Origin of the sequence: Micrococcus lylae, assembly GCF_900163825.1 — a bacterium.
In the GTDB taxonomy this organism is placed as follows: Bacteria; Actinomycetota; Actinomycetes; order Actinomycetales; family Micrococcaceae; genus Micrococcus; species Micrococcus lylae.
The window spans coordinates 1-57,671 of sequence record NZ_FUKP01000060.1; the positions used below are offsets into that span (position 1 = coordinate 1).

General features: G+C 72.2%; 46 protein-coding genes and 1 riboswitch (1 of these 47 running past the window's edge). Of the genes, 18 read left to right on the forward strand and 28 right to left on the reverse strand.

Annotation, left to right across the window (positions count from 1 at the left end; genetic code table 11):
• Positions 1 to 127 precede the first annotated feature (127 nt).
• Positions 128 to 1,006, forward strand: a complete 879-nt coding sequence (locus FM125_RS08485; RefSeq protein ID WP_245829924.1) for a tryptophan-rich sensory protein — start codon at positions 128 to 130, stop codon at positions 1,004 to 1,006.
• A 197-nt stretch (positions 1,007 to 1,203) separates the two neighbouring features.
• Positions 1,204 to 2,592: a thermonuclease family protein gene (locus FM125_RS12305; protein WP_245829926.1), complete on the forward strand. Its 1,389-nt coding sequence runs from the start codon at positions 1,204 to 1,206 to the stop codon at positions 2,590 to 2,592.
• 121 nt (positions 2,593 to 2,713) lie between these two features.
• On the opposite strand, the gene FM125_RS08495 is transcribed toward FM125_RS12305, so the two are convergent.
• From FM125_RS08495 to FM125_RS08505, 3 genes are all read right to left on the reverse strand, one after another.
• Positions 2,714 to 3,799 (reverse strand): YihY/virulence factor BrkB family protein, encoded by a 1,086-nt coding sequence (locus FM125_RS08495; RefSeq protein ID WP_087134301.1) that lies wholly within the window; start codon positions 3,797 to 3,799, stop codon positions 2,714 to 2,716.
• Positions 3,800 to 3,934: 135 nt separating this feature from the next.
• Entirely contained in the window at positions 3,935 to 5,359 is a 1,425-nt protein-coding gene (locus FM125_RS08500; RefSeq protein ID WP_067190794.1) for an L-serine ammonia-lyase, read from the reverse strand.
• 205 nt (positions 5,360 to 5,564) lie between these two features.
• A complete protein-coding gene (locus FM125_RS08505) occupies positions 5,565 to 6,488 on the reverse strand; it encodes an NUDIX hydrolase (protein ID WP_067190793.1) in 924 nt (307 codons plus the stop codon).
• A gap of 238 nt (positions 6,489 to 6,726) precedes the next feature.
• Between FM125_RS08505 and FM125_RS08510 the strand changes: the two genes are divergently transcribed.
• The 3 genes from FM125_RS08510 to FM125_RS08520 are packed head-to-tail and all read left to right on the forward strand — an operon-like array spanning position 6,727 to position 10,591.
• Positions 6,727 to 7,509, forward strand: a complete 783-nt coding sequence (locus tag FM125_RS08510; protein ID WP_067190791.1) for an electron transfer flavoprotein subunit beta/FixA family protein — start codon at positions 6,727 to 6,729, stop codon at positions 7,507 to 7,509.
• A 29-nt stretch (positions 7,510 to 7,538) separates the two neighbouring features.
• On the forward strand, positions 7,539 to 8,549 hold the full coding sequence (locus tag FM125_RS08515; protein ID WP_067190789.1) for an electron transfer flavoprotein subunit alpha/FixB family protein: 1,011 nt from the start codon (positions 7,539 to 7,541) through the stop codon (positions 8,547 to 8,549).
• Positions 8,550 to 8,575: 26 nt separating this feature from the next.
• The gene (locus FM125_RS08520; RefSeq protein ID WP_245232119.1) at positions 8,576 to 10,591 is read left to right on the forward strand and encodes a cytochrome b/b6 domain-containing protein; all 2,016 of its coding nucleotides are present in this window, start codon (positions 8,576 to 8,578) and stop codon (positions 10,589 to 10,591) included.
• 117 nt (positions 10,592 to 10,708) lie between these two features.
• Here the strand turns inward: FM125_RS08520 and FM125_RS08525 are convergent, their stop codons facing one another.
• The gene (locus FM125_RS08525) at positions 10,709 to 11,236 is read right to left on the reverse strand and encodes a MarR family winged helix-turn-helix transcriptional regulator (RefSeq protein ID WP_070638111.1); all 528 of its coding nucleotides are present in this window, start codon (positions 11,234 to 11,236) and stop codon (positions 10,709 to 10,711) included.
• 219 nt (positions 11,237 to 11,455) lie between these two features.
• On the opposite strand from FM125_RS08525, the gene FM125_RS08530 reads away from it, so the two are divergent.
• Positions 11,456 to 12,856 (forward strand): MFS transporter, encoded by a 1,401-nt coding sequence (locus FM125_RS08530; protein ID WP_087134302.1) that lies wholly within the window; start codon positions 11,456 to 11,458, stop codon positions 12,854 to 12,856.
• 131 nt (positions 12,857 to 12,987) lie between these two features.
• Positions 12,988 to 14,046 carry an enoyl-CoA hydratase/isomerase family protein gene (locus tag FM125_RS08535; RefSeq protein WP_087134303.1) on the forward strand — a complete coding sequence of 353 codons (1,059 nt, stop codon included), beginning with the start codon at positions 12,988 to 12,990 and terminating at the stop codon, positions 14,044 to 14,046.
• Positions 14,047 to 14,145: 99 nt separating this feature from the next.
• Here the strand turns inward: FM125_RS08535 and FM125_RS08540 are convergent, their stop codons facing one another.
• The 3 genes from FM125_RS08540 to FM125_RS08550 form a co-directional block, all read right to left on the reverse strand.
• A complete protein-coding gene (locus FM125_RS08540) occupies positions 14,146 to 15,141 on the reverse strand; it encodes a PaaI family thioesterase (protein ID WP_245232120.1) in 996 nt (331 codons plus the stop codon).
• A 106-nt stretch (positions 15,142 to 15,247) separates the two neighbouring features.
• Entirely contained in the window at positions 15,248 to 15,622 is a 375-nt protein-coding gene (locus FM125_RS08545) for an ectoine synthase (RefSeq protein WP_087134304.1), read from the reverse strand.
• 167 nt (positions 15,623 to 15,789) lie between these two features.
• Entirely contained in the window at positions 15,790 to 16,842 is a 1,053-nt protein-coding gene (locus FM125_RS08550; protein WP_143745306.1) for a YeiH family protein, read from the reverse strand.
• Positions 16,843 to 16,916: 74 nt separating this feature from the next.
• A riboswitch (glycine riboswitch) is annotated at positions 16,917 to 17,032 on the forward strand.
• Between the two features lie 120 nt (positions 17,033 to 17,152).
• On the opposite strand from FM125_RS08550, the gene gcvP reads away from it, so the two are divergent.
• From gcvP to FM125_RS08565, 3 genes are all read left to right on the forward strand, one after another.
• Positions 17,153 to 20,134, forward strand: coding sequence for an aminomethyl-transferring glycine dehydrogenase (gene gcvP, locus FM125_RS08555; protein WP_425435816.1), 2,982 nt, complete (start codon positions 17,153 to 17,155; stop codon positions 20,132 to 20,134).
• 12 nt (positions 20,135 to 20,146) lie between these two features.
• Positions 20,147 to 21,313 carry a glycine cleavage system aminomethyltransferase GcvT gene (gcvT, locus tag FM125_RS08560; RefSeq protein WP_087134305.1) on the forward strand — a complete coding sequence of 389 codons (1,167 nt, stop codon included), beginning with the start codon at positions 20,147 to 20,149 and terminating at the stop codon, positions 21,311 to 21,313.
• Positions 21,314 to 21,458: 145 nt separating this feature from the next.
• Positions 21,459 to 22,280: a thermonuclease family protein gene (locus tag FM125_RS08565; RefSeq protein WP_070638098.1), complete on the forward strand. Its 822-nt coding sequence runs from the start codon at positions 21,459 to 21,461 to the stop codon at positions 22,278 to 22,280.
• A gap of 213 nt (positions 22,281 to 22,493) precedes the next feature.
• Here the strand turns inward: FM125_RS08565 and FM125_RS08570 are convergent, their stop codons facing one another.
• A complete protein-coding gene (locus tag FM125_RS08570; RefSeq protein ID WP_067190798.1) occupies positions 22,494 to 23,177 on the reverse strand; it encodes a response regulator in 684 nt (227 codons plus the stop codon).
• 179 nt (positions 23,178 to 23,356) lie between these two features.
• On the opposite strand from FM125_RS08570, the gene FM125_RS12010 reads away from it, so the two are divergent.
• On the forward strand, positions 23,357 to 23,530 hold the full coding sequence (locus tag FM125_RS12010) for a hypothetical protein (protein ID WP_157531277.1): 174 nt from the start codon (positions 23,357 to 23,359) through the stop codon (positions 23,528 to 23,530).
• A 159-nt stretch (positions 23,531 to 23,689) separates the two neighbouring features.
• Positions 23,690 to 24,820 (forward strand): sensor histidine kinase, encoded by a 1,131-nt coding sequence (locus FM125_RS08580; RefSeq protein WP_143745308.1) that lies wholly within the window; start codon positions 23,690 to 23,692, stop codon positions 24,818 to 24,820.
• 353 nt (positions 24,821 to 25,173) lie between these two features.
• On the opposite strand, the gene FM125_RS08585 is transcribed toward FM125_RS08580, so the two are convergent.
• The 4 genes from FM125_RS08585 to FM125_RS08600 form a co-directional block, all read right to left on the reverse strand.
• Entirely contained in the window at positions 25,174 to 25,695 is a 522-nt protein-coding gene (locus FM125_RS08585) for a hypothetical protein (RefSeq protein ID WP_087134307.1), read from the reverse strand.
• Positions 25,696 to 25,778: 83 nt separating this feature from the next.
• Positions 25,779 to 26,801 (reverse strand): hypothetical protein, encoded by a 1,023-nt coding sequence (locus tag FM125_RS12015; protein ID WP_087134308.1) that lies wholly within the window; start codon positions 26,799 to 26,801, stop codon positions 25,779 to 25,781.
• Between the two features lie 152 nt (positions 26,802 to 26,953).
• The gene (locus FM125_RS08595; protein WP_087134309.1) at positions 26,954 to 28,222 is read right to left on the reverse strand and encodes an amidohydrolase; all 1,269 of its coding nucleotides are present in this window, start codon (positions 28,220 to 28,222) and stop codon (positions 26,954 to 26,956) included.
• 110 nt (positions 28,223 to 28,332) lie between these two features.
• A complete protein-coding gene (locus FM125_RS08600; RefSeq protein WP_067190760.1) occupies positions 28,333 to 29,166 on the reverse strand; it encodes a hydroxymethylpyrimidine/phosphomethylpyrimidine kinase in 834 nt (277 codons plus the stop codon).
• 140 nt (positions 29,167 to 29,306) lie between these two features.
• On the opposite strand from FM125_RS08600, the gene FM125_RS08605 reads away from it, so the two are divergent.
• Positions 29,307 to 29,633, forward strand: coding sequence for a putative quinol monooxygenase (locus tag FM125_RS08605; protein WP_067190758.1), 327 nt, complete (start codon positions 29,307 to 29,309; stop codon positions 29,631 to 29,633).
• Between the two features lie 35 nt (positions 29,634 to 29,668).
• On the opposite strand, the gene FM125_RS08610 is transcribed toward FM125_RS08605, so the two are convergent.
• Positions 29,669 to 30,370, reverse strand: a complete 702-nt coding sequence (locus FM125_RS08610; protein ID WP_087134337.1) for a TetR/AcrR family transcriptional regulator — start codon at positions 30,368 to 30,370, stop codon at positions 29,669 to 29,671.
• A gap of 185 nt (positions 30,371 to 30,555) precedes the next feature.
• Between FM125_RS08610 and FM125_RS08615 the strand changes: the two genes are divergently transcribed.
• Positions 30,556 to 31,767: an acyl-CoA dehydrogenase family protein gene (locus tag FM125_RS08615; protein ID WP_087134310.1), complete on the forward strand. Its 1,212-nt coding sequence runs from the start codon at positions 30,556 to 30,558 to the stop codon at positions 31,765 to 31,767.
• 274 nt (positions 31,768 to 32,041) lie between these two features.
• Positions 32,042 to 32,626 (forward strand): GNAT family N-acetyltransferase, encoded by a 585-nt coding sequence (locus tag FM125_RS08620; RefSeq protein WP_143745310.1) that lies wholly within the window; start codon positions 32,042 to 32,044, stop codon positions 32,624 to 32,626.
• A gap of 297 nt (positions 32,627 to 32,923) precedes the next feature.
• Here FM125_RS08620 and tgt read toward each other — a convergent pair whose 3' ends face one another.
• Together tgt and FM125_RS08630 are read right to left on the reverse strand one after the other, a co-directional pair.
• Positions 32,924 to 34,228, reverse strand: a complete 1,305-nt coding sequence (gene tgt / locus FM125_RS08625; protein WP_245829928.1) for a tRNA guanosine(34) transglycosylase Tgt — start codon at positions 34,226 to 34,228, stop codon at positions 32,924 to 32,926.
• Positions 34,229 to 34,271: 43 nt separating this feature from the next.
• Entirely contained in the window at positions 34,272 to 35,282 is a 1,011-nt protein-coding gene (locus FM125_RS08630) for an ornithine cyclodeaminase family protein (RefSeq protein WP_087134312.1), read from the reverse strand.
• A gap of 118 nt (positions 35,283 to 35,400) precedes the next feature.
• Between FM125_RS08630 and FM125_RS12310 the strand changes: the two genes are divergently transcribed.
• The gene (locus FM125_RS12310) at positions 35,401 to 35,997 is read left to right on the forward strand and encodes a TM2 domain-containing protein (RefSeq protein ID WP_245232158.1); all 597 of its coding nucleotides are present in this window, start codon (positions 35,401 to 35,403) and stop codon (positions 35,995 to 35,997) included.
• 354 nt (positions 35,998 to 36,351) lie between these two features.
• On the opposite strand, the gene FM125_RS08640 is transcribed toward FM125_RS12310, so the two are convergent.
• Positions 36,352 to 39,966 carry a S8 family serine peptidase gene (locus FM125_RS08640; RefSeq protein ID WP_087134313.1) on the reverse strand — a complete coding sequence of 1,205 codons (3,615 nt, stop codon included), beginning with the start codon at positions 39,964 to 39,966 and terminating at the stop codon, positions 36,352 to 36,354.
• A gap of 181 nt (positions 39,967 to 40,147) precedes the next feature.
• On the opposite strand from FM125_RS08640, the gene FM125_RS08645 reads away from it, so the two are divergent.
• The gene (locus tag FM125_RS08645) at positions 40,148 to 41,122 is read left to right on the forward strand and encodes a helix-turn-helix transcriptional regulator (RefSeq protein WP_245829930.1); all 975 of its coding nucleotides are present in this window, start codon (positions 40,148 to 40,150) and stop codon (positions 41,120 to 41,122) included.
• 61 nt (positions 41,123 to 41,183) lie between these two features.
• Here the strand turns inward: FM125_RS08645 and FM125_RS08650 are convergent, their stop codons facing one another.
• From FM125_RS08650 to FM125_RS08675, 6 genes are all read right to left on the reverse strand, one after another.
• Complete coding sequence (locus FM125_RS08650; RefSeq protein WP_219337038.1) at positions 41,184 to 41,951, reverse strand: glutamine amidotransferase; 768 nt, start codon at positions 41,949 to 41,951, stop codon at positions 41,184 to 41,186.
• A 252-nt stretch (positions 41,952 to 42,203) separates the two neighbouring features.
• A complete protein-coding gene (locus FM125_RS08655) occupies positions 42,204 to 43,721 on the reverse strand; it encodes a glycerate kinase family protein (protein WP_180525452.1) in 1,518 nt (505 codons plus the stop codon).
• 195 nt (positions 43,722 to 43,916) lie between these two features.
• On the reverse strand, positions 43,917 to 44,933 hold the full coding sequence (locus tag FM125_RS08660) for an endonuclease domain-containing protein (RefSeq protein WP_143745312.1): 1,017 nt from the start codon (positions 44,931 to 44,933) through the stop codon (positions 43,917 to 43,919).
• A 228-nt stretch (positions 44,934 to 45,161) separates the two neighbouring features.
• Positions 45,162 to 46,049: a DUF6707 family protein gene (locus FM125_RS08665; RefSeq protein ID WP_087134317.1), complete on the reverse strand. Its 888-nt coding sequence runs from the start codon at positions 46,047 to 46,049 to the stop codon at positions 45,162 to 45,164.
• Position 46,050: 1 nt separating this feature from the next.
• Complete coding sequence (locus tag FM125_RS08670) at positions 46,051 to 46,593, reverse strand: NUDIX hydrolase family protein (protein ID WP_067190354.1); 543 nt, start codon at positions 46,591 to 46,593, stop codon at positions 46,051 to 46,053.
• Positions 46,594 to 46,727: 134 nt separating this feature from the next.
• The gene (locus tag FM125_RS08675; protein ID WP_087134318.1) at positions 46,728 to 47,840 is read right to left on the reverse strand and encodes an oxidoreductase; all 1,113 of its coding nucleotides are present in this window, start codon (positions 47,838 to 47,840) and stop codon (positions 46,728 to 46,730) included.
• Positions 47,841 to 47,907: 67 nt separating this feature from the next.
• Between FM125_RS08675 and FM125_RS08680 the strand changes: the two genes are divergently transcribed.
• Positions 47,908 to 48,216 (forward strand): hypothetical protein, encoded by a 309-nt coding sequence (locus FM125_RS08680; RefSeq protein WP_087134319.1) that lies wholly within the window; start codon positions 47,908 to 47,910, stop codon positions 48,214 to 48,216.
• Between the two features lie 126 nt (positions 48,217 to 48,342).
• On the opposite strand, the gene FM125_RS08685 is transcribed toward FM125_RS08680, so the two are convergent.
• From FM125_RS08685 to FM125_RS08710, 6 genes are all read right to left on the reverse strand, one after another.
• Positions 48,343 to 51,390 carry a hypothetical protein gene (locus tag FM125_RS08685; protein ID WP_087134320.1) on the reverse strand — a complete coding sequence of 1,016 codons (3,048 nt, stop codon included), beginning with the start codon at positions 51,388 to 51,390 and terminating at the stop codon, positions 48,343 to 48,345.
• Positions 51,391 to 51,392: 2 nt separating this feature from the next.
• Positions 51,393 to 51,989 carry a DedA family protein gene (locus tag FM125_RS08690; RefSeq protein WP_087134321.1) on the reverse strand — a complete coding sequence of 199 codons (597 nt, stop codon included), beginning with the start codon at positions 51,987 to 51,989 and terminating at the stop codon, positions 51,393 to 51,395.
• A complete protein-coding gene (locus FM125_RS08695; RefSeq protein ID WP_087134341.1) occupies positions 51,986 to 53,095 on the reverse strand; it encodes a pseudouridine synthase in 1,110 nt (369 codons plus the stop codon). The genes FM125_RS08690 and FM125_RS08695 overlap by 4 nt, the downstream gene beginning before the upstream one ends.
• Before the next feature lie 23 nt (positions 53,096 to 53,118).
• The gene (locus tag FM125_RS08700) at positions 53,119 to 54,348 is read right to left on the reverse strand and encodes a glucose-1-phosphate adenylyltransferase family protein (RefSeq protein ID WP_087134322.1); all 1,230 of its coding nucleotides are present in this window, start codon (positions 54,346 to 54,348) and stop codon (positions 53,119 to 53,121) included.
• Between the two features lie 192 nt (positions 54,349 to 54,540).
• Positions 54,541 to 55,467, reverse strand: a complete 927-nt coding sequence (locus FM125_RS08705) for a DNA-formamidopyrimidine glycosylase family protein (RefSeq protein ID WP_087134323.1) — start codon at positions 55,465 to 55,467, stop codon at positions 54,541 to 54,543.
• Between the two features lie 353 nt (positions 55,468 to 55,820).
• Positions 55,821 to 57,671, reverse strand: the final stretch of a protein-coding gene (locus FM125_RS08710) for an Lhr family helicase (RefSeq protein WP_087134324.1). 3,582 nt of this gene lie beyond the right edge of the window; 1,851 of the gene's 5,433 nt are visible here — the last part of the coding sequence; its start codon lies off the right edge, out of view; its stop codon occupies positions 55,821 to 55,823.

Consider the following 57,671-nt stretch of genomic DNA (forward strand, 5'->3'; position numbering starts at 1 on the left):
GGAGGTTCTTTTCATCGTCAACGTCTATCTGTCACCAACGTCATGGCCGAGTACACCTAGGATGGCGGCGAACGAACGGGCCGGGGTGCCTGCGCCCCGGCGCCTCCGTCTGGCCAGGGAGCACCCCATGAGCACGCACGTCGACAGCACTCAGGCGGGTCGCGCACTCGACTCGACCGTCGGGCGCATCGTCACCGCCGTCGTGGTGGTGGCCGCGCTGATCTTGATGATGGTCGGCATGGGCCTGTTCGGCGGCACGCGTGTGACCCACGCCGTCGGCGGCTGGCTCGATGAGGACGCCACCTGGCTGTCCGTCGGAGAGGCAGCCGGCTACATCTGGGGGCTCATCTACGCCGGCTTCGTCGGCTATGCGGTGTGGCAGCTGATGACTCCCACCCCCAGCCGGCGGCACGTGCGCATGCGCCCCTGGATCCTCGCGGGCATCGCTCTGAACATCGTGTGGCTCGCCGCCGTCGAGGCAGGGCTGCTGTGGGCCAGCGTGGCGGTGAGCATCGTGCAGCTGGCCGTCCTGCTGGTGATCCTGGTCCAGATGGAACGGCTTCCCGCGCCGGGCTGGGGCGAACGGATCGCCGTGGACTGCGTCCAGGGGTTCTACCTCGGTTGGACAATGGTGTGCGTCTTCATCAACGTCGCCGCGGGCCTGGCCTCCTCCGGCTGGGACGGCGGCCCCCTGATGCCTGCCACCTGGGCCGTGATCGCTGTCATCGCCCTCACCATCCTGAGCGCACTGCTCTCCGCCTACGACGGCGGACGGTTCTGTGTGGTCCTGGCCGTGGCCTGGGGTCTGTTCTGGATCGGGGTGAACCGTTCCGACGGCCGCGGCCTGCAGTCCGGCAGCCTGGCGGTCACCTCCTACGGCTGCGCTGTGGTGGTCATCCTCGCCTGGGCCGGCGCCCGTTGGCTGTCCGCGAAGTCGCCCACCGGCGAGGCCCGTGACCTCATCGCCGACGCCCTCGACGGCGACGGTCAGATCACCACGCGCTGACGCCTGGGCAACGCGGCCGACTGCGGCGGGCGCCCCCTATGGAGTTGGTCACAGTGATGCGGTTCTGACCTGGGAAGATGCTCGCGTCAGGATAAACTGGGAAAGTCCTGTACGGCCGCTCCTCAAAAACTTGGAGGCCGAAGGGCATCTCCCCTTGGTGAGGGCTCATCCCCTCTTCGCAGAAAGGACACAGCGTCGTGCCCGTTTCCCCATCCCCCTCCAGCTCCCTGCGTCTGGCCGCCGCCCTCGGGCTCGGCCTGTCCCTGGTCCTCACCGGCTGCGGCGAGGATCCGAACGCCTCGTCCGCCGCCGGGAGCTCCTCCTCGGAGTGGGCCAGCGAGACCAATGACTCGTCCTCCAGTGCGTCCGCCGACCGGTCCGCCGACGCCCGTGAGTCCGAGCGGGCGGAAGACGGTCGCGGGGACGACGTCTCTGAGGAGTCGGCCCGCGAGTCCGAGGAGTCGGCCCGTGAGTCCGAGAAGGCCGAGCGCGCCGAGAAGGAGCGTCAGGAGCGCGAAGCGCGCAAGGAGCAGGAGCGTGAGACGCAGGCCCGCGCCGAGGCCAAGAAGTCAGCCGCCGCCGAGCGCGAAGCCGAGCAGGCCGAGGCGAGCCGAAAGGCTGAGGCGTCAGCGGCCGCTGAGCGCAAGGCCGAGCAGGCCGCGGCTCAGCAGCGTGAGCGCGAGGCGGCTGACAAGAAGGCAGCCGAGGCGAAGGCCACCGAGCAGAAGACGGCCGAGCAGAAGACGGCCGAGCAGGCCGTCGCGACGGACGCTGCCCAGGCTGCCGCTCCGGCCCCGTCCCAGGCCTCCGCGAAGCCGGCTTCCCCTGCGTACGTGGACGGGGAGCGCGGCATCGTGGTCTCCGTGACCGACGGCGACACCCTGCGCATCCGCATCAACGGCGTGGAGGAGCGGGTCCGCCTGCTGAACATCGACACCCCGGAGACCAAGCATCCCTCGCACGGTGTGCAGTGCCTCGGTCCGGAGTCCACGGCCGCCCTCAAGAGCCTGGTCGCCCCGGGACAGCCCGTCACCCTGCGCTATGACAAGGAGCGCCGTGACCGCTACGACCGGGTCCTCGCCGGCGTCTGGGCCGGAGACACCTTCGTCAACGCCGAGATGGCCCGCCTGGGCCTGGGCGAGCCGGTGATCTTCCAGCCGAACGTCCGCTTCTACAACGAGGTCCACGCCGCCTGGCAGGAGGCCAAGGCCGCCGGCCGCGGCCAGTTCGCCTCCGGCCTCGGCTGCACTCCGGGCACGGCGTCCGCACCGGCCCAGGCCGCTCCGGCTCCGCAGCAGTTCGCCGCTCCCGCATCGAAGCCGGCCCCGGCCCCGGCCCCGGCATCGAAGCCGGTGGCAGCCCCGGCCCCGGCCCCGGCGCCGAAGCCCGCAGCGGGCGGCTCGGGCCCGGTGGCAGGCAACACGGCCACCAAGACCTGCCCGGCCTCCCACCCGGTCAAGGCCAATGACAACTCGGGCATCTACCACCTGCCGCACAACCAGGCGTACTCGCAGACCAACGCCCGCAACTGCTACGCCACCGCCGCGGCCGCCCAGGCCGCCGGCTACCGCGCGGCCAAGCGCTGACCCGCCTCACCTCCCGCGCCGCTGCGGCTGCGGAGGGGGGCGACACAAGCCGGGCCCCGGTCCTGCCTGACGCTGTCAGGAAGGACCGGGGCCCGGCGTGTGTGGGGTGTCCGTCGAGGAATCAGGAGTCGGCGCGCAGGGCGTATCCGGCCTCCTCCAGCTTCTCCTGGGCCTCGGCCTTCTTCACGAGGGCGGAGGTGTCCTTCGGAGGCAGGCTGAGGTGGCTCTCGGCGGCCACACCGGCGCGCAGCTGCTTGGCGCGTTCCCATTCGGCGTCCACGGACAGGCCGAGCAGCAGCACGATGTTGAAGACCCAGAGCGCGAACAGCAGGGCCATGACACCGCCGATGGCGCCGTACGAGGAGTAGCCGGCCAGGGTGGCGAAGTAGACGGACAGGGCCACGGCGGCCAGGATCATGCCGACGAAGGCGACGATGTTGCCCGGGCCGAAGACGGTGAACTTCGGCTTCTGCACGTTCGGGGTCAGGTAGTACAGGACGGCGATCATCAGCAGCACGAGCACGACGATGACCGGCCACTTCACCCACGTCCAGATCGGCAGGAACGAGTCCGTGAGGAAGCCCATGAGGTCATCGGCGCCGAGCGGCTCGGCGATCGGCTTCACGAGACCCTCCACCAGGGTGCGGTTCACGGCGAGGCAGATGAGGACGACCACGATGCCCACGAGCACCACCAGGGTGGCCAGCAGGTTGGCGGCGGTGAGCTTCACGAAGCCGCGGCCCTCCTCGTAGCCGTAGAGCTGGTTCGCGGCGCGGTTGAAGGCCTTCACATAGGCGGAGGCGGACCACAGGGCGGTGGCGATACCGATGATCAGCGCGATCACGCCGCCGGTGGACTGGTTCATCATGTTGTCCACGAGGTCGGTGACCAGCGGGGCGTAGTCGGGGGAGACGTTCTTGTCCACGATGTCCTGGACGAGGTCGTTCACCACGTCGCGGTTGCTGGCCATCACCAGGGTGATGATCGAGAAGATCGCCAGCAGGGCCGGGGCAAGGGACAGCACCATGAAGTAGGTGAGCTTCGCGGCAAGGTCCGTGCCGCCGGCGTTCAGGAAGGTCTTGATCGAACGCGAGAAGGCGTACTTCCAGCCGTCACCGCCGAGCTTCACGGCCTTGTGCTGCTCCTTGCGCTTGTCGGGGTCGATCGTCGCGGCCTCGAGCGTCGCGTCGAGCGGATGCTTGGTCACGGGAGAGGTCCTCTCGGCGTGGGGTGTGAGGTACAGGTCAGCAGACCGAACATACCCCACAGGCCCGGCGCACCATCATGTCTCGGCTCCGGACGGGGCCGACTGCGTCCCGAGACGCAGCGGCCGTCCCGCCGGTCAGCACTCGATGACGTTCACGGCCAGGCCGCCGCGGGAGGTCTCCTTGTACTTGGACTTCATGTCCGCGCCGGTGTCACGCATCGTCTTGATGGCCTGGTCCAGGGTGACGCGGTGCGAGCCGTCGCCGAGCACGGCGAGGCGGGCGGCGTTGATGGCCTTGACCGAGGCGATCGCGTTGCGCTCGATGCAGGGGACCTGGACGAGGCCGCCCACGGGGTCGCAGGTGAGGCCGAGGTTGTGCTCGATGCCGATCTCCGCGGCGTTCTCCACCTGCACCGGGGTGCCGCCGATGACGGCGCACAGCCCCGCGGCCGCCATGGAGCAGGCCGAACCGACCTCGCCCTGGCAGCCGACCTCGGCTCCGGAGATGGACGCGTTCTTCTTGTAGAGGATGCCGATCGCGGCGGCGGTGAGCAGGAACTCGACCGCCTTCGCGTCCTGCTCCTCCTCGGTGGCCTCCTGCGGCAATACGAAGCGGCAGAAGTACATGAGCACGGCCGGGATGATGCCGGCGGCGCCGTTGGTGGGGGCGGTGACGATGCGTCCGCCCGAGGCGTTCTCCTCGTTCACCGCGAGGGCGAAGAGGTTGACCCACTCCATGGCCCACATCGGGTCGGTGCGGGTGGTCTGCTCGAGCAGGTGCGCGCGCAGGGCGGGGGCCCGGCGGCGCACCTCGAGGCCACCGGGCAGGATCTTCTCCTCGCGGGTGCAGCCGTTGTGGATGCACTCCTGCATCACGTGCCAGATCTTCGTCAGCTCGGCCTCGAGGTGCTCCGGGCTGTGGCGGACGGCCTCGTTGGCGCGCATCAGCTCGGCGATGGTCATGCCCTCGCGTTCGCAGTGCTCCAGCAGCTCGGCGGCGGTGCTGAACGGGTACGGCTCCGCGGCCTCGCGGGAGTCCTCTTCATGGCGGGTGATCTCGCGGGCGGCCTCGAGCTCGTCCTCGAGCTCCTCTGCCGTGACCACGAAGCCGCCGCCCACGGAATAGTAGTCGCGGCAGTGCAGCTGGCCGCCGTCCTGGTCATAGGCGGTCAGGCGCATGCCGTTCGGGTGGCCCGGCAGGGACTTGCGCATGTGCAGAGTCATGTCCTTCTTGCGGTCGAACCGGATGTGCCGGTCCCCGTCGAGCGGCAGGTCCCCGGACTCCACGATGGCCTTGACCAGGCCCGTGCACGCGTCCGGGTCGATGGTCTCCGGGTCCTGGCCGGCCAGCCCCAGCAGGACGGCGGTGTCCGAGCCGTGACCGATGCCGGTGGCGGCCAGGGAGCCGTAGAGCTCGGCCTTCACGCGGGCGGTCGAGTCGAGGAGGCCGTTCTCAGCGAGGCTGAAGGTGAAGCGGCGCGCGGCGCGCATCGGGCCGACGGTGTGGGACGAGGACGGGCCGATGCCGATGGAGAACAGGTCCAGGGCACTGAGCGACATGCGCGGCTCCCTTCCAGGTGGCTGCGGCGTCCTGCCGGTGGTGGGCGCGCCGCATGAGGGGGTCACAGACTGTGGACCAGCCTACGCGCTGGCACCCGGGTCCGGCCATGCCGCGGAAAGGTCCTGCCGTCCAGCGGAAGGGCAGCGGCCGTCGTCGTGCCCTGCTCGGCGTCCCCAGCACCGGCCCCGGCGCCGTCGCCTCAGGTCAGAGGACGTTGTCCGGGGACTCCTCCACCCGGGCCGCGGCGCGGAACGAGGCGAGGTCCGCCAGGTACTCCTCGGCGTGCAGGAACTCCTGCAGGCGGCTCTCGCGGTCCGCCTTCGGGTGGAGCATCACCGGGGCGATCGGCTCGTGGGCGTGGCCCAGGGCCACGATGTCCGCCCAGTCCGTGCTGTCCTGGGTGGCTGCGGAGAGCTGGCGAAGCTGCCACCAGGACGGGGTCATGAGGTTCACGGTGCCGCTGCGGAACTCGGTCAGCAGCGCCTCGGGTGAGGCCCAGCCGTGGCTGGCGGCCTCGGAGGACATGCGCTCCGGCTCCTGTCCTTCCGGCAGGCGGACCACGAAGAACACCGTGTCATACCGGCGCGGACCGCCCACCGGGGTGATCCAGCGGGACCACGGCACCAGGGCGGCCGCGTCCGGGACGAGGCCGTGCTCGGTGAGCAGGTCGCCGAAGGCGAGGTCGTGGGACTCGAGGCGCTCGCGGGTGTCCTCCGGGAGGGAACGGACGAGCTTCGGGTCCACGGCTGTGCCCGTCCGGGTGTCCAGGGCCAGCAGCACGCCGGTCTCCTCGTAGGTCTCGCGCAGCGCGGCGGCCAGCAGGCGGCCCGCGGCGTCCCGCGGGGAGAGCTCGGCCATGTGGGAGGCCGCGCCCTCCGGGGCGGCGTCCGTGCCGAGTCGGCGGGCCCAGTCGTCCAGGTCCACGCCCTTCCAGAGGTGCACGGGCAGGTCGTCCGCCGGATCCACGCGGCCGCCCGGGAAGGCGGTGGCGTGCGCGCTGAAGGCCATGGAGCCGGCGCGGCGCAGGGCGAACACCTCGATGCCCTCGGCGGCAGGGCGCACGAGAAGCAGGGACGAGGCCAGGCGGGCCGGGACGGGCTCGGTGCCGGAGCGGTCGGCGGTGGTCATCGGTCTCTCCTCACGCGGGCGGGCGGTTCCTCATCGGTGGCTCCGAGGATAGCGGCGCGGCCGCTGCCGCCCGCGGCGCAGGCCCGGCGGAGGCGGCGGGGTGGCACGAACTGCTTCAGTGAATCATCATTTACTGAGATGGCCGCATCGGGCAGGCGGGGCCATCCCTGTCCGCTGTAGCCTTGACCACAGTTCTGAGACCGTTCAGACCGCGGCGATTCGAGGAGGAGTCCGACCCGTGAAGATCATGGTGCTGGCCAAGCAGGTCCCCGACACCTGGCAGGAGCGCACGCTCGACATGGAGACCGGCATGCTGGTCCGCGACGGTGCAGCCGAGCCCGTGCCGGACGAGATCAGCGAGCGCGTCATGGAGGTCGCCCTGCAGTACAAGGACTCCGGCGCGGACGTGGAGATCGTCGCCATGACGATGGGCCCGGAGGACGCCACCAAGACCCTCCGCAAGATGCTCGCCATGGGAGCCGACGCCGCCGTGCACGTGGCCGACGACGCGCTCGCCGGCTCCGACGCCGTGCAGACCGCACGGGTGCTGGCCGCCGCGATCGAGAAGGAGGGCGCCGATCTGGTGCTCGCCGGCAACCTCGCCACGGACGGCTCCACCGGCGTCGTGCCGGCCATGCTCGCCGAACTGCTGGACCGCCCGTACCTGCCGCATGCCGAGGCCCTCGAGATCTCCGAGTCCGAGGTCGTGGGCACCGTGGTGACCGAGGACGCGGACCTGCGCGCCGCCGTCGCGCTGCCGGCCGTGGTCGGCCTGACGGAGAAGACCGCGGAGCCTCGGTTCCCGAACTTCAAGAACATCATGGCGGCCAAGAAGAAGCCGCTCACCGACTACTGCCTGGCGGACCTGGGGATCGTTGCCGGCCCGGTGGAGGCCGAGTACCGCTCCGTGATGGTCTCCGCCAACGCCCGCCCGGAGAAGCAGGCCGGTCCGAAGGTCGTGGACGACGGCACCGCCGCCGAGCAGCTCGCCGCCTTCCTGGCCGAGAACCGCCTCATCTGACGGACGCAGGACACCGAAGGAGACCTCCCATGACTGAGACCGTGAACACCGCCGCGAACTCCGGCGCCCCCGTCCTCGTCCTCGCCGAGCTCAACGCCGACGGCGAACTCCGTGCCTCCGCCGCCGGCCTGCTCGGGGCGGCCGCCACCGTCGGCGTGCCCGTGGCCGTCGTGGTGGGCGCGCCGGGCAAGGCCGAGGACGCCGCCGCTCGCCTGGGCGAGCTCGGCGCCACCGCCGTGCACACCCTCGAGACCGAGGACGCCGCCACCCGCATGGGCTCGGCCGCCGTGGCCGCGCTGGCCACCGTGGTCGGCCAGACGAACCCGGTGGCCGTGCTGCTGCCGAACACCCCGGAGTCCCGTGCCATCGCCGGCCGCCTGTCCGTCCGTGTGGGCGGCCCGGTCTGCGCCGACGCCGTGGGCCTGCGGTGGGCCGACGACGAGGTCATCGCCCAGCACTCCATCTTCGGAGGCGACATCCAGTCCGAGTCCACCGGCGAGGGCGGCCCGCGCATCATCACCGTGCGCGGCGGCTCCATCGATGCCCGCGCCGAGGCCGTGGCCTCCCCGCAGATCACCGCGATCGACGCCGGCTCCCTGCCGCAGGTCACCGCAGGGGCGGAGATCCGGGAGGTCTCACCACGCCAGCAAACCTCGTCCCGTCCGGAGCTGCGCGGCGCGAAGGTCGTCGTCTCCGGCGGCCGCGGTGTGGGCTCCGAGGAGGGCTTCGCCGTGGTGGAGCAGCTGGCCGACGAGCTCGGGGCCGCGGTGGGCGCCTCCCGCGCCGCCGTCGACGCCGGCTACACCCCGGCCGAGCGTCAGGTCGGCCAGACCGGCGTCATCGTGTCCCCGGACCTCTACATCGCCCTGGGCATCTCCGGTGCCATCCAGCACCGTGCCGGCATGCAGACCGCCAAGACGATCGTGGCCGTGGACAAGAACGAGGACGCCGAGATCTTCGAGATCGCCGACTTCAGCATCGTGGGTGACCTGTTCGAGGTCGTCCCGCAGCTGATCGAGCAGATCCGCGCCCGCCGCTGACGCGGCAGACTCCGGGAGGACCACGCATGCCCAAGCAGCGGATGGCCGGGTACACGCCCTTGAAGGGCCGTACCCACGACGACGCCACGCCCCTGACCCAGGATCCCTCGCCTCAGCCTGTGGCCGAGGCCGGGCCTGAGGAGACGGTCGCCCCCGCCACCGCGGCGCCCGCCGTCGGTGACGGGGTGCCGTACGAGCAGCGTCAGCGCATGGCCGGCTACACCCCGTTCCGGGGCACCGCGCCGCAGGCGGTGACCGGCGGAGCCCAGGGCCGGGCCACCGCGGCGCCGGCCGCAGCACCGGCCGCAGCACCGGCCGCTGCAGAGCCCGCGGCTGAGCCGGACCGGACGGCCGCCGTTCAGACGCCGTCCCCGGGTGCCGCGGCCGCGGTTCCGGCCGCCGTGTCCGGCGTGCCCTACGAGCAGCGTCAGCGCATGGCCGGCTACACCCCGCTCAAGGGTGGCGCCCCCGCTGCACCGGTCGCTGCGACCACCGCTGCGGCCCCGCGCACCGAGGCCGCCGCTGCGGCGGAGGCCACCCCGCCCGAGCGGTCCGCCGCCTCGGCCGAGGGCGCAGGCACCGCCGTGGCGGGGACCGCCGCCGGCGTCGCCGCCGGTGGTGACCTGGCCGCGAGCGCGAACACTGACGCCCAGGCAGCGACTGACGCCCAGGCACCGGCCGCCCCCGTGGGACAGCGCATGAAGGGGTACACCCCGCTCAAGGGCCGCACCGCCGGTGCCGCGGCTCAGACGTCCGACGCGTCCGTGCAGGCCGCCCCGGCCGCGGCCGAGCCGCCTTCCAGCGCCCAGGCGCCTGCCCAGCAGGCTGCCGATGCGCAGCCCGGCCGCAAGCAGCGCATGGGCGCCGGTACAGCCGCCGCTGCCGGAGGCGTCGCAGCCGCCGGTGCCGCCGGTGCAGCGGCCGCCCATGGATCCGGCCAGGACACCCCGGCCGCCCCGAAGCATGCAGCCCAAGCCCCGCCGGGCACCGCGCACCAGGGCACCGCGCACCAGGGTTCCGCGCAGCAGGGTGCTGCGCAGCCCGCCGCGGCGACCTCTGCGGCCGCTCCGAAGGCGGCCGGCAAGCCTGCCGGAAGGCCGGCGGCGCAGCCCACGAAGAAGGCCGAGGGCGCCGAGCCCATGCCGCGGGGACGGAAGGTGCTCTGGGGAGCGCTGGGCGCCGTCGTCGTGGCCCTGGCACTGGTGTTGGCCGCCCGCGGCCTGCGCACCCTCGAGCCGGTGCAGGACTTCATCGCGCAGTATGACGGGCACACGGCCCAGCCGGAGTCCGCCCCGATCGGCATCCCGGCCTGGCTCGGCTGGCAGCACTTCCTGAACATGTTCCTGATGGTGCTGATCATCAGGACCGGCCTGCAGATCCGCTCGGAGCAGCGTCCGCCGGCGAACTTCACCCCGCGCAGGGACTCGCTGTTCTCCGCCAAGGGGAACACGCCGAAGAAGTACTCGATGACCATCTGGATGCACCAGGCCCTGGACGGGCTGTGGGTGCTCAACGGCCTGGTCTTCGTGATCCTGCTGTTCGTCACCGGCCAGTGGATGCGCCTGGTGCCGACGGACCCGTACGTGTTCCACCACGCCCTGTCCGCCGGCATCCAGTACATGTCCCTGGACTGGCCGTCGGAGAACGGCTGGGTCCACTACAACGCCCTGCAGATGATCACCTACACCCTCGTGGTGTTCGTCGCCGCCCCGCTCGCCGCCCTCACCGGCTGGCGCATGTCCTCCTGGTTCCCCACCGAGGCCAAGGCGCTCAACAGGGCGTTCCCGATGGAGGCCGCCCGCAGGGTGCACTTCCCGGTGATGCTGTTCTTCGTCGGATTCATCGTGGTCCACGTGTTCCTGGTGGTCTTCACCGGCTTCCTGGCGAACCTGAACCACATGTACACCTCGCGCGAGGCCACCGACGCCTGGGGTCTGGTGGTGTTCCTGGCGTCCGTGGCCGTCACCGCCGCCGCGTGGTTCTTCCTCCGCCCGCAGTTCGTGGCCCCGGTGGCCCAGCGGTTCGGCACCGTCGGCCGCTGACCCGGCGGGACAGACGAAGGGGCCCGAGCCAGGTGCTCGGGCCCCGCCGTCATGTCTGCGGCCGTCCCTGCGTGGTGCGACCGGCCGAGGCCGCAGCGGCGCAGGCGTCCGGGAGGATCAGCCGGCGGTCGCGTCCTCGAAGTCACCGGCGCTGCGGCGGAAGCGGGTCAGGATCTCGATCAGCGAGGTGACGTCCTCGTCGGACAGTCCCGTGTCCGCGAAGACCTCCGTGTTCAGCGCGGCCGCGGCCTTCGCGGTGAGCTCGCGGCCCTTCTCCGTCAGGGCGAGCAGGGTGGCGCGGCGGTCGCCCGGGTGCGGCTCGCGCGTCACGAGCCCGGCGGACTCGAGGCGGTCCACGGCGTTGGTCACGGAGGTCGGATGCACCTGCAGCAGGGCGCCGGCCTTGCTCATGGGCATGCGGCGCTCGCGGGAGAAGTCCAGCAGGGCCAGCAGTTCGAAGCGGGCGAACGTCAGCGAGAACGGCTTCAGCGCCTTGTGGGCCCGGGCCAGCAGGATCTGCTGCGCGCGCATGATCGAGGTCACCGCGGCCATCGGCGCGGCGACGTCGTCCCACCCCTGGCGCTCCCAGTTGCGGCGGGCCTCCGCGATGGGGTCGCGGTTCAGGGTCTGTCGGGTGCTGCTCATTCGCCCCATCCTAGGTGAGGGGACGAGGGTGCGCCCGCTCGGCGGGCCTCGGTCTCACGGTGCGGGCGTCGGTCATCGTCGCGCCTGCGTCCACCATGTGGAAACACCTCTTCCCGACGGCGCAGCCCCGCCTACTGTGATGCGCATCACGGAATGCTCCAATGTCCGACCTTCGAGGGCACGAGCAGTGATCATCGCACCTGACTAAGGGGACACCTCATGACCGCACACGCATCCCATCCCACAGCGGCCGAGCTTCAGGAGCAGGAGGTCAGCCCGCGCGAACGCCGCAAGGCACTCGTCGGGGCGACCGCCGGCCACCTGATCGAGTGGTACGACTACGGCGTCTACGGCTTCCTCGCCGTGTACGTCGGGGCCAACTTCTTCATCTCGGACGATCCGGTCGTCGGCCTGCTCTCGGCCTTCGCCGTCTTCGCCCTCTCCTTCTTCATCCGCCCGCTCGGCGGCCTGTTCTTCGGTCCGCTCGCGGACAAGATCGGCCGCCGCAGGACCCTCATGATCGTCCTCGGCGTCATGTGCGGCGCCACCATGTGCATCGGTCTGCTGCCGACCGCCCACTCGATCGGCGTCATGGCCCCGGTCCTGCTGGTCTTCCTGCGCATGATCCAGGGCTTCTCCGCCGGCGGCGAGATCTCCACCATCGCCGCCTTCGTCTCCGAGTTCTCCAAGAAGGGCGGCCGCGGCCTCGCGACCTCCACCCTGATGACCACCGCCGCCTCCGGCCTGATGATCGGTGCCCTCGTCGGCAACGGCATGGCCTGGGCCCTCGGTGCCGAGGCCATGCAGGACTGGGGCTGGCGCATCCCGTTCATCATCGCCGGCCCGCTGGGCGCGATCGCGATCTTCATCCGCATGCGCCTCGAGGACTCCCCGGAGTTCAAGCGCCTGCACGCCGAGAAGCGCACCGCCAAGGCCCCGCTGCGCGAGACCTTCCGCTTCCCGCGCCAGATCATGCTGGTCATGGGTGTGATCACCCTGCTGGCCTCGACCTTCTACCTGGTCATGACCTACCTGACCAGCTACTTCCGCGCCGTGCTGGAGCTGCCGGAGTCCTTCATCTTCGGGATGGTCCTGGCGACCGGCGTGCTCGCCGCCGGCTTCATGGCCGTCGGCGGGCACCTCTCGGACCGCGTGGGCGACCGCCGCATCATCCTGCTGGTCGGCCTGGTGATGACCGTGGCCTCCGTCTCGTGGTTCTTCCTCACCGCCCCGCACGCCGAGACCGGCATGGACATCGTCCCGGCTCTGATCGCCGTCGGCGTCTCGGTGGGCATCTACTGCGGCGTCCCGTACGCCACCATGACCGAGCTGCTGCCGACCCACGTCCGCTCCACCGGCATCGCCGTGGGTTACAACATCCCCGTCGCAGTCTTCGGCGGCTCCGCCCCGTTCGCGGCGACCTGGCTGATCGACCAGACCGGCGACCCCTCCTCCCCGCTGTGGTTCTTCGTGGCCACCGCCGTCGTCTCCCTGGTGTCCATCTTCTTCCTCCGTTCCGAGGACCTGCTGGGCCACGAGTCGCTCGCAGTCACCGGCTCGATGGAGACGATCGACACCGCGCAGGTCGCCGACGCCGTCGAGGCCGACATCAAGGGATGACCGTCTCCGCGGACCCCTCTGCCCGGCGCTGATAGGCTCCGAAGCAGGCAGTCCTCGGACGTCCAATCAATCGCCGCGTCCGGCCGGGCACCCGTTGCCCGGCCGGACACGCGTGAGGAAAGGTGAACTCCATGACCGACGCGCAGACCGCACAGCCCACCGACGAGCTGCTCATCGAGCAGAGGGGTCGCCTCGGCGTCCTCACGCTGAACCGCCCGAAGGCCATCAACGCCCTGACCTTCGAGATGGTCAAGGGCATCCGCGCGCAGCTGCTCGAGTGGAAGGACGACGACTCCGTCCAGACCGTCCTGGTCCGCGGCGCCGGCGATCGCGGCCTCTGCGCCGGCGGCGACATCGTGTCGATCTACCACTCCATCAAGGCCGGCGACGTCGCCGAGGGAGAGGAGTTCTTCGCCACCGAGTACGCCATGAACCACATGATCGGCGACTACCCGAAGCCGATCGTCGCCTTCCAGGACGGGATCGTCCTCGGCGGCGGCGTGGGCGTCTCCGGCCATGCCTCCCACCGCGTGGCCACCGAACGCACCCGCTGGGGCATGCCGGAGACCGGCATCGGCTTCGTCCCGGACGTGGGCGGCACCTATCTGATCTCCCGCCTGCCCTCCGAATTCGGCCTGCACGTGGGCATGACCGGCGAGCACATCACCGGGGCGGACGCGGTGGCCCTGGGCCTGTCCACGCACCACGTCTCCTCCGAGACCCTGGACGAGATCGCCGCCGCCCTCGAGGCCGAGAAGCCGGACGCCGTCCTGGAGCGCTTCGCCACCGAGCCGGGCGAGTCACCGCTCTGGCAGCAGCGCCCGTGGATCGACGAGTGCTACGCCAAGGACACCCCGGCGAAGATCATCGAGGCCCTGCGCGCCCGGGACGAGGAGGCCGCCCACAAGGCCGCCGACCGCCTGGAGAAGCTCAGCCCGACCGCCGTCTCGGTCACCCTGGCCGCCGTCCGCCGGGCCCGCCGCGCCAAGGACCTCGCCGCCGTGCTCAAGACCGAGTACCGCACCACCGCCGCACACCTGCGCGGCCACGACTTCGCCGAGGGCATCCGCGCCCTCCTGGTGGACAAGGACAAGAACCCGCAGTGGCGGCCGGCCACCCTGGACGAGGTGACGCCGGAGCTCGTGGAGTCGCACTTCGCCGAGCCGGAGACGGGTGACCTGACCCTCTGAGCCCCACCTCAGGCCCGGACCCGGCCACACGGCACAGGGGACGACGACGGACGGGAGCCTGCCGCCGTCGTCGTCCCCTGTCGTCTGCGGTGGGCTCGGTCAGCCGCGCGCCGCGCGGAAGGTGACCTGCACCTGCACCATCGGCTTGTCCACGACGGGGGAGCCGTCCTCGCCGAGGGGGACGAGCTCGACGTCCACGAACCGCAGCGAGCGGCCGGCGTGGCGGACACGGGTCATGGCGACCATGTCCCCCCGGCCCGGGCGCGTGTAGACGGTGCGGGCGGCCTGGACGTCGTAGCGAGCGCGGTCCGGCATCGCGCCCTGGGCGGCGAGGATCGCGCGGAGCATCATCGCGCCGCCGTGGACGGCGCCCTGCGGATTGTCCAGCTCCCGGTTCTCGCGGAAGCGCGCGCCCGGGACGAACTCGCCGGACTGGGCGGGCCGGGACGTGTCGTCCTGGACGGTGACGGAGTCCGGCTCCAGGCCGAGCAGGTCCGCCATGGGGACGCGGGTCTGCGGCCCCAGCGGCAGGCCGCCGTGGCGGACGAACGCCTCCATCGAGGCGGCGGGAGCGGCCGGCACGGCCTGGAACCAGCCGGTCGCCTCGGCCACGCGGTCGCCGTCGGCGTCCACGAGCCAGGCGCGGGCGGCGCCGCCGGCCTCGTCCACCGTCAGCGGGGTGTACCAGCACTCCATGCGGGGCTGGTCGGCCGGGTCGGCGTCCGCAGATGCGTCGAAGGCCGGCATCGGCTTGAGCACGTTGAGCGTGAGCTCCGTGGTGACGATGGCCTGCATGGCACCGGCGGCTGCGTGGTGCACGGCCACGGCGGTGGCGTTGTCCATCAGCACGGTGGCCGCGGCAGCGGTGGGGCGGCCGTCCAAGCCGATCGAGCTGGGCCCGGCGAGCATGTACCCCGGGTTCCAGTGGGCGCCCTCCTGCCGCACCTGCTCGTGGCGGCGCACGCCGAACAGCTGCTCCGTGCGGCCCTGCGGATGCGCACGGGGCCCGGTGTTCTCCGCGTCCTCGGCCGTGCGGCGGCCGCCGGGATCCGAGGTGCCGGCCATGATGTCGGGGATCGAATGTCCGTAGCTCACGGAGTGAACGGTAGCGGAAACGGCAGCGGGGACGCCCGGAAGGAGACGTCCCCGCCGCAGGCGGTGTGGAGCGTGCGGCTCAGCTCAGTAGAGCGTGCGGCTCAGCTCAGTAGGAGGAGTAGCCGTCCTCGGAGAGCGTGTGCTTCTCGTCGCCGGTGATCGGCGGGTTGAAGATCGAGACCAGGTGCATGTCCTCGGTCTCGCCGCCGCGCAGCTCGTGCGGGTCGTGTTCGTCCAGCACGTAGATGGTGCCGGGGGTGATCTCGTGGACGGTGCCGTCCTTCTCCACCACCGAGCCGGAGCCGGAGATGCAGTAGCAGGCCTCCAGGTGGTTGCGGTACTCGAGCTTGGAGGCGGTGCCCTGCTTCACGATCGTGTGGCAGACGGCGAAGCCCATGTTGTCCTTCTCCACCAGCAGGCGGTCGGACGTGCCGCCGCCCCACTCGACGGTCTCGGCCTGCCCTCGGTTGCGCGTGAACATCTGCGGATTCGCTCCTTCGACGGATCGGGTGTGCGGGTCCGGGCGCCTGCCAGCCGCTCGCCGCGCGGTCTGCCCGGTCTGCGGGCGGCCGAGGGAACCCAGTGCTCCGACCGTAGGCAGATCCCGGCGGCGGTTCCCACCCCTGGTCTGCGCCCGTCGCCGGCCGGTCAGCCGAGGGAGAGGCCGGGGCCCAGGAGCCAGGCGCCGGCGCCGCCGACTGCCACGGCCACCGCCGTGCTCGCCGCCCCGAGGACGAGGGGGCGCGGCCCGACCTGCACGATCGAGCGCAGGTGCACACCCAGGCCCAGCGTGGCCATCGCCGTGGCCAGGAGCAGCTGCTGGACGGCTGCCGCCGCATCCAGCACCCCTGCCGGCAGCAGGCCGGTGGAGCGTAGCAGCATCGCCGCCACGAACCCCAGCACGAACCACGGGACCAGGGGAGGGCGGGAGGCGGAGGCGGCCAAGCCGTCGTCGGGAAGGGCGGACGAGCGGGCGTCCCGGCGTCGCTGGGCGGCGGCGAGCGAGGCCATGACCGGCGCGAGCATGACCACGCGGGCCAGCTTCACCGTCACCGCCACGGACAGCGCGGCCGAGCCCACCAGGCCGCCGGCGGCCACCACCTGGGCGACCTCGTGCGTGGACGCGCCGATCCACAGGCCGGCGGCCTCCTCGGACAGGCCGAACGCCCCGGTGGCCAACGGCATGAGCGGGATCATCAGGGTGCCGAAGAGCACGACGAGGCCGATGGCGGTGGCGGCCATCTCCCGGCGGGCACGGACCACCGAGTCTGCGGCGGCCACGGCGGCGGCGCCGCAGATGGAGAAGCCGGACGCCACGAGGGCGATGAGGTCCCACGGCAGGCGCAGGGCACGGCCGAGCGCGAGCGTGGCAGCGAAGGTGATCCCGACGGCCGCCACGACCAGGCCGATCACGCCCCAGCCGAGCGCGAGGACGTCTCCCAGGGCCAGCTGCAGGCCGAGCAGGACGATGCCCGTGCGCAGGACGGGCTTGGCGGCGAAGGCGATCCCGGGGGAGAGGCGCTCCGGGACCGCGGCGAGGTTGCGCCAGGCCATGCCCGCCAGGATCGCCAGCAGCAGCGGGCTCAGCGCAGGGGCCCACGGGCGGACCAGCGCGGAGAGGCCCACCGCCACGGCGCCCAGGGCCAGGCACACGAGCAGGCCGAATGCGCGGGAGGCAGGGGTGGAGGCAGCAGTGGTCACGGGCGCACTCTAGCCCCGCGGCCGATCCGAGTGACCCGGCACACGCTCTGTGGGATACTGGCACCACGTCGCAATCGCCCTGTGCGGGAGAGCGTCGGCGCGTCTGCGGAGACACCCCGGACGTCAGCCGGCCGCCGAAGGAGCAAGACCTCCCCGGGAATCTCTCAGGCACCCGTACCGCGCAGGGGAAGGACGCTCTGGAAAGCACGCAGGATCCGCCGACCCCGGACCGGAGGACTGCGTCACCGACGGTGCAAGCCCGCCGCAGGCGGGTGGAAACTCTCAGGTCAATGACAGAGCGGGGAGGTGAATGATCATGCCGCACCGGCAGGACCCCTCGGAGGTACCCGTGACCAGCACCCATCCGACCGCAGACGAGACCACGGCGCTGCCGCAGTCCGCGCACGAGCCGCGGGACACCGCCTCGGCGCCGTTCGTCGACCGCCACATCGGGCCGCGCGCCGACGACGCCGCGCACATGCTCGAGGTGCTCGGCCTCGACTCCATCGACCAGCTCGTGGACAAGGCCGTCCCCCCGGTCATCCGCATGGAGGGCGGCCTGGACCTGCCCGCCCCGCTCACCGAGTCCGCCGTGCTCGAGCAGCTGCGCGAGATCGCCGGCCGGAACGTGATGAAGACCCAGATGATCGGCCAGGGCTTCTACGACACCGTCACCCCCGGCGTCATCCTCCGCAAGGTGCTGGAGAACCCGGCCTGGTACACCGCCTACACCCCGTACCAGCCCGAGATCTCCCAGGGCCGCCTCGAGTCCCTGCTGAACTACCAGACGATGGTGCAGGACCTCACCGCCCTGCCGATCGCCAACGCGTCCCTGCTGGACGAGGCCTCCGCCGTGGCCGAGGCCGTCCTCCTGATGCATCGCGCCAACAAGAGGAAGGGCAGCGGCGTCACCCTGCTGGACGCCGACCTGTTCCCGCAGACCCTCTCCGTGGCGCAGCTGCGTGCCGACGCCGTGGGCATCGAGGTCCACGTGGCGGACCTGTCCGCCGGCATCCCGGAGGACGTCAAGGCCGTCGTCGAGGAGAAGGGCCTGTGCGGCATCGTCCTGCAGCAGCCCGGCGACTCCGGCCGCCTGCACGACCACACCGCCGTGATCGCCGAGGCCAAGGAGGCCGGCGCCCTCGTCACCGTGGCCGCGGACATCCTCGCCCTCACCCTCATCACCCCGCCGGGCGAGCAGGGCGCGGACATCGCCGTCGGCTCCACCCAGCGCTTCGGCGTCCCGCTGTTCTTCGGCGGCCCGCACGCCGCCTACATGGCCGTCCGCGAGGGCATGCAGCGCTCCCTGCCGGGCCGCCTCGTGGGCGTCTCCCACGACGACGCCGGCAAGCCGGCCTACCGCCTCGCCCTGCAGACCCGCGAGCAGCACATCCGCCGCGAGAAGGCCACCTCCAACATCTGCACCGCCCAGGCGCTGCTGGCCATCACCGCCTCCATGTACGCCGTCTACCACGGCCCGGCCGGCGTCGCCCAGATCGCCCGCCACGCCCACCGTCAGGCGCACCGCCTCGCCACCGCGCTCGCCGGCGCCGGCGTGAAGGTCGTCCACGAGGCTTACTTCGACACCCTCACCCTCGAGGTGCCGGGCGCCGCGGAGCAGATCCGCGCCGCCGCCGAGGACAACGGCGTGAACGTGCGCGTGGTGGACGCGGACACCGTCCGCGTGGCCTGCGACGAGACCACCGTGGACGAGGACCTCGCCGCGGTGCTCGCCGCCTTCGGCGCCGATGCCTCGGCCCTGCCGGCGCCCTCCCACGAGGGCGCCGTGGCCGCCCCGGCCATCCCGCAGGAGCTGCTGCGCACCTCGGAGTACATGACCCACCCGGTCTTCAACACCCACCACTCCGAGACCCAGATGCTGCGCTACCTGCGCCGCCTCTCCGGCTACGACCTCGCCCTGGACCGCACGATGATCCCGCTGGGCTCGTGCACCATGAAGCTCAACGCCACCGCGGAGATGGAGGCCATCTCCTGGCCGGAGTTCTGCTCCATCCACCCGTACGCCCCGGCCCACCAGACCGAGGGCTGGAGGTTCCTCATCGAGGACCTCGAGGCGAAGCTGTCCGAGATCACCGGCTATGCCGGCGTCTCCGTGGCACCGAACGCGGGCTCGCAGGGCGAGTTCGCCGGCCTCTGGGCCATCCGCCGGTTCCACATGGACAACGGCGAGGGCGAGCGCGACATCTGCCTCATCCCGGCCTCCGCGCACGGCACCAACGCGGCCTCCGCGGTGCTCGCCGGCCTCAAGGTGGTGGTGGTGGCCACCGCGGAGGACGGCACCATCTCCGCCGAGGACCTGGACAAGAAGATCGCCGCCAACGAGGGCCGCATCGCGGCCATCATGATCACCTACCCCTCCACGCACGGCGTGTACGACGCCGACGTGCGCGAGGTGTGCGACAAGGTCCACGCCGCCGGCGGCCAGGTGTACATCGACGGCGCGAACCTCAACGCCCTGGTCGGGCTGGCCCAGCCGGGACGCTTCGGCGGCGACGTCTCCCACCTGAACCTGCACAAGACCTTCTGCATCCCGCACGGCGGCGGCGGCCCGGGCGTGGGCCCGGTGGCCGTGGGCGAGCACCTGGTGAAGTACCTGCCGTCCCGCGAAACGCTCATGACCGCGGCCCCGCACGGCTCCGCCGGCGTGCTGCCGATCTCCTGGGCCTACCTGCACCTCATGGGAGCCGAGGGCCTCACCAAGGCCACCGGCCACGCCCTGCTCGGTGCGAACTACATCTCCCGAAGCCTGGCGGAGCACTACCCGACCCTCTACACCGGCGAGGGCGGCCTGGTGGCCCACGAGTGCATCCTCGACCTGCGCGAGCTCACCGCGAAGCACGGCGTGACCGCGGAGGACGTCTGCAAGCGCCTCATCGACTACGGCTTCCACGCCCCGACCCTGGCCTTCCCGGTGGCCGGCACCCTCATGGTGGAGCCGACCGAGTCCGAGGACCTGGGGGAGCTGGACCGCTTCATCGAGGCGATGATCTCCATCCACGGCGAGATCGTGGAGACCACCCCGGAGACCCTGGCCGACTCGGTCCTGCGCAACGCGCCGCACACCGCGGCCGTCCTGACCGGCGACGAGTGGGACCGCTCCTACTCGCGCTCCCAGGCCGGCTACCCGGTGGCCTCCCTGCGCCAGGACAAGTACTTCCCGCCCGTGGGCCGCATCGACGGCGCGTACGGCGACCGCAACCTGGTCTGCTCGTGCCCGCCGCCGGAGGCCTTCGAGGAGGAGACCGACGCGACCGCCACCGCGGACGCCTGAGAGGAGACCACCATGTCCGAGAACCTGCGCAACTCCCCGCTGCACGCCGTCCACGAGGCCGCCGGCGCCTCCTTCACCGACTTCGGGGGCTGGAACATGCCGCTGAAGTACGGCTCCGAGCTCGCCGAGCACAAGGCCGTCCGCTCCGCCGCAGGCATCTTCGACCTGTCCCACATGGGCGAGGTCCGCGTGACCGGGCCCGAGGCCGGCGAGATGCTCGACTACGCGCTGTCCAGCGTCATGTCCACGCTCAAGCCGGGCCGTGCCAAGTACAGCCTGTGCCTGACCGACGCCGGCACGGTCCTGGACGACCTCATCGTCTACCGCATGGACGACGGCGCCGAGGGCTCCGTCCCGGAGTACCTGGTGGTGCCCAACGCCGGCAACGCCGCCTCCGTGTACACCGCCCTCGCCCAGCGCGCCTCCGGCCGCGACGTCACCGTCACGGACGAGTCCGCGGACACCTCCCTGGTGGCCGTGCAGGGCCCGCAGGCAGAGCAGATCCTGGCCCAGGCCATGCCGGCCCACGTCCAGGAGCTGGCGGAGCTGAAGTACTTCGCCCACATCACCCTGGCGCTGCCGACCGGCGCGGGCGACGTGGAGGTCCTCGTGGCCCGCACCGGCTACACCGGCGAGGACGGCTTCGAGCTGTTCGTGCACGCCGGCTCCCCGGAGGAGGCCGGCGACCGCGGCTCCGCCGTGTGGAACGCCGTGGTGAAGGCCGCCGAGGCCGCGGGCGTCGAGCTGACCCCGTGTGGCCTGGCCTCCCGCGACTCGCTGCGCCTCGAGGCCGGCATGCCGCTCTACGGCAACGAGCTGGACAACGCGCACCAGCCGCACGCCTCCGGCGTCTCCTTCGCCGTCCCGGCGTCCAAGGAGGCCGACTTCGTGGGCAAGTCCGCGCTCCAGGGCAAGGACGAGGTGTCCCAGGTGCTCGTGGGCCTGAAGGGCGCCGGCCGCCGGGCCGCCCGCCACGGCTACGCGGTGCAGGACACCGAGGGCAACGTGATCGGCGAGGTCACCTCCGGCGCCCCGTCCCCGACCCTCGGGCACCCGATCGCCATGGCCCGCATCGACCGCGCCTTCGCGGCCGAGGGCACCGAGCTGCTGGTGGACCTGCGCGGCCGCGGCGAGTCCTTCTCCGTGGTGCCCCTGCCGTTCTACCGCCGCGAGCGCTGAGCACGTGCTGAACTCGGCACAGTGACGACGGTCCGCCGTCTCGGGCTCCGAGCCTCCTTCGCTAGGATGGGTCTCCGAGCCGGGGCGGCGGGCCTCGTCCGCGTCCGGGCTCGACCGTCCATCGTCCACTGTCAGGATCCTCCGCATGACTCATGTCGCCTCCCGCGCCCGGGTGTCCAAGAAGGCGTTCGTCGTCTTCGCCGTCGTGGCGCTGACCATGATCCTGCTGGCCGTCATGGTGATGTTCCGCGGTATGGTCGACGAGGGCCGCCGCATGCAGATCGTGGAGGTCGTGGACGGCACCACCGTCAAGATCAACGCCCACGGGGAGGAGAAGCTCGTCAAGATGGCCGGCCTGACCGCCGGTCCCCGCAACCCGGACGGCCTGCGGGTCGGCCCGGCGCTCTGCATGGGCGAGAAGTCCTATGTGTGGCTGCGTGACCGCCTCGTCGCGGGAGCGACCGCGGTGGTGGACATCGAGGAGGTCGACGGCGAGGAGTACGCCACCTTCCGCATGGCCGGCGAGGACGTCAACCTGGCGATGATCGAAGAGGGCATGGCGGCCCCCACCGGCATCGGTGTGGGTGAGGCCGAGGCCTCCGAGATGCGGTCCGTGAACGAGAAGGCGTACACGCGCAACATCGGCCTGTACGACCTCGAGGAGCGCTGCACCGTCAACAGCGAGCTCTACGAGGCCGAGTACGCCCTGGACGTCATCTCAGACGACGTGGAGCCGTCCATCGCCAAGATCGACGAGAAGTCCGTCGAGCTGGGGCAGGCCGTGGACAACGTCCGTCTGGTGCAGGAGGACATCCACAACCTCGACCCGGAGGGCACGGACTTCGTGAACACCGTCTGGGGCCCGTCCAAGGATCTTCTGGTGGCCGAGGCGGACGAGATCGCGGACCGCGGCATGAAGCGCCTGCGCGATCTCAACGACCGCCGCAACGAGATCTACTCGCGCTGAGTCGCCGCATCTACTCGCGCTGAGCCGGCGCATCTACTCGCGCTGAGCCAGCGCATCTACTCGCGCTGAGCCGGCGCATCTACTCGCGCTGAGCCGGCGCCGGGGTCCGCCGCCCCTGTCCGGACCCGCTTCACGACGTCGGCGCGTCACCGTCCGAAGGTGACGCGCCGACGTCGTGGGTGTGGCCTCCGGCGCCGTGCCGGAGGAGGCAGGTCAGTCGAGGGAGAGGGTGACCAGGCCCAGCTGCGCGGAGCGGATGATGGCCTGGACGCGGTCTCGGACCTCGAGCTTGTCCAGGATGCGGGTGAAGGTGGCCTTCACGGTGGACTCGGACAGGTGCAGGCTCTGGGCGATCTCCGTGTTGGACTGGCCGCGGGCGAGCAGGCGCAGCACGCCGAGTTCGCGCTCGGTGAGGTCGGAGCCGTCCGGGTCGCCGGGACGCACCGGCCGGGTGCCGACGCCGGGACCGTCCTCCTCGATGGCTGTGAGCAGCTTCTTCGTGACCGTGGGGGAGAGGACGGACTCGCCACGGTGCACGGCGTGGATGGCGCTCAGGATGGAGGCCGGCTCGGCGTCCTTGACCATGTAGCCGGCGGCGCCGGCGCGCAGGGCGGGGACGAGGTAGTTCTCCGAGGTGAAGGTGGTGATGGCCAGGACGCGGATCTCGGGGTGGTCGCGGGCGATGTGGCCGGTGGCCTCCACGCCGTCCATGACCGGCATCTGCATGTCCATGAGGACGACGTCCGGGGTGGTGGCGTCGCAGGCCTCGAGGGCCTCCGCGCCGTTGGCGGCGACGCCGATGCAGCTCATGCCGGGGGCCGAGTCCACGAGGGTCTTGAGGGCCCCGCTCATGAGCGGCTGGTCGTCCACGATGAGCACGCGAAGATTCTGGGTCACCGCATCAGCGTAGAACACGCGCGGGTGTAGCGCGGATCACAGTGCGCTTTTCACAGGCAGACATATGGGATGCGGTGTTCTCACAGGAAAAAGTATGGAGTGCGGGGTTTCCTGTGAATCTGCGCTCTGTGGTGTTCAGGCCTGGCGCGGTGTGTGAGCTGCATCCCATAATGCTGGACATGAAGACTCGTACCTTCGCTGCCAGCATCCTGACCGCTGCCGCCCTGTTCACCATGGCTCCCGCCGCCTCCGCCGCGCCGACCGGCACCGGCTCCGACGTCGCCGAGACCACCGGCTTCGCCAAGGGCACCCGAGACTACTTCTGCTTTAACTTCGGCATGTTCTGCGACTGATCGTCCGGCATACCGGAACGGGTGACTTCGACCGGGACGATCGACCTCACCCCCGCTGAACCGTCGCCTGCGAAGGCGCCGGTTCAGCGGGGGTGGCGTCGCTTCTGGGATGCACGCCAGTGCAGTCCCTGGTATCTGGGGATCGTCAGCATCCTCGTGGTGCTGTCGATCTCGTCCGACCTCGTCTCTGAGGTCACGGAGCTGGAATCGGCTGAGCGCCAGGACAGGTACGTCCTGATCCTGGGTCTGCTGGCGGCGGCCTTCCTGCTGCAGTGGGTGTCCACCACGGTGGCGTTCACTGCTCTTCTGCCCGTCTATTTTCTGGCGCGAACGGGCGGGGAGACCCTTCCCATCCTGCTGTACGGCACTCTGATCGTCAGTGCCGTCGTGGCGACGGCCAATGCGCTGTTCAGTGTCATCGCCAGCGTGCTGGCGCTGGGGTGGGCCGTGCTCTTTCCGTCTCTGCTGCATCAGCCGGCATCGACGATCTGGTTCTCGGTGATCATCTCGGTGCTGGGCATCGGCGTGGGGCTCTTTGTCCGATTCGCCTGGATGCGCCGCGAGGCAGACGCCCTCAAGATCCAGGAGGCCCGCCGGCAGGCGCTGGAGGCCGCGCTGCGTGAGCGGCGGGTCCTCGCCCGAGACCTGCATGACATCGTGGCGCACAACCTCACGATCATCTCGATGCAGGCGCGTACCGCGCAGTTCGTCGGCACGGACGAGGCCGCGCGTCAGGCGCTGGACGTGGTCGGCAGCTCCGCCAAGGATGCGCTGGTGGACCTGCGGCGCATGCTCGCGCTGATGCGCGAGGAAGGCGTGGTGGGGGATCAGGCGCAGCCCGGCCACTCCGGCTCGGAGTCGAGCACCTCGGTGGACATCGACCTCGGCGTCTCCCGGGTCTCCCACGAGCTCATGGAGCTGGGCTTCACCGTGCGCGCGGACGTCCGGCTGGAGGGGAGAGCGGTCCCCTTGGGCACCCAGAGCACGCTCTACCGCGTGCTCCAGGAGGCCACCAGCAACATCGCCAAGCACGGGGACCGCAGCGAGCCGGTGCAGATCTCCGTCGGATTGGAGGGGGCGGACGCGGTCCTGCGGGTCTCCAACGCGATCGAGCGCCGGCCCCAGAGCAGGAAGGGGCGCGGCGGACAGGCCTGGAACTCCTCCGGCGTCGGACTCAACTCGATGCGCGAGCGCGTCTCCGCCTTCGGCGGCACGTTCAGTGTGGGGCCGGAGGGGGATCAGTGGCGGCTCGTGGCCGCCGTTCCCGCAGGTGATCCCGAGGACATGTGACGCATGGCACACTGGCCGCGAAAGTGTAGACAAAAGTCCACTACCGGTCCGGCTGTGGCCCCGACTACAGTGGAAAGTGCCCCAAGAGACGGTGCACAGTGCAGGACGACACCGACCGGAACAAGCCTGAGGGGATGCGGGCCCGGGAGGACGTTCTAGGAGGAAGGCGGCGGTCGCAGACCGCCGCCTTCCTTCTCTCTGCACGACGTGCAGTGCTGCAGGCCTGCGGCACGATCACCTACATGTGAGGCCTCGCCTCGTCGCCGGGGTCCGGCCGCTGTAGTGGCCGGACCCCGGCGATACGCCTGCCCAGGGCTGCACGCCCCGTGGCAGGCAGGCACGCCCTGGACGGGTCAGGCGGCCGCCTGACCCGGATGCTGGTCCACGCCCGAGCCACCTGCCTCGTCCGGGCCGCCGACGACCTTCACCAGCGGACGGGCGGCCACGCGTCCCAGGCCCATGAGGATGCCGGCCGGGAAGCCGATGACCGGGATGAGCATCGGCAGGATGCCGCCGGCGCCCTGGGTCAGCACCACCAGGCCGTACAGCATGCCCACCAGGGCGTAGGCGAGCACGTGCACCCACTGGTTGAGCACGTGGCGGAACGCCCAGTTCACCAGCAGGCACAGCGGCAGGCCGACTACCAGGCCGGCCAGGCCCACCACGGTGAGCAGCGGTGTCAGGCTGCCGAACTCCTGCAGGCTCGGGATGAGCGCCAGCACGAGCACGAGCGCCGCCATCAGCAGGTTCGGGACCAGCCAGGCCACCAGAAACCCGTAGATGCTCATGTGCAGGCGCGGGCGCGGCCCTGCGGCGGCTCGGGCGGCCTTGCGGCGGGCACGGGCGGTGCTCTTCACCGGGGCGGGAGTGGTCATGGCGGGGCGACTCCGAAGTCAGTGGACACAGCGGGCGGCTCCCCACTCTAGTCACCCGGCCTGACCCGGACCTGAGTGCGGCGTCAGCCCTCCGCGCCGTCCACGGCGAAGGCCAGCTCCTCCGGGGACGGCCAGCTCTCCAGGGTGGCGCGGGCCTGCCAGGCGTCGTCCGAGTCCTGGTCCACCGGCTCGACCACGAGGGCACCGAGCTCGCCGTCCACCACGCACAGGCGCACCTCGAACTCCTGGCCCTCGTGGGTGAAGCGGCCGCGCACGGGCCAGGTGAAGTCGTGCGGAACGGCGCGCACCAGCGGGGTCTCGGCGTCGACCACCAGCGGCAGCCAGTCGGTGAATTCGACGCCCGGCTCCTGCTCCACGGCCTTCGTGTGCGCCAGCTGGGCGCGCAGTGCGGCCTGGCCCGGCAGAGCGGCGCCCTCGGCCAGGGCCGGGTCCAGGAGGGTCTCCAGCAGCACGCGGGCGGCGGCCGGGACCGGGACCGGTGCGAGTCCGTCCTCATCCTCGGGCATGTCGTCCATGAAGCGCAGCAGGGCACCCTGCTGCACGGCGTCGCGGTGGGTGCGGCGGGCGGCGGCATTGCCCAGCAGGGCGGCGGCCACGCCGAGCACGGCCATGGCCGCGCGCGGATGCGTCAGGCCGGCCCTCTGGGCCAGACCGGTGGCGCCGACCTTCTCCAGCAGGTCCATGCTCTTGGCGTCCCACTTCGCGTAGACGGCCGGGGCCAGGGCCACGAGCCCGCCGGCGGCAGCGCCTCCGGCCAGACCCATCAGGCCGTTGCGCAGGCGGGTGGTGAAGCGCGGGGTCACGCCGGCGGCGAGGGCACCCACGTCCATCGCGGCCCGGAGCTCAGCTGCGCCGTAGACGCCGGTGGCGGCGGCGATGATCCGGTTCACCGTCCTGCGCTCCCGTGCGTCCCCCTCCGAGGGGTCCAGCAGGCTGAGGGCCCCGAGACCCGCGGCGGCGAGCAGGCCGTAGCTGCGGCTGCCCGGGCGCAGGAAGCCGGGGCGGGTGGCCCGCTTCGGCAGATACGCGGCCGCCTCGCCGGACATCGGGGCGTGGGCGAACATTCCGAACTCGGTGGTCTTCATGCCTCCATCCTCTCTGGAAAGTCCGCGCTTGTCGCCTTGAAGTCCGCGCCTGTCGCCATGCGCGGAGCCGGCGCTCTCCCGGAGCCCTCGTTCCGATCCGGAGCCGGCGAGACGCTCTCCGGATCGGAACGAGGGCTCTGAGGGGAGAGGGCTCAGCTCCGTCCGATGTAGGCCAGCAGACCGGCCAGGGCGGCGCGGTGCCCGGCCTCGAGGGTGGGCGCCATGACGGGCCCGAAGGCGGGGTGATGGTTCACCGGGTACTGCTCCGGGTCGCCCTGGAAGCCGCCGAAGTGCCAGTACACGAGGGGGACGCCGATGGCGTCGGCCAGGGCGCCCACGTCCTCCGAGCCCATGAACGGGGCGGCGGAGGTGACCTGCTCTGCGCCGAGCTCGGCGCGCAGGGCGGCGGTGACGCGCTCGGAGTGCCCGGGATCGTTGTAGCAGCGGGGGAACGTGCTGATCGGCTCGACGGTCGGTTCCGGGGCGCCGGAGGCGGCGGCCTCGGCCTTCACGATGCGCTCCACGGCCGCCACCACCTGGTCCCGACGCACGGGGGTGAAGGTGCGGATGTTGAGCTCGATGGTCGCCTCGGCGGGGATGATGTTCTCCTTCAGGCCGGCGTGGAACGTGCCGACCGTGACCACGGCGGACTCGCGCGGGTCCACCTCGCGGGAGACCACGGTCTGCAGCCGGGCCACCGCGTGGGAGGCCATCACGATGGGGTCGATGCTGTCCTGCGGCTGAGAGCCGTGCGCCTGCTTTCCGTGGAAGGTCACCCGCAGGGAGTCGGCCAGGGCCATGGCGGTGCCGGGGATGACGTAGACGCTTCCGGCCTCCAGCGGCATGACGTGCTGGCCCAGGACGACCTCCGGCCGCGGGGCACGGTCCCAGAGGCCGTCCGCGACCATCGCCGCGGCGCCGGCTCCGGTCTCCTCGCCCGGCTGGAACACGAACACCACCGTGCCCTGCCAGGTCTCCGGCGCCTTCACCAGCTGCCGTGCGGCGGTGAGCGCTCCCATCACGTGCGTGTCGTGGCCGCAGCCGTGCATCACCGGGACGTCCCTGCCGTCCGCGAGGGTGCCGCGGGCGGTGGACGCGTAGTCCAGCCCCGTGTCCTCGAGGATCGGCAGCCCGTCGAAGTCCGCGCGGAACGCGACCGTGGCCGCCTCCGGGGACTCCGGGTGCCGCAGGATGCCGACCACGCCGGTGCCGCCGCAGCGGAAGTGCTCGACGCCGATCTCGTCCAGCTGCCGCTCGATCCAGGCGGCGGTCTCATGCTCCTGCATCGACAGCTCCGGGTGGCGGTGCAGGTGGACGTAGTCCGCGTGCATGCGCTCGCGCTCGGCGTCGGTCAGCCGCAGGGCCTGCGGCAGGCAGGTGGGGGTCGGCAGGGGAGCGGCGGTGTCGGTCGGGGAGGTCATGGGGTCCTCTCGTCGGCGATGGCGGCATGACGAAGCCCTCGTTCCGATCCGGAGCGCGTGCGGGGGGCTCCGGATCGGAACGAGGGCAACATGGGCGGGGGAGACAGAGGTCAGCCCTGGCGCAGGCCGCCCTGCCACAGGGCGGCGAACGGGGTGTTGCCGTCCACCGCCTGGCGGATGCCGGCGGTCACGAAGGCCTTGGCGCGCCGCGCAGCCTCCAGCGGGGTGGCGCCCTTGGCCAGCTCGGCGGTCACGGCGGCGGCCAGGGAGCAGCCGGCGCCGGAGACGCCCGCGGTGCCGATCTTCGGCTCGGAGAGGACCTCCACGGTCTCGCCGTCCACGAACACGTCCACCGCGTCCGGACCCTCGAGGTGCATGCCGCCCTTGGCGAGCACGGCGGCGCCGGAGACCTCGTGGATCTTCTTGGCGGCGGCGATCAGGTCGTCCACGGTCTTCACGGTCATGCCGGAGAGCTGCTCGGTCTCGAAGTGGTTCGGGGTGGTGAAGGTCGCCAGCGGCAGCAGCTCCGCCTTCAGCGCCTGGTCGGTGTCCAGCGCGTGGCCGGCCTCCTGGCCCTTGCAGATCAGCACCGGGTCCAGCAGCACGTGGTCCCACTCCTGGGACTTGAGGGCGCCGGCGGTGGTGCGGATGACCTCCGGGGAGCCCTGCATGCCGAGCTTCACGGTCTTCAGGGTGCCCTCGTAGTCCTTCTGGACAGCCTCGAGCTGGTCCGCGATGACCTCGGTGGGCACCGGGAAGAAGCGGTGGTTCCAGTCGTCCTTCGGGTCGAAGGAGACGATGCAGGTCAGGGACACGATGCCGAACACGCCCAGCTCCTGGAACGTCTTCAGGTCGGCCTGGGCGCCGGCACCGCCGGTGGCCTCGGAACCGGCGATGGTGAGTGCGATGGCGGGGCGCTCCGTGCGCGCGATCACGTCAGACATGAGGTCGATGCTACTCCCGTGGCGGCTGTGCCCTCACCCGCGCCCGTCACAGATGTCAGGTGCCCGGGTCCGCTGGGATTCCGCCGTGGGCGGAGCCGCCGTGCTGGCGCGCTCCCGGCCTGATCGGCCAGAGTGGACGCATGATCCTGATCAACCTGAAGTTCACCGTCAAGCCCGAGCTCGCCGACCAGTGGATGGACGCCGTCGCGAAGTACACCGCAGACGTCCGCAGCGAGGAGGGCAACATGTTCTTCGAGTGGTACCAGCCGGTGGAGGGCGAGAAGAACGAGTACTTCCTGCTCGAGGGCTTCACCGACGAGGGCGCGAAGGCCCATGTGGAGTCCCCGCATTTCCAGGAGGGCATCGACGCCATGAAGCCGCTGCTCGCCAAGACCCCGCAGATCATCTCCGAGCAGATCTCGGCCGACGGCTTCGGTCCGATGGGGGAGATCCAGATCGACGAGTGAGCCTTCCGGCCCGCTGAACTCCGGCTGAGCCCGTCTCAGCTCTCCAGGGCGGCCCGCACCGATGCCAGCACGGCGTCCGTGTCGGGCCGCCCTTCGTCCACCGTCACGACGACGGTCCTCACCCGGGCGGCGTCGGCCGCCGGGCTCGGGGGTCGGGTCAATGCCCGGACCAGGCCGGTCAGGTCTTCGGCGAGCCGCTCCTCGGCGTCGGCGGCGTCCGGCAGAACGCCGGTCTCGGCGCCCTCCCGCAGCCAGCCGCGCAGCGCCGCGTTGTGGACGGCCACGGCGGCGCCGGCCAGGCCGAACGCCGTGGCGTCCCCGCCGGGCAGCGTCTCCGGCCGGCCCCGCAGCCAGCGGGCGAAGAGCCGCTCGTAGCCGTGCGAGCTCAGCAGTTCCCGGTTCCGCAGCGCCTTGGACTGCCGCAGCAGCCGGTACCGGGCCTGCGCCTGTGCCGGGTCCGCGGCATGGTGCCGGAACACCCGCAGCACGGCCTCCACGAGCGCGTCCGCGGTGGCCTCGGGGCCCGGGCTCGCTCCGTCCAGGAACTCTTCGAGCTCCTCGAGCAGCACCGCATGGTCGTGGAAGACCACGTCCTCCTTGGAGCCGAAGGTGCGGAAGAACGTGGCTCGGCTGACGCCGACCGCAGCGGCGAGGGCGTCCACGGTGGTGGCGTCCCAGCCCTGCTCGTCCAGCAGGCGGATGAGGGCGGGCGTGTGCGCGGCGAGCCTCTTGTTCATGTCGACGATCATACGCAGTCTGATACGGCGTCTCACTTGACCTGAAACTCAGTCTCATACGATGCTGGATCCAGCATCCCGCGCCGGACAGGCGGAGGCGAGCGGCCGTCGTCGTGAGGCTCCGCGCACCGTGAGGCCCCCGCCGCACGGACCCGGCGCTCCACCTCCCACCGAGAGGACCTGCCATGACCGAGCAGCTGCCCACCGCCGAACCCGAGTACGACATCACCGGTCCCCTGGACACGGACGCCTACGCGATCTTCGAGGACATCGACGAGCAGGACCTCGTCCTCTTCAAGGCCGCACGCGCCTACCTCACCCCCGAGGTCCAGAAGACCCTCCAGGACGCCTGGGACAAGGGCGAGTACCCCACCGGGCTGATCCCGGGACTGGCCGAGGCGGACCTGCTGCGTGACGGCGTCGAGGTCGAGGGCAAGCCCACCTACTCCCGCCTCGCCTCCGGCCTGGCCACCATGGAGCTCTCCCGCATCGACGGCTCGCTGTCCACCATCGTGGGCGTGCAGGGCGGACTGGCCATGCGCTCGATCCAGATGTGCGGTTCCGACGAGCAGAAGGCCACGTACCTGCCGAAGATGGCCGCCGGCGAGCTCTACGGCGCGTTCGCACTCACCGAGCCCACCCACGGCTCCGACTCCGTCTCCCTCGAGACCACCGCGACCCCCGTGGACGGAGGCTGGAGGATCAACGGCCACAAGAAGTGGATCGGCAACGGCGCCGCCGGCGGCATCACCGTCACCTGGGCCCGCTCCACCGAGGACGGCCAGGTCAAGGGCTTCATCGTCCACCAGGACACCGAGGGCTACACGGCCGAGGTCATCCGCGGCAAGATGTCCCTGCGCGCCATCCACCAGGCCCACATCACCTACGACGACGTGTTCGTTCCGGCCGAGGACGTCATGCCGGAGGCCACCTCCTTCAAGAACACCGCCGCCGTCCTCTTCGCCACCCGCGTGGGCGTGGCCTGGGCCGCCGTCGGCCACGCGGTCGGCTGCTATGAGGCCGCCGTGCAGTATGCGCAGCAGCGTGTGCAGTTCGGCCGCCCGCTTGCCCACTCCCAGGTGGTGCAGGAGCGCCTGGCCCGCATGCTCTCCGAGCTGACCCAGGTGCAGCTGCTCGTGCTGCGGGCCTCCCGACTCGAGGACTCCGGCCGCCTCACCGGCCCGCAGGCCTCGCTGGCCAAGTACTCGGCCACCCGCGCCGCCCGGTCCATCGCCGCGAACGCCCGGGACCTGCTCGGCGGCAACGGCATCCTCGTGCAGAACGAGGTGGGCAAGCACTTCGCGGACATCGAGGCCATCCACACCTATGAGGGCACCGAGACCGTGCAGGCGCTCATCGTCGGCCGTGACATCACCGGCAAGGGGGCGTTCGCCTGAGCCTGGGGGACGGCTCCGGGCCGGTGTGAAGCCGGGGCCGGCCGCCGGCCCTGCTGAGGCCACCACGACGACGGCACCCGCCCTGGCAGGGCGGGTGCCGTCGTCGGGGTGGGCGGCAGGCCAGGAACGTGCCGGGTCCCCATAAGGAAGCGGCCGCCTCCATGCCGGTTCCGTCCCCGACCGGGGCGTCCGCAGGCCACCATCCTGGACGTATTCTGTCCACACCGTGGACACAGCCTGTTGCGCAGGTCACCGTGTGGCCTAGGTTGGGGCCATGGAGAACACGCCCCGCGACCACACCCACCGGTGGCCGTCCCGCGTCGCCGACCACTCGTCCGCCGAGGACCGCAACGCGATCCGCCGCATCAACGAGCTGGCGTTCGAGACCTCTGCCGAGGCGGACCTCGTGGAGGAGCTCCAGAAGGACGAAGGAGCCTGGCTGCCGCAGTTCTCGATGGTCACCATGACCGCCGCGATCCCCGGCACCGACCTGCACTCGGACCCCGTGGCATACGGCCTGCTGTGCCGCGCTCACATCGGGGACGCCGAGACCCTCGCGCTCGCCCCGCACGGTGTGCTGCCGGAGCACCAGAACCAGGGTGCCGGCACCGCGGTGGTGAAGGCGCTGCTCGCGGCCGCGAAGGAGGCCGGCGAGCCTCATGTGGTGGTCTACGGCTACCCCGAGTACTACCCGCGCTTCGGCTTCGAGGATGCCGCCGAGTACGGCGTCACCGCCGCCTTCGCGGACCGCCCGGGGGCCCTCCAGATCCTCGTCCTCGACCAGTCCGTCGAGGTCCCCTCGGGTGAGTTCGCCTACCCCGAGGCGTTCGGCGCGGAGACCCGCGCCCCGCTGAGCTGACGACGGCGGGCGCCCGCGGGGTGGGGTGACACCACGCGGAGCGCCGCCGGCGTCGACCCCCCGTGCGCGGCCGTCCTCACCGGAGAGGGCGGCCGCGCGCAACCATGTCCGGGGCGGAACGGGCTGGGCAGGGACGCCGCTGATCCCCTGTGTGCCACGAGTCGGAAAGCCGGCCTCGACGGGCGGAGTTCCGACGCTGCGGACACAGAGAGCGAGCCTTCACGCGAAGTTGGAGCGCCTCGACAGGCGGAGTTCCGACGCTGCGGACACAGAGAGCGGACCTTCCCGGCCCCCGCCTCACTTCTTGCCGGCGTAGTACCGGCCGAGGGTCTCGGTCTTGAGCTCCGCGAAGGTGCCGTCTCCGATCGACGCGCGGATGTGGTCCACCAGGGACACAGTGAAGCGCTCGTTGTGGATGGACACCAGAGTGTGGGCGACCATCTCCTTGGCCTTCATGAGGTGGCGGATGTAGGCGCGTGAGTAGTGCGCGCAGGTGTAGCAGTCGCACTCGGGGTCCAGCGGGCCCCAGTCCCGCCGGTACTTGGCGCCGGGCAGGTTGTAGCGGCCGTCGCGGGTGTAGAACGCTCCGGTGCGGGCCACGCGGGTGGGGGAGACGCAGTCGAAGGTGTCCGCGCCGTTCTCCACGGCGGTGAACAGGTCGTCCGGCTCGGAGATGCCCAGCAGGTGCCGCGGCCTGTCCTCCGGCAGCACCTCGGCGCACCAGCCGACGATCGTCCCGAGGTTCTCCTTCTCCAGGGCCCCGCCCACGCCGTAGCCGTCGAACCCGGCCTCCGTGCCGTCGGCGTACCGGGTGGTCATGGCGGACAGGTCGGCGCAGGCCTTGCGGCGCAGGTCCTCGTACTGGGCGCCCTGGATGACGCCGAACAGCGCCTGGTAGGGGCGGTCGGCGCGCTCGGCGGTGAGGCGGGCGTGCTCGTCCAGGCAGCGTTGCGCCCAGCGGCGGGTGCGCTCGAGGGCCTCCTCCTGGTAGCCGCGGGAGTTGTGCAGGGTGGTCAGCTCGTCGAAGGCGAACATGATGTCCGCGCCGAGGTTGTGCTGGATCTGGACGGACCGCTCCGGGGTGAACCGGTGCCGGTCACCGGTGAGGTGGGACTTGAACCAGACGCCGTCGTCGTCCACGTTGGCCAGGCGCTCCTTGCCGGGGGCGACGGCGTCGTCAGCGCCCTGCCCGTCCGGGGCGGAGGGGCCCTTCATGTCGATGACCTTCTTGAAGCCCGAGCCGAGGCTCATCACCTGGAAGCCACCGGAGTCGGTGAAGGTGGGGCCGCCCCAGTTCATGAACCTGCCGAGCCCGCCGGCCTCGTCGAGCAGCTCGTCGCCGGGCTGCAGGTACAGGTGGTAGGCGTTGGCCAGCAGGGCCTGCGCGCCGAGGTCCTCCATGGACTCCGGCAGCACGGCTTTCACGGTGGCCTGGGTGGCGACCGGGATGAACGCCGGGGTCTGGATCTGCCCGTGCGGGGTGGTGATGACGCCGGTGCGGCCGTGGCCGGGGCCGTCCTCGAGGCGCCCGGTCACCTCGTATCCGAAGTGCGAGGGGTGGGCGGGCTGCGGCGCGGGGGTCTCGGCGTCGTGGTGGGGCATGGGATCCATCGTAGTGAGCCGGCCGCCTCCCGTGGCCCCCGGATCAGGCCTCCAGCGCGTCCATCACCGCGGAGGCCACCACCAGGTCCTGCCAGGGCATGCCGGTCGTCACGACGACGGCAGGCACCCCCGCCTTCCGCCTCGCCCGGCCTGTGGCCAGGTCCGCGAAGGTGACCAGCTCGCGCTCGGCGACGGCGCCGGACTCCATGCCGAGCACCACCTCGCCGGCCTCGCGCAGCGCCGAGTCGCGCGACTCCACGACCACCTGTCCGCGGGCGAGCAGGGCATCGTCCAGCTCACGGGTGTCCGGGGTGTGGGCGCCCATCGCCACCACCACGGCGTCGTCGCGCACCAGGGCGCCGTCGAACAGCGGGGACGTGGAGGCGGTGCAGGTGACCACCACGCCCGCCTCGGCAACAGCCTCCTCGTCGCCGGCCTCCGCGGAGACGCCGAGTTCGTCGGTGATGCGCGCGGCCAGCGCCTGGGCCTTCTCCGCGCTCCGGCCCACCACGGTGATCCGCTCGACCTCCAGGACGTCGCAGAACGTCACTGCGTGCTCCCACGCCTGGACCCCGGTGCCGAACAGGACGAGGTGAGCGGCCGCCGTCGTGGTTCCGGGCGTGTCCGAGGAGCCGGTGGCCGAGGAGCCGGCGGGGACGGCGCCGGCCAGGCGCGCGCCGAGTGCGGACACGGACGAGGTGCGCAGGTTCGTGAGCTCGATGCCGTTCAGGACGGCGCGCGGCGCCTGCTCGGCACCGCCGAAGAGGACGTAGACGCCCTGGATGACCGGCAGGTCCGCGTCCGCGTTCTCCGGGGTGAGCGTGAGCAGCTTCGTGCCGACCTCCTCGCCGCGGGTCGACGGCATCTGCATGAGCATGCCCGTGGCGGTCTCCACCCGGGTGCGCGGAGCGTCGGTCTCCGGGTCGAGTCCTTCGCGCAGGGCGCGTTCGAGGGCCTCGACGGCGGCCGTCGGGCTGAGAGCGGAGCGCAGGGCGGGGCCGTGGACATAGGGCAGCTGAGAGGGGGCAGGGGAGGCTGTGCTCGGATCCGTCATGGACTCCACCGTACGGAATCCGCCGCGGGCGTACCGGGTCCGCGGTGGCGGATACTGTGAGGGACATCAGGAGGCCGCCCGTGCAGCGCCGCCTCCCCGCATTCCCGAGAGGACACCGATGAGCCACGAGCACCCCGACGGCGGCCGGCGTCGCCGCCACGGCGAGACGCCGTCCTGGTACCAGGGCGGCGGCGACGAGCAGCAGGAGCCCCGCCCCTGGGAGCAGGAGGGGTATGCGGACGCGGGATATCCGCAGTACGGCCGCGACGGACAGGGCCCCTACGGGCCGGGCTCCTACGGACAGGGACCCCACGGGCAGGGCACCTACGGGCCGGGCGGTCAGGTCGGGCCGTACGGCCAGGTCCCGCCGCCGGGCTACGCCGGGGCGGGGATGCAGCCCTGGGCAGGCGGGATGGCACCGCAGCAGTACACCTCGCCCAAGTCGTTCATCGCCACGTGGCTGCTGTCCCTGTTGCTCGGCATCCTGGGAGTGGACCGGTTCTACCTGGGCAAGATCGGCACCGGGCTGCTGAAGCTGTTCACCTTCGGCGGCCTGGGCATCTGGTACCTGATCGACGTGATCATGACGCTGGCCCACGGCCAGACCGACGGCGTCGGCCGCAAGGTCCGCGGCACGCGCAACGAGCAGGCGGCGGCGGTCATCATCACCGTGGTCCTCTGGGTCATCGGCGGCGCCGTCAACGGCGGAAGCTGACACCGGCCGGCATCAATACAGGCGGCTGACACCGACCGGCGGATTCGCGCGTCCGGCCAGAGGGACAGATCGCCGGCCACGGATCCGCACGCCGCACGGGGGCACGACGAAGGGCCAGGACGTCGTCACGACGTCCTGGCCCTTCGCGCTGAGTACAGGCGATCGGCGCCCGCCCTGGGGGCAGGGCGGGCGCCGACCCGTGATCACCGGCGCCGAGGCGAGGGGAGGCCTCGGCCGGGGATCACTTCACTTCGCCGGGCCCGGGCGGGGCCCGGCGAAGTGAAGGTGAGGTGCGGCTCCGGTGCCGATGCCGCAGTGTCCTGCACCCCGCGGGGCGCAGGACACTGCGGACGGTCAGTCCTGCAGTCGGTAGTCCATGCGCTGCATGATCCGAGCGACGTCACCGCGCTGGATCTCGGTGCGGCTACCGTACGTGCCGTCGGCCTGGCCCATGATGATGCCCTGCTCGTACAGCCACATCACGGCCTTGAAGTGGCTGTTGTGGGTTGGCATGTCCGGGAACACGGCATACGTCGGCGGGACGTAGTCCGGGTCGCCCACGGCACGGAACACGAACGAGGCGAACTCCTGGCGGTTCACCATCTGGTACGGGCGGAAGGTGCCGTTGACGTACCCCGAGGTCACGCCGTTCTCGGCGGCCCAGGTGATGGCGTCGAAGAAGTTGCGGTCCCTGCGCACGTCACGGAACGGAGACGTGGCAGGGGCCTCGTGCTCTGGATCCAGGTAGCGGTACAGGAACGCGACGGACTCGGCACGGCTGATGTCATGGTGCGCGCGGAACGTGTTGTCTGTGTAGCCCTGGGTGATGCCGGCACAGCGCATCCAGGTCACGGCCGAGTAGAACGGCGAGCTCGGAGCGACGTCGGTGAAGTCCTCGACCTCGCAGATGTCCGGATCGGTCGGGTCGACCGGATCCTCCGGATCGGCCGGTTCCTTCTCGCCGTTGTGGATGCGGACCGCGGTGGTGTCCACCACTCGGCCGTTGTAGAGCACGTCCACGAAGCCGTTGTAGGCGGACTCGCCGTCGGTGTTCAGGGTGCCCGTGAAGGTGTGGGTCTGACCGGCGGTCACCGTCGCGGAGGACGGGTCGAAGGCCAGCACACCGGTGTCCTCCTCAGCCGGGAAGGACACGCGCAGGGTGTACGGGATCATTGCGTCGGTGCTGCCCTTGGCGACCACGTAGATCCTGTGCTCCGGGGCGGAGGAGAAGATCGGGCCGTTGTAGACCTCGGCACCGGTGCCACGCGTGGTGGAGCGGGCCACCGGGTAGGACGACCAGGAGCTCATGACGTAGATGTCGAGGTCGGCCTCGACGTCTCCGGCGGTCTCGGCCTCGATGCGCACGTTCGGGTAGCCGCGCGGGTACGCGAAGTCGTGGGCGGTCAGGCGCTCGTCGTGGGCGTCGAACAGGGCCTGCTCAGGTGCCTCGCCGGTGCTCTCGTCCACGCGGACCAGGCCGCGCACGCGGGTCTCGAGGGCACCGTTGACGCCGGAGAGGACCGGCAGGTCCAGGGTCTCGTCGGTGGTGTGGCCCTCGATGAGGTCCGGTGCGTCGGCGACGCCCGGCTGCGCGACGACCGGCATGCGTACGGTCTGGCCGTCCGAGCTGGTCCACACGATGTGGGCGGCGGCCCACTCGCCGGGGGCGGCGGAGCCGGCGGCGACGGTGACCTGTACGTCCTGCGCTTGGGCGTTGGCCACGGTGAAGGAGGCCGGGGACACGGACACGTCCAGGCCGGAGGCGCCCTCGACGCTCGCGGTCCAGGTGCCGCCGCCGTCGACGGCGGTCAGGGTGCGCTTGACCGTCTGGGTGCCGAAGAGTTCACCGATGGCAAGGGACGGGACGTTCAGGTCCGAGGCGTCGATCGGGGTGTCGGAGACCGGGTTGCCGGTGTCTGAGTAGACGACGCCCTGGCCGGCCAGGAAGTCGTACCAGTCGCCGCGGTCTGAGTCGAAGGTCAGGCCCGGGTTCATCATGCGGGTCGGATCCACGAAGCCGGCGCCCTCGGCGAACGGCGAGGTCTCCTCAGCGTGGTCGCCCGCGGTTGTCATCATCGCGGACTTGATCTGCATGGGGCTGAAGTCTGGCCGCCCCTGCTTCACCAGCGCGGCGAGGCCGGCGATGTGCGGGGAGGACATGGAGGTGCCGGAGGAGTAGGCGAAGTCCTCGCCGCCCCGGTTCGGGGAGTACGCGGCGAGCACGTCCACGCCCGGAGCGGAGATGTCCGGCTTCAGCAGATCTGACTCGGCTGCCAGAGACGGGCCGCGCGAGGAGAAGGCGGCGACCAGCGGGGTCTGGGTGGCGGAGCCGGTGTTGGTGCCCAGGATCCTGCCGGTGGCGCCCTCGGAAGAGGCGTAGGCCACCACGGCCTCGCGATCGGAGGACGGCAGGTGAACGGTCGGGATGGCGTGGACGTCCGCGTTCAGGCCCTCGGCCTCGGAGACGTTCACCAGCACCATGCCGACGCCGCCGGCGGCCTCGACCACGAAGGACTTCTCGGCGCGGCCGCTCTCGCCGCGGTCACAGACCACGAGCTTGCCCTCGGTCTTGGCGGGGTCCAGGGTGTCCGCGATGCAGAGCGCAGCCTTGGCCGGGTCAGCGCCGGCGGCGACGAGGTCCCGGGCGTACGCCATGGGGGTCTCCTCTTCCAGCGGACGCATGATCGAGGCGCCGATGTAGCGCTCGCCGTCGCCGGTGACGAGGGTCTGCTCGTAGACGGCGTGGGTGGAGGCGGCCACGGTGGTGATCCACGGCGAGGCGTGGGCGGTGGTGGACGCGGTCGGTCCGGAGTTGCCGGAGGAGGCCGCCACGAAGACACCGGCGGAGGCGGCGTTCAAGAAGGCGAGCTCGACCGGGTCCATGATCTCGGTGCGGGAGCCGGAGATGGAGTAGTTGATGACGTCCACGCCGTCGGCCACGGCCGCGTCGATGGCGGCGACGGTGTCGATGGTGGAGCAGCCGCCGGAAGTCAGGCCCTCCCAGCAGGCCTTGTAGGCGGCCACGTGGGCGCCCGGGGCCATGCCGGAGATCTCGCCGCGTTCGATGCCGTCGACCGTGGCGGTCACGCCGTGGTTGCCGGCGGCGGTGGAGGCGGTGTGGGTGCCGTGTCCGCCCGCGTCGTACGGAGAGAGCGACTCGTCGTCCGCCAGGCGGGTGGAACCGAAGCCGTTGACGAAGTACTTCGCGCCGATGAGCTTGTCGTTGCAGCTGTCCGCTGGGAACATCTCCGCGTCGGCGGTCTGGCAGGAGCCCTTCCAGTCGGCGGGCGGGGCCTGGTGGCCAGCGTCGGTGAAGGACGGGCTGTCCGGGATGATGCCGGAGTCGACGATGCCGACCACGACGCCCTTGCCGATCTCGGCCGGGTCGCCGTCAGCGCCGACGAGGCCCTCCCAGACGCCGCCCGGGCCGCGCAGGCCCAGGACGTCCGGGGAGGAGACGGTGTCCAACTGGCGGATCTCGTTCGGCACCACGGCCAGCACGTTCGGGTCGGTGGCGAGTGCGGCCGCCTCGCGGCCGGTGAAGGTGCCGGCGAAGCCGTTGAGCGCTGTGGTGTAGCGGGTGTGGACCTTGCTGGTCGGCAGGCCGGCACGCTGCATGGTGGAGTTCTGGGCCGCGGTCAGGTGCTGGGCGTACTTCTTGGCGGCTGGGCTGGCGGCGTCCAGCTTCTGGGCGGAGCCCGCGGCCGGCTTGGTGGCTGCGAGGCCCGGCAGGCCGCCGGTGTAGGAGGCGACCGGGTCCTGGGCCAGGACGACGATGTATGCGCCGTCCTCGAAGGAGGCGGGCGTGGTGCGCTCGGCGGGGGTGCCGGTCACGTGGTGGACCGCCTGCTCGGTGGCCGAGGGGGCGTTGCCGGGGGCGGCGCCTGCCGCGGTGGCGCCGGACAGGGCGAGCGCGACCGCGGTGGTCACGCCGAGCAGCCTGCGGCGACGTTGCATGGGGTGGGACATGGAATTCCTTCATCGAACGGTGCGAGGCGGCGTCCGGACACCGTGGGGTGACACGGGCAGAGGCGCCGTGACGCCCACTTCAGCATGTTGTGACGATCACCACATAGGATTCACGGTGACGCGATGGCGTCATGGCATGCATGCGCCAGACAGGGCGCCGAGCACGAGAGGAACTGAAGACGTGACAGAGCCGCAGGCGCACCACCAGTCGGACGGGCCCGTCCCGGACCTGTCCGCTCTCGGGCTCGAGACGTGGGACGTGGTCGCCTACCGCCGTCTGCTCGCCGAGTCGTCCGTGCCGGTGGAGGAGCACGACGACGGCACTCTCGTCCGCCTGATCGACGCCGGCCTCGTCCGGGTCAGGGAGGGGCGGGTGTATCCGCTCTCGCCGCGCCATCCGCTGCAGGCCGAGGCCGGCCGCCGTCAGCGTGAGGTGGATCGGCTGCGTGCGGCCGCCGAGATGCTGGTCTCCGAGTACCGGGACAGGCCGGGCGCGACCGCAGAGTCCCTGCAGGTGCTCGTGGGGGCGGCCGAAGTCACCCGGGCCGCGGTGGCCCTGGTCGGGGAGGCACAACGGGTGGTGCGGGGCTTGGACCGGGGGCCGTACTTCAGCGCCGGTCCGCTTCCGGAGTCCGCCCAGCACCGTTCGGAGGGGCGCGGTGTGCTCTGGCGTGTGATCTACGAGGGCGAATCCGTGCGCCGTGACGAGACGGGGCGGCCGGACATCGGCGAATCGCCGGGGGAGGAGTCGCGCATGCTTCCGCGGCTGCCGTTCAAGATGATCGTGATCGACGACCTCGCTGCGCTGATCGCCCTGCCGCCGGACGGCATGGCACTCGGACCGGAGACGGATGTGCGGTCCGGCGGCGAGGGGCTGCTGGTGCGGGGCTCGCTGCTGGTGGGCGCGCTGATCCGGCTGTTCGAGCAGCAGTGGAACCTCGCCGTGCCGGTGGGGGAGGGTGCTGCGGAGCTCGACCAGGCCGACCGCCGCCTGCTCGCCCTGCTGTCTGTGGGGCTGACGGACGAGGCGATGGCCCGGCACATCGGGCTGTCCCGCCGCACGGTGCAGCGGCGTCTGGCGGAGCTGTCCAAGTCCGTGGGTGCGGAGAGCCGCTTCCAGCTGGGGGTGGAGGCCTCTCGCCGCGGCTGGGTGTGAGGCGTGGTGCCCCGGCCCGGCCGGGCAGTCATATGAGTGGGTCGGAGGGCGCGAGCCCGGCTCAGCCGTAGATGCGGCGGAAGTTCTCCAGGATCCGCGGGGGCAGCGGGGCCTGCTGGGCGCGGATGCGCGCGAACACGTCCTCGGCTTCGTGGGGCTCCATGTAGCCGTGGTGCGCGTAGATCCTCAGGCGCTCGAGCAGCCCGTCCTGGTCCAGTTCAGGGTGGAACTGGGTGGCGTACTGGTGCCGGCCCAGGCGGAACATCTGAATGGGGCACCTCTGCCCGGTCGCCAGGACCACGGCGCCCTCCGGGGGGACGGTCAGGCCCTCCTTGTGGCCCACGTAGGCGGAGAACTCGTTGGGCAGGCCCTCGAGCAGCGGGTCGGCGGCGCCTGCCTCGGTCAGGGTGACGGTGACGGGGCCGGGCTTCTCCCCGTAGGCGGTGTCCACCGTGCCGCCGGCGTGCCTGCCGAGCGTGCCGACGCCGTAGCAGCAGCCCAGGAACGGGACCTCGTCACGGCGCAGCACCTCGAGCATCCGCACCAGCTCCGTCTCCACACGGTGCTGCAGCTCGGACTTGGACTCCTCCGGGTCCGAGGTGGTGAAGGGGCTGCCGGAGAGGATCACCCCTGCGTGCTCGGCGAGCAGGGACTCCCAGTCCACGGGCTGCTCGGGGTGCACGGTGACGTGCTCCTCGAGGCGGAACGCGGTGAGGGTGTCCTCCGTGTAGCCGCCGAGACGGCGGACGGAAGCGGCCTCGGCCGCGGAGGCGTCGTCTTCGGGCCGTGTCTGGATCAGCAGGAACGGCCGTGCCGCAGGAGGAAACACCCCCACAGACTACTGGGGGCGTGGGCGCAGCACGTGCTCGCCGCTGTCCTTCCCACTCACTGAGAAGAGGTCAGCTTCCGGTGTCCCTGTCCGAGGTGAATTCGCTGCCCGACCTGGTCCACAGCGGGCCGGCCGACTTGTGATGCCTACTGGTGAGGACACACCCTCATCGCTCCCGAAAAGCGCGAGCCAGAGGGCATGTCCTCACCACTTCGTGAACACGGGGCGCCGTCCGTCGCCCGTCGTGAGCGGTCAGCGGTCAGCTGCCCTTCCCGACGACGGCCGGTCCGGTCCTCGCGCCGGGTCGCCTCCCAGCTCGTGCCCCAGCTGACGGCCCAGGTCTTCAAGCAGCTCAGCGGCCCGGGCGATGCTGTCCTCGTCCGAGGCGGCGCGCTCGCGGAGGGTGAGGACGCGGTCGATGCCGGCCGCGGTGAGGTCCTCTGAGCGAAGGTCGGCCCGCCCGGCGACGGCCAGGACGGTGCGCAAGCGGTGCTGCGTGGGCTCGGAGCCCGAGACCGACGACCCCTTCCTCTGTGGCGAGGCGCACTGTGCCCAGACCGAGCGGGCGCGAGCCGCGGCGACGGCGGGGGCCTTGCCCTGCAGGGACTGTGCGTCCAGGGACCCCTCGCCCACGATCACCACGTCCGCCTCGGCCGCGGCGGCGTCGAAGTCGGCCATGCCCAGGAGGACCTCGGCGCCGGAGCGGGTCTGAGCACCGAGCAGCATCAGGGCGAACCCCGTGCCGCCGGCGGCCCCTGCGCCGGCGGATGCGGTCGGGTCGCCGGAGACGTCGGTGGTGCCCGCCTTGCCGGTGACGGTGGGGACCGGGCTAGGGCCGGAGCGCATCGGGCCAGGGCTGGAGCGCACCGGGCCAGGGCCGGAGGGTTCGGAGCCGGCGAGGGCGTCGCGCCGGGGGCCGCGGCGTGGGTCCGTGCCGGCGTCGCGCAGGAGCACGGCGGCGGCGTGGGCGAGGTCCTCGTCGAGCCGTCCGAGAGAGTCCTCGGGCGCTCCCTTCTGGGCGGCGAAGACGTGCGCGGCGCCGTCGGGGCCGGTGAGGGGCGCGGTCACGTCGGAGGCGATGGTCAGGGTGACCCCCGCGAGCGCGGCACGGGCACCCGAGATGTCGGCGGAGACGAGCGAGTGCAGAGCCGCCGATCCCTCGGGAAGGGGGCGGCCGCCGTCGTCCCTCAGGTCTGCGCCGAGGGCGGCGAGCATCCCGAGGCCCAGGTCCGTGGAGGCGCTGCCGCCGATGCCGACCACCACCTCGCGGGCGCCGTCGGCGACTGCCGCGGCGATGGCCTCGCCGAGGCCACGGGTGCTCGCGCGGGCATGGGTCTCAGGGCCGGGCGCGTCCACGTGCACCAGGCCGCAGCACTCGGCGAGCTCGACCACGGCCACGCCGTCCCGCCGGGCGATGCGCACGGTACGGGGCTCGCCGAGCGGCCCGGCAACCTCCACCGCGAGCGGGACGAAGCCGGCGGCGAGGGCGGCGTCCACGGTGCCGTCGCCGCCGTCGGCCACGGGCACGGTGAGCACGCGCAGGCCGGTGCCGGAGGAGAACGGAGCCTCGGATGCGCCCGGGGCCTCGGCCGCCCGGGCGGCCTGCGTTCCGCGGGCTGCACTGTCGACCCCGCGGGCAGCCTCCGCCCCGCGGGCTGCACTGTCGAGCCCCCGGGCGGCACCGTTGAGCCCCCGGGCGAGCGCGGCGCAGGCGTCGGCGGCGGTGAGGGAGCCCTTGAACTTGTCCAGGGCGAGCAGCACGGTCCTCATGTGGCGCATCCTGCCAGGACCGTTCGCCAACTGGTGAGGACTCACCCACTCGGCTCGCCAACTGGTGAGGACTCACCGTCTGGGCTCGCCAACTGGTGAGGACTCACCCTCTCGTGCGGCGCTGACGGGGAGGATGACGGTGTGTCCTCACCAGTAGGCAACGGGGTCGGCCGACGAAGCCACATCCGGGGCGGCTCAGGACATCTCGGCGACCCGTGCCCGGATGACGGGGAGGACGTTCGCGAGCCCGTTCCTCAAATCGGCCGCCGTCACCTTCACCACCCGCCAGCCATGGAGCTCGCACCAGCGGTCCCGAGCGACGTCGCGCTCCTGCTGTTCCTTCGTGCGGTGGTGCTTGCCCTCGTACTGGATGACGATCTTCCACCGCCTGTAGGCCAGGTCCACGGTCGGTCCGGCGCGGCCGTGGTCGTCCTTGAGCACGACCGCCACCTCCGGCGCCGGGAGTCCCGCGTCCACCAGTGCGAGTCTGGTCCGCGTCTCCTGGGGTGAGCCGACGGCCTCACGCATCAGCTCCACCACCTCCCGGGCCCGACGGATTCCGCGGAAGCGACCGATCTGCTCCAAGACCGCGATCAGGTCACGCCTTTCGACCCGGACCTCAGCAAGGCCGAACCCCTCGACCCACTCCTGCGGCATGAGCGAGTCGGCGATCACCACCAGGTCTTCCAGGGACAGGCCCGACGTCGGAACGCAGAGGTCCCACAGCGTGCGGATGGGGGCGGTGCAGCGCAGGCCGTGCCGGATCACGAGGTGGGAGGGGTCCACCGTGCGGCGGCGGGTGACCACTCCGGGCCGATCGACCCGATGCGCCAGCGAAGTCGTGAGGTGCAGGTCCGTCGACTGCTCGGCCCACCGTGGCAGGGGCAGCCCATGCAGCTGAGCGGCGGATAGGTCCGTGACCACCACGTCGAGGCGATCTCGTTGCAGGGCCGCGGCGACATCCCGGTCCCAGGGGAGTACGGGACCGGTCGTGCGTTCTGCCGCGAGCGGGTCGTGAGCGGCGTCATCTCCGGTGAGGTCGCGGGTGTCCGAACCGTTCGGTCGGTGTCGGTACAGGGCCCGACCGAGTCGCTCGATGTCCGATGCCCGTACCCTGTGTCGGGCCCGATCACCGAAGACGTCGGCGAGCTCGTCCATGGTGAAGACGGCTCCGTCCAGGTGCGGAGGCAGTGGGCGCGGCGGTGTGGGCATGGCTCCACCCTGCCGGTCGGTCCGCCGGCGTGGAGGCGGCACGAGGAATCTGTGGACAACGCCTGCCGGCGCGCGGTGCGACAACGTCCTCCCCGCACACCCGCGTCATGCCGGTCCGTGACCTCCGACGCGCGGACAACTGGTGAGGACACGCCGTCATTCGACGTCGAAGTCGGGGCGAGCCGGTGTGTCCTCACCAGTAAGCGAGCAGGCTGGCCCGCCCCGAGCTCAGCCCTTCCGGCGCTCGGCGGCCCGGGAGAGTTCGCGCACGGTGCCGACCTCGCGGGCGATGCGCGACTGCAGGTCCGTCTCGGTCAGCGTCTCGGATCCGCCGCGGGCACGCAGGTAGAGCAGGGTGGTCCAGCGGGCGCGACGCCACTTCAGCTCGGCGGTCGGGTCGTTCGTCTGCAGGGCGCGGGCGATCTCACGGTCGTAGAGCTGGGGCTCATTGAGCTGGCGCTGCCGGACCTCGAGGACCTTGGCCGCGCGGCCGGGCTCGTTGGGGACCTCGTCGGCCTCGAGCAGACGCTTGCCGAGGTTGGCGGCGGTGATGTGGTCGCCCTCCTCACGCAGGATCTGGGAGGCCAGGCCCAGGCCTGCCTGGATGGACTTCCAGCGGCCCACGGCGCCGTCCCAGGGCAGGTTGGTCAGCAGGCCGAGGGCCTGCAGGGCGCCCTCGTTGTCCTCGTGCAGCAGGTAGAGGCGCTCGGCCACGTCGAGGACGTCCTCGAGGTGCGCGCCGGAGCGCAGGTTCAGCCCGTGGGACAGCCGGGCGCAGGTGGCGGTGAGCTCCACGTCGTCCAGGTGGCGCTTGCCCACCCCGACGATCCGGGCCTCCGGCGTCCCCGCGTCCGTGGCGGAGAAGCTGGTGTCCAGCTGCGGCTGCTGGTCCGCGCGGTCGGTGCGCACGCGGATGACGGAACCGTAGGCGATCTTCACCTCGCGGCCGTCCTCGAGCGTGGCCACCACCAGCGCCGGGGTGCCGAAGTCGTCCCGCATGGTGCGCAGGGACGCCACGGGCGGCGCGGTCTGCCCGCGGCGGGTGAGGAACATGTCGCCAGGGCTGACGTCCTGGGCCTTGAGATGACGCAGATAGGCGCCGGCGGTGGTGGCCATGTCAGCGGCCCCATCCCACGTGGGCGAGCGCCTGGCGGACTAGGTTCTCGCGGCCGCCGATGAACTCGGACTGGATCTCGTCGCTGAGCGCCTCCTCCGGTGTGAGCCAGGTCAGTTCGAGCGCGTCCTGCCGGGGGTCGCACTCACCGGTCACGGGCACCACGTACACCAGCGAGACGGCGTGCTGGCGGTCGTCCGTCAGGCCGGTCTCGGACGGGGCGGGGAAGTATTCGGCCACGGCGCACGGCTGCAGGGACGGCGGCAGCTGCGGCAGTGCCATGGGGCCGAGGTCCTTCTCCAGGTGGCGCATCAGGGCGCCGCGCACGGTCTCCCGGTACATGACCCGGCCGGAGACGAACGTGCGCTCGAACTGTCCGGTCTCGTCGGCCACGTACAGCAGGCCGATCTCCGTGACGTAGCCGAGGGCGTCCAGGCGCACCGGGATGGCCTCGACGTAGACCATGGGCAGGCGACGGCGGGCCTCGTACAGGTCCTCCTCGTTCAGCCAGCCCGGATTCGGGTCAGGGGTGCGCACGGTGCTCATGCCACTGTTCTACCCGAACCGCCGGACACGGTCACCTCCGCAGTATCCGAATCCGCGTCCGGCGAACCGTCCTCCACAGGCACTTCCCGACGACGCTGCCCCACCTCCGGCGGGGACGTCGCCTCCGTCGCGGCTCACCACTTGGCGCGGAAGTACTGCCGGGCCATCGGCACCTGCTCCTCGGGGACGTCCAGCTTGAGGGCGGCGGCGGTCGGCCAGTTCGGGTTCGCCAGGGCGGCGCGCCCCACGCAGACGGCGTCGGCGCGGCCGGCGGTCACCACGTCCGCCACCTCCTGCGCGCCGGTGAGCGAGCCGACGGCGGAGACGACGATCCCCTCGGTGCCCTCCTTCACAGCCGTGGCCAGCGGCACCTGGTAGCCGGGTCCCTTGGGGCCCTCGTAGGTGTCGCCGATGCCGGCCGAGGACAGGTCGAACCAGTGGACCTGTCCCTGCAGCTCCTGGGCGAGGCGGACGGTCTCCTCGATGCTCCAGCCGTCCTCGCGCCAGTCCGATCCGGAGATGCGGATGCCGAGGATCTTGTCCGCCGGCCAGACCTCACGCACGGCGACCACGATCTCCTTGAGGAAGCGGGTGCGGCCCTCGTAGTCCCCGCCGTACTCGTCGGTGCGGGTGTTGGTCAGCGGGGAGAGGAACTGGTGGATCAGGTAGCCGTGGGCGGCATGCAGCTGCACGGCACCGAACCCGGCGCGGTCGGCGCGCTCGGCGGCGTCGGCGAAGGCCTGGACGGTCTCGCGGATCTCGTCCACCTGCATCGCGTGGGTGCGGATCTCCATCGAGTTCGTGGGCACACCGGAGGGGGAGAGGGTCTCCCAGGAGTCGGGGCCCTCGAGGATCGGCTGTCCGGCCGGGGCGCCCGGGTGCATGGGGACGGTGGAGGCCTTCGCCCCGGCGTGGCCGAGCTGGATGGCCGGCACGGCGCCGAGCTCGGCGATCTCGTCGCAGATCGGGGCCCAGGCCTGCGCCTGCTCGTCGTTCCAGAGGCCGGTGTCCCACGGGGAGATGCGGCCCTCCGGTGTCACGGCGGTCGCCTCGGCCACCACCATGCCGAAGCCGCCGGCCGCCCGTGCGGTGAGGTGCTGGAACTGCCAGCCGTGGGGGACGCCGTCGCGGGCCTCGCAGGAGTACTGGCACATCGGCGGCAGGATCAGGCGGTTGCGCAGGCGCACCCCGTTGATCTCGATCGGCTCGAACAGGGTGGGCGGGGTGACGGTGTCCTCAGCGGTCATGGGACTCACACTACGGCGGGGCGGCTGCGCGCCGGGAGGCTGTTCGCTGCCCGCCTACCCTGGTGTCATGCCCTCCTACCGCTGTCGCCTGCAGATCGGAGACCTCCTGCCCGGCCACCGGCCCGAAGAGGTCATGGACGTCGCGGAGGCGGCGCTGTCCGCCACACACCAGGTGGCGGCGAAGGACATCGAGGTGGTGTCCCGGGTGCCGCGCATCGTCCTGCGGATCACCGTGCCGGCCTCCCATCCGCGCGCCGAGGACGCCGAGGCCCGCCAGGCCGCCGCGACCATGGCGGAGGCGGTCGCAGGGGTGGCCGTCACGGGCCGGCTGGACGTGCTCCGTCGGGATGGCGGGCGCTGGATTCCGGTGGGCTGACGCCCGCTTCATTCCGGTGGGCTGACGCCCGATTCCCGACGACGGCCGCCCGTCTCGGGCGGCCGGCCGCCGTCGTCATGCGGTCGCCTCCGTGGAGGTGGCCTGCGGCGTCAGGGCGCCGAGCCGTCAGCGGCGGCGCAGTTCCTTCTCGGCCTGGGTGATGCGGTAGCGGCGGGCGCCGGCGGCCATGATCACCAGGAACGCCGCGAAGATCGCGGGCAGGCCGATCAGCTCGGTCTGCTGGGCGCCCAGCGGTGCCGGGAGCAGCCGGGGTATCGCCAGCCACCCCATGGAGGCGGCGAACAGCAGGGCCACGGACATGCGGCCACGCTCGGTCAGCGCCAGGCGCAGCGCGGCGGCCACGGCCACCAGCAGGCCTGCCAGGCCCCACACCGACGGTGGGACGCCGGGGACGAACACGCCCCAGGCGTGCAGGGACAGGGCGACCATGGTGGGGGCGTACCCCACCAGGAAGCCGGCCAAGGCTCCCACGGTGCCGTCCGTGAAGAACCGCTCCCCTGCGGTGCGGGCGGTGGCGAGGTTGCACCCGCGCAGCGCGGCGGCCACGAACACGAGGGCTCCGAACCAGGCCACCACGGAGATCCCGGCGGGCATCAGGATGGTCAGGGGGAACCAAGCGGCCAGGCACAGCAGGGCGAGACCCACGAGCCAGCCGGTGCCGCGCTGGCGTGCGGCGTAGCCCTGACGTGGGCCCCACTGGTGCAGGGCGTACAGGCCGACCAGCGCGAACAGCAGCGGCCACGTCAGCACGTGGAGGAACAGCGGGGAGAGCACGGTGGTGCGCATGCCGTACAGGCCGTCATGGGCGGTCAGGTAGCCGCCGGAGCCGGGCAGATCGATGCCGAGCCGGCCGAGCAGCCCGATGCCCCAGGCCCCGGCCAGCATGAACACGGCCGCTGCTGCGGTCACGAACAGCTGGCGGGCGCGGTCCCCGCCATGGGCGCGGCCCTTCGGCTCCCGCACCGGCAGGTTGTACGGCGCGATGTAGGGGGCACGCTCGCCGTCCTGCTCGGGGTCCGGACGTCGGGCGGAGGCGGCCTCGACGGCACGGGCCTTGTTGGCCAGCCGGTCGCGGCGGCGCCACTCGGGCAGCACGGCCATCGCGCGCTCGACGAGCTCGTCGTCCGAGACGCGCTCGCCCACGTCCGCGAGCATCGGACGCGCCTCCGGGCCGGGGACGGACAGGGAACCGTCCAGCCGGTGCGCGGCGAGATGCAGGGCGCGGGTCTCGCGCTCCTGGTGCAGGCGGAGGCGCTCGGCCTCCTCGGCCTCGAGGCGGGCCTCCTCGGCGATCAGCCGGTCCTCCCAGCCGCGGGCGCGGGCCAGGGACGCGGCGGCGTAGGCACCCGCCCAGCGGCGGGCGCGGGCCCTCTCGGTGGCCAGCGCCTCGGCGGCCGCACGGGCCGCGGCCTCGCGCTCCTTGCGGCGGCGCTCGGCCTCCTCCGCGGCGAGACGGCGGCGCTCGGCCTCCTCGGCCTCACGTCTTCTGTCCCGCTCACGCTCCCACTCCTCTTCGCGGGCGCGGCGCTCGGCCTGGATGCGGGCTCGCTCGGCGGCTGCGGCGGCCTCGCGCTCGCGGCGGGCCGCCTCCTCGTTCTTGCGGCGCTCGGCCTCCGCGGCGGCGGCCGCCTTCTGGTCCTTCTTGGCGCGCCTGCGACGCTCTGCCTCCGCCTCCCGGCGGCGCTTGAGCTCGGCCTTGCGCTGCTCGGCCACGGCGGCGGCACGGCGCCGGCGGGCGGTCTCCTCGAGCCACTCCTGGGAGGCCTGGCGGCGGCGCTCCTCCTCCTGCGCGGCGGCGAGAGCGGCTGCGGCCTCCGTCTCGGCCTGACGCCGGCGGGCGTCCTCGATCGCGGAGGCGCGGGCCTCGGCCTCGGTCTGGACCGACTTCTGCTCCGCGGCACGGCGGGCCTGCTCGGCCTCCCAACGGGCCTGGCGGCGCTGCTCGGAGGCCGTCTGGCGCTCGCGCAGGGCGGCCAGGCGGTTCGCCTCCTCCTCGTCCTCCCGGGCGCGCGCCGCGGCCTCAAGCCGGGTCCACTCCTCGGCGCGGCGGCGTGCGGTCTCTGCGGCGTCGGCACGCCGACGCGCGGCCTCCTGGTGGCGCCTCTCCTCGGCCGCACGGCGCTTCTGCTCGGCTTGGGCGAGCTTCTCCGGGTCGGTCCCCTGCGGGATCAGGCGGCTGACCGGCGCGGCCAGCGGGGCGGTGAACCGCTCGATCGGCAGAGTCGGGCTGCCCAGGGAGTCGAGCACCTCGGACAGGCCCCGACGCTCGCGGGGCTCACGCTCGGCCCGTGGCGTGCTCTCGGCAAGGACCGCGTCGATCTCCGCCTGGCGCTGCCGCTCGAGCGCGGCCTGGCGCAGCCGCTCGATGTCCAGCGCGCGCTGGCGGGTCTGCTCCATCAGCTGGGCGCGCCGCTCGTCGTCCGCGGCGCGGCGCTCCTCCAGGCGGCGCTCCTCGGCCGCACGCAGGGCCTCCGCCTCGGTCTCGCGGCGGTGGCGCTCCTGGAGGTCCCGGCGTTCGGCCGCCTCCTCGACGGCGGCGAGCTCTTCGGCCCGGCGCGCTGCGGCGGCACGCGCCTGCTCGCGACGGGCGGCGGCCTGGGCCTCGGCCTTCTCGGCGGCAGCACGACGCCGGGCCTCGGCGGCCTTGGTCTTCTCCGGATCCTGGACGGCCGGGAACAGGCGCGCCGCTGCGGCGTCCAGAGGCTTCGCCAGGCGGTTCAGGCGCGGGCTGCCGAGGGAGTCGAGGACGTCCGAGACGTCCCGACGGCGGCGCTCGCGGCGGGCCTTCGTCTCCGTGGTGTCCGTGGGCATCACCTCGCCGGAGAGGTACCGGCGGTGCTGCCTGAGCTCTTTCCGGGAGAGGCCTCCGGGGGCCGCCAGGGCCCGACGGGGCCGGGCGCGGCGCGGCTGCTGAGGTGCCGGCGTCTGCTCGTCCGGGCTGTCCTGACCGTCCTGCGGGCGCGGGGCGCCGTCGGCGACGGACGCGGACGAGGCGACGGAGCCGTCGTCGGGGAGACGGAGCGGAGCGGACTCCGGGGAGGCCTCGGAGGGCTCCTGCGGGGCGCTCTCTGCCGCGGGGCGCGACGAGGTGCGGCGGCGGGCGCGCAGGCGCTCCAGGGCGGCAGAGGACTCGGACTGGCGGTTCGGGTCCACGCTCACCCCTTCCTGGACCTGCGGCGGAGCGCCACGATCCCTGCGATCAGTGCTCCAGCAAGGGTACCCAACAGCATGCCGACCAGCGCCGACGCCCACCACGGCAGACCCGTCGCCGTCCCGGTGATCCAGCCCAGGCCCACCATGTAGACCGACCAGACCAACGCACCGAGACTCGAGAACCACAGGAACACGCGCCAGCGGATGCCGCCGATGCCGGCTGCGGCCACCGAGGCGGTGCGGCCGCCGGAGACGAAGCGGAGCACGAACAGCCCGGTCAGTGAGGTCTCCGGACCGGCCTTCACCAGGAGTCGGCGGATGCCCTGGTGCACGGCACGTCCCCAGCGCCAGCGGTCCAGCAGGTCCGTCAGGCGGTAGCGGAACAGGGCGTAGAGGCCGAGGTCGCCGGCCCAGCACCCCAGCCAGGCCGCCAGCACCGAGAGCACCGGGGACAGGGAACCGGCCGAGGCCAGGGCGCCGGAGCCGATGACGAACAGCTCTGAGGGCGTCGGCGGGAAGGGGGCGTCCACGGCGACCAGCAGGGCGGTCACCGGGTGGAACCACCAGCCGAGGGCGTCGAGCAGCTCATGCGCGCTCACGCGGGACGCTCCTGCAGCTCCAGCTCCGAGGTGAAGACGCGCTCCTCGCCGGTGACCGGGTCCGTGAAGTGCAGTTCGCGGGCCAGCAGCTGCAGCGGTCGGGCGACGTCGTCCGGCGCGGCGTCCAGCAGGTCCGGGTAGAAGGGGTCGAACGCGATGCCCAGGCCCAGGGCGGCCAGGTGGATGCGCAGCTGGTGGGTGCGGCCCGTGCGCGGATGCAGACGGAAGTGCGCCACCTCGGCACCGGCCAGCGTCCCGGCCGAGCGGCCCGTGGCCAGCAGCTCCACGTGGGTCTCCGCGTTGGCGCCGGCATGGGAGAGGTTCGACTTCTTCGTCCTCACCTCGGCACCGGCAGCCCGGCCGGAGGCAGAGTCGGGGACGTCCTCCACCACGGAGCGCAGGATGCCCTTGTCTTTGCGGATGCGGGAACGGACGGTCAGGGGGAACCGGTCCAGCACGGGGGCGCCGACGCCGTCCTGCCGCGGTGCGGCCCCGCCGGAGGCGAGGGTCGAGGCCGAGGGGAGGGGGCCGTCGTCGGGAAGGCGGTCCAGGGTGCCGGGCGGCAGCGCGGACACGGCCTCGTAGACCTTGCGGGCGCGGCGGCGCTCGAAGAGCAGGTGGTAGGCGCCGCGGGTGGCGGGGTTCGCGGAGAACATGACCACGCCGGCGGTGGCGCGGTCCAGGCGGTGCAGGGGGACCAGGTCGTCCAGGCCGAGCTCGTTGCGCAGGCGCACCAGGGCGGTCTCCTGGATGAACCGGCCACCGGGGGTGGTGGGCAGGAAGTGCGGCTTGTCGATCACCACGAGGTGTTCGTCCCGGTGCAGGAGCCGGTGCCGCACCGGCAGCGGCTCCTCCTGCGGCAGGTCCCGGTAGTACCAGATGAACTCGTGGACGCCGAGGGGCGTGGCGGCGGTCAACGCTGTGCCGTCCGCGGCCACCACCTCGCCGCGGGCGAAGCGGCCGCGGATGCCGTCCGGGTCCACGTGGCCGAAGCGGGAGACCAGATGCTCCTGCACGGTGCCGGCGGCCTCCGGGCCCGTCATGGGCAGGCGCAGGCGCGTGGCGTTGACGCCCTGGCGGACGGGCAGCGGAGAGGGAAGGGGCACGGTGTCCATCCTCCCAGACAGGCTCAGTGGCCGGTGGTCTCGTCGTCCGAGTCGGCGCAGCGGGTGCTCGGGGTGAGCACGGTGATGTTGCCCGGGCCTGGCTTGGTCTCGCCGATGCGGCCGGCGGGGATGTGCGCACCCACGTCGGCGATCACCGCATCCAGGTGGGCGCCCGCGGGCACCACGGCGTCCCCGAGCAGGATGGAGCGGTGCACGGTGGCGCCGGGCTCCACCACCACGCCCGGGCCGAGGACCGACTCGGTGACCGTCCCGTGGACCACGGCGCCGGAGCACACCAGGGATCCGGAGACCTCGGCACCGGGGTGGATGCGCGCCGGCGGCACGGGGCGGTGGTTGGTCAGCAACGGCCAGCCGGGGCGGTCCAGGTCTAAGCCGTTGCCAGCGAGGATCTCCATGTGTGCCTTGTAGTAGGCGTCCAAGGTGCCGATGTCCCGCCAGTAGCCCTCGTGGCGGTATTCGTGGGTCCTGCCGCGGGCCACCAGGGCCGGGACGATCGACTCGCCGTAGTCGCCGAGTGCGCTGCCCTCCGGAGCGTCCTCGTTCTCGGGCCCCTCGCAGGCGGCCGCCTGCTCCCGGGCCTCGGCGATGAGCGCGTCCAGGACCTCGCCCAGGGCGTGGACGTCCATGATGAACGCCTCGGTGGCCACGAGCCTGCCCTTCGGGTGGCGGGGCTTGTAGTCGTAGTCGGTGACGCGGTGGTCGGCGTCGACCTGGACCACGCCGAAGCGCGAGGGGTCCTCGTCCGTCTCGGTGGTGATGACGGTCAGCTCGGAGCCGCGCTCATGGTGGGCCGCCAGGGCCGGGCGCAGGTCGATCTGGAAGAGGTGGTCGGCGGAGAGCACCATGACGGTGTCTGCGCCGAAGGCCTTCACCGCGGCGAGCTGCTGGTGCAGGGCGTGGCCGTTGCCCGCGGCGAAGCCTTCCTCGTCCCGGCCCTCGGCCGGAGGCATCAGGCGCAGGCCGTGGCGGGTGCCGTCCAGGTCCCAGGGGCGGCCCATGGCCAGGTGCTGGTTCAGGGTGAACGGGCGGTACTGCTCCACCACCCACACGTCCCGGATCCCGGAGTGGGCCAGGTTGGACATCACCACGTCGATCAGCCGGTACTGGCCGGCCACGGGCACGGCGGGCTTGGCGCGCGCGTCCGTCAGCGGGGCCAGGCGGCTGCCCTTGCCTCCGGCCAACACGAGGGCCACCGTGGCGGTCAACGGGTCCTGCGGGAACGGGTCTGCCATGGTGGCCTCCGTGGGTTCTTCCGGTCATGGGCCTTTCCCATGCGCGAGGTGAACACTAGGAGCCCGCGGATGACACGTAAATGAGAGGGGTCTCCCGCCTGTCCGACACACAGACCCGGCATATCGAACGCGGGGCAGAAGGTCCGTGGGCGGGGACGGCGGGGCCCGGCCGGACCGGCGTCCGTGGACCTCTCACCGCTGGCAGGTGCGGCACCAGAACAGGCGGCGGGAGTCGTCCTCCGGGGAGCCGAACTCCTCCCGGGCGACCGGTCCGCGGCAGCGCAGGCACCCCTGCCGCTCGCGGCCGTACACCCAGTAGTCGGGGGTGCGCGGCGCCGGCGGGGAACCGAGGAGCACCTCCACCCCGAAGGGGGCGGCCGGGTTCGGCCTGACCCCGGTGGTCCGCCTGGGACGTGACGACGACGGCGCGTACGGCGGGCAGTTCGCCTGCAGCAGTCTGCGGTTCAGTTCGATCAGTCCTGGCACGTCCTGGACCTCGCCGATCGGGCGGTGCGGGTCGATCCCGGCCAGCAGCAGCGACTCGCATCGGTAGATGTTGCCGATGCCGGAGACCAGGCGCTGGTCCAGCAGCGCCAGCCCCACGGGCCGGGCGGGGTCCGCGGTGAGGCGGGCGACGGACTCGGTGAGGAGGAGGTCGGCGGGGCGCAGGCCGTCCGGGCCGGGTGGGGCGTCCCAGGCCGGGTCCAGCAGGTCCGGACCGAGGAAGCCGAGCCGCTGCTGCTCGTCCGCGGTGCGGATCAGCTCCAGCAGGCCCAGCTGGGCCCCGACGAACCGGTGCTCGGCCGTCTCCAGGAGTCCGCGGATCTGCCAGCCGGGAGCGGGCCAGCGGTCGGTCAGGGCGGTGGCGATCCAGCGTCCCTCCATCTTCAGATGGCTCAGGAGGGTGAGCGGCTCGGCGGCCTCGGCGGCGCGGTCGACCGGCGGGGTGAGGCGGATCAGCAGGTACTTCGCGCGGGGCTCCACGGCGGCGACCGTCCACCCGGTCAGGTCCGCGGTGGCGTGGGCGGGCACGCGCAGCTCGGCGCGGGTGAGCGCGCGGCCGGCCAGCAGCGGCCGCAGCCGGTGCGCCAGGCGGAAGAGAGAATCGCCTTCGGGCATGGGGCCGAGGCTACCGCTGCGATGAACCCCTCGTTCCGATCCAGAGCCTGCCGGATGTACCCCCTTCGTTCCGATCCAGAGCCTGCCGGATGTACCCCCTTCGTTCCGATCCAGAGCCTGCCAGATGTACCCCCCTCGTTCCGATCCAGAGCCTGCCGGATGTACCCCCTTCGTTCCGATCCAGAGCCTGCCGGATGTACCCCCTTCGTTCCGATCCAGAGCCTGCCAGGAGCGCTCTGTTTCGGATCGAGGGTGTCCGGGAGTGGGGCGTTCCGGCGCCTACGCCTTCGTTCCGTTCCAGAGCCTGCCAGGAGCGCTCTGTTTCGGATCGAAGGCTTCCGCATGGGGCAGGCTCACCCCCGGTACCGCAGCCCCGACGGGCTCGAGTAGAACCCGGCGGCCAGCATCGCCTCGGCCAGCGGGGTGCCCAGCAGCGGCCCGCCGTTGAGCTTCTCCAGCGCCAGCTTCTCGGTCTTTGCCTGCCGCAGCGCGTGCACGAGCGCCCCCGCGGCCGCCTGCAACGCCGCCCGATCATCCGAGAAAGCCAGCAGCGTCCGTCCGCCGCGCTCCACGTAGAGCGCCAGCGCGCCCTCGACGAGCACCACGATCGCCCCCGCCTTGCGTCCCGGCCGCTGTCCGGTGGGCGGCACCCCGTCCGGCCCGGCGGGCACGGTCGGCCAGTCCAGGGCCGCACCGTAGGGGTTGGCCGGGTCGGTCGCCGCCAGCGCCCACGCGGCCGGGCCACGCTCCTGCGTCCTGCGCCCGCTTCCCGACGACGGCCCCGCACCCGCCGCGGCCCGCGACGGTCCCAGCGGGCTCACCTCGCCCGCACCCCAGGAGCCTGTCCAGGTATCGGCGCCGGCGTCACCGAGCGGCGACACCTCGCCTGAGGCGACGTCGTCCGACGCGGGGGAGGGGCCGTCGCCGTCCTTCTGGAACTGGCGGAGCCGGTCCACCACCGCGCCGGTGGAGAACTGGGCGCCGCCGAGGCGGTCCACGAAGTGGCCGCGGCGGACCTGCCCGGCCTCCTCCATGCGGGTGAGCAGCCGGTACTGACCGGCGAAGCCGCCGGGGACCTCCTCGGCCACCACGGAGCCGCGGGTGATCACGCCGTAGCGGTCCAGCAGCAGCTCGGCGGTGGCGTGGGCGCGCAGGGTCGGGTCCGGCTCCGGGGCCATGAGCAGGGACCAGCGGCCGGCCGCCCGCGCGGTCTGGGCCGCGGACATCCCCGCCAGCCCGGGGGAGAGGTCCTCGGACCGTCCGCGGACGCCGGCGAGCCCCGCGTACCGGCCACGCCCGCGCACCCCGGCCAGGCGTCCGGACAGCCCGCGGCCGCCCGTGCCGGTGGGACCGAGGCCCCCGCCGAGGCGGGCGGTGCGGGCCCGGGGCGTCTGCCGACCGGTGCGGTGCGCCGTCTTGCCCGCCGACAGCAGGCCGCGGACGGGCGCGAAGGTGTCGTTGCCGACCTTCCCGGACCAGACGAGCTGCCAGAGGGCGTCGAGGACGTCGGGGCCGTTCGCGGCCGGGCGGGCGGCGCGCACGCGCTCGACGAGCGGGCCGAAGAACCAGGCGCCGCCGCCGGAGAGGACCTCGAGGACGGCGGCCTGCAGGGCGGTGTGCTCGGGCGCTGCCGCAGGCGTCTCTCCGGTGGACCGGACACCGCCGCCGGAGCCGTCCGCGGGCCTGCCTGCGCCCACGGCCCCGTCCTCCGGCTCGGGCAGGCGCAGGGTCAGGTCCGCGGCGTCGGCGGGGTGCAGGGCGACCCAGCCGTCGTTGCCGGTGCCGGGGGCCACCCCGGACCACACGTACTCGCCGGTGGAGAGCAGCTCGTCCAGCATGCTCGGCGTGTAGTCGCGGACGCGGGCCGGCAGCACGTGGGACTCCCAGGCGCTCGCCGGCAGGGGCATGCCGGCCAGCTGGTCCAGCACCACGGCCACCCCGTCCACGCCCTCGAGGGTGGCGGTGCCGGCCCGGCCGGGCCTGGCCCGCAGGTGCTGCCAGTCCGCGAGGAACCGGGCGTACGCGACCTGGTCCACGGGCTCGACCTCGGCGCGCAGCGCGGCGAGGGAACGCCTGCGGATCCGCCGCAGCACCTCGGCGTCGCACCACTCGGCGTCCGGGCCGGTGGCCCCGGGGGTGCCCTCCGGCCGGAAGGCGCCCTGGGCCACACGGCGCTCGGAGGCCAGCCGCTGCAGCACCGGCAC

Coding starts and splice junctions, on each gene's coding strand:
- FM125_RS08565 (WP_070638098.1), top strand. CDS start 21,459: ATGACTCATGTCGCCTCCCGCGCCCGGGTGTCCAAGAAGGCGTTCGTC.
- FM125_RS08535 (WP_087134303.1), top strand. CDS start 12,988: ATGACCGACGCGCAGACCGCACAGCCCACCGACGAGCTGCTCATCGAG.
- gcvT (WP_087134305.1), top strand. CDS start 20,147: ATGTCCGAGAACCTGCGCAACTCCCCGCTGCACGCCGTCCACGAGGCC.
- FM125_RS08485 (WP_245829924.1), top strand. CDS start 128: ATGAGCACGCACGTCGACAGCACTCAGGCGGGTCGCGCACTCGACTCG.
- FM125_RS08640 (WP_087134313.1), bottom strand. CDS start 39,966: ATGTCCCACCCCATGCAACGTCGCCGCAGGCTGCTCGGCGTGACCACC.
- FM125_RS08505 (WP_067190793.1), bottom strand. CDS start 6,488: ATGACCACCGCCGACCGCTCCGGCACCGAGCCCGTCCCGGCCCGCCTG.
- FM125_RS08545 (WP_087134304.1), bottom strand. CDS start 15,622: ATGTTCACGCGCAACCGAGGGCAGGCCGAGACCGTCGAGTGGGGCGGC.
- FM125_RS08620 (WP_143745310.1), top strand. CDS start 32,042: ATGGAGAACACGCCCCGCGACCACACCCACCGGTGGCCGTCCCGCGTC.
- FM125_RS08615 (WP_087134310.1), top strand. CDS start 30,556: ATGACCGAGCAGCTGCCCACCGCCGAACCCGAGTACGACATCACCGGT.
- FM125_RS08500 (WP_067190794.1), bottom strand. CDS start 5,359: ATGTCGCTCAGTGCCCTGGACCTGTTCTCCATCGGCATCGGCCCGTCC.
- FM125_RS08670 (WP_067190354.1), bottom strand. CDS start 46,593: ATGAGCACCGTGCGCACCCCTGACCCGAATCCGGGCTGGCTGAACGAG.
- FM125_RS08515 (WP_067190789.1), top strand. CDS start 7,539: ATGACTGAGACCGTGAACACCGCCGCGAACTCCGGCGCCCCCGTCCTC.
- gcvP (WP_425435816.1), top strand. CDS start 17,153: ATGATCATGCCGCACCGGCAGGACCCCTCGGAGGTACCCGTGACCAGC.
- FM125_RS08595 (WP_087134309.1), bottom strand. CDS start 28,222: ATGACCTCCCCGACCGACACCGCCGCTCCCCTGCCGACCCCCACCTGC.
- tgt (WP_245829928.1), bottom strand. CDS start 34,228: ATGCCCCACCACGACGCCGAGACCCCCGCGCCGCAGCCCGCCCACCCC.
- FM125_RS12010 (WP_157531277.1), top strand. CDS start 23,357: ATGAAGACTCGTACCTTCGCTGCCAGCATCCTGACCGCTGCCGCCCTG.
- FM125_RS08530 (WP_087134302.1), top strand. CDS start 11,456: ATGACCGCACACGCATCCCATCCCACAGCGGCCGAGCTTCAGGAGCAG.
- FM125_RS08525 (WP_070638111.1), bottom strand. CDS start 11,236: ATGAGCAGCACCCGACAGACCCTGAACCGCGACCCCATCGCGGAGGCC.
- FM125_RS08705 (WP_087134323.1), bottom strand. CDS start 55,467: ATGCCCGAAGGCGATTCTCTCTTCCGCCTGGCGCACCGGCTGCGGCCG.
- FM125_RS12015 (WP_087134308.1), bottom strand. CDS start 26,801: ATGAAGACCACCGAGTTCGGAATGTTCGCCCACGCCCCGATGTCCGGC.
- FM125_RS08655 (WP_180525452.1), bottom strand. CDS start 43,721: ATGAGGACCGTGCTGCTCGCCCTGGACAAGTTCAAGGGCTCCCTCACC.
- FM125_RS08585 (WP_087134307.1), bottom strand. CDS start 25,695: ATGACCACTCCCGCCCCGGTGAAGAGCACCGCCCGTGCCCGCCGCAAG.
- FM125_RS08605 (WP_067190758.1), top strand. CDS start 29,307: ATGATCCTGATCAACCTGAAGTTCACCGTCAAGCCCGAGCTCGCCGAC.
- FM125_RS08520 (WP_245232119.1), top strand. CDS start 8,576: ATGCCCAAGCAGCGGATGGCCGGGTACACGCCCTTGAAGGGCCGTACC.
- FM125_RS08680 (WP_087134319.1), top strand. CDS start 47,908: ATGCCCTCCTACCGCTGTCGCCTGCAGATCGGAGACCTCCTGCCCGGC.
- FM125_RS08610 (WP_087134337.1), bottom strand. CDS start 30,370: ATGAACAAGAGGCTCGCCGCGCACACGCCCGCCCTCATCCGCCTGCTG.
- FM125_RS08675 (WP_087134318.1), bottom strand. CDS start 47,840: ATGACCGCTGAGGACACCGTCACCCCGCCCACCCTGTTCGAGCCGATC.
- FM125_RS12310 (WP_245232158.1), top strand. CDS start 35,401: ATGAGCCACGAGCACCCCGACGGCGGCCGGCGTCGCCGCCACGGCGAG.
- FM125_RS08700 (WP_087134322.1), bottom strand. CDS start 54,348: ATGGCAGACCCGTTCCCGCAGGACCCGTTGACCGCCACGGTGGCCCTC.
- FM125_RS08660 (WP_143745312.1), bottom strand. CDS start 44,933: ATGCCCACACCGCCGCGCCCACTGCCTCCGCACCTGGACGGAGCCGTC.
- FM125_RS08665 (WP_087134317.1), bottom strand. CDS start 46,049: ATGGCCACCACCGCCGGCGCCTATCTGCGTCATCTCAAGGCCCAGGAC.
- FM125_RS08630 (WP_087134312.1), bottom strand. CDS start 35,282: ATGACGGATCCGAGCACAGCCTCCCCTGCCCCCTCTCAGCTGCCCTAT.
- FM125_RS08600 (WP_067190760.1), bottom strand. CDS start 29,166: ATGTCTGACGTGATCGCGCGCACGGAGCGCCCCGCCATCGCACTCACC.